Origin of the sequence: Kordiimonas sp. (assembly GCF_048260245.1) — a bacterium.
GTDB lineage: Bacteria > Pseudomonadota > Alphaproteobacteria > Sphingomonadales > Kordiimonadaceae > Kordiimonas.
In genome coordinates, this window is the sequence record NZ_JBLXGZ010000001.1 from 57,672 (window position 1) to 114,450 (window position 56,779).

Below are 56,779 nucleotides of genomic sequence, written 5' to 3' on the forward strand. Positions count from 1 at the left end.
CAGGCTATCAAAGACAGTGCGGATGCCCGCCATGTTATCGGTAATAATCTCATCTGTCATCAATTGGCGACTTTCATCCCGACCCGAAGGATCGCCAATCTTGCTGGTGCCGCCCCCCATCAAAACGATTGGTTTGTGCCCGGTCTTTTGAAGCCAGCGCAGCATCATGATCTGGACGAGACTACCGACATGGAGAGACCGCGCTGTACAGTCGAAGCCGATATATGCGGAAATCGGTCCTTCGGACATTTTGGCGTCAAGAGCCGCCAGGTCTGTGGCCTGGTGGATAAAGTCGCGTTCTGTCAGGATTTGAAGGAATTCCGATTTTAGCCCTGTCATTAATCTGATCCAACTGAGTACGGTCGCATCTTGTCGCGACCAGGTTACAAAAATTCATTTAAGAGCGCGCTGATGTAGCATAGGGTGACATAAAGGCAAAGCCTATAGCGTGTTGAGAGAATAGGAAACGGTGTTTTATGTCGGTTTTTGGCCCCCCCGGAGATGTGAAATGTGCCATCGGGCTGATGAGCGGCACATCGATGGACGGTATAGATGCTGCTTTAATATATACAGATGGTGTGACGGTGGAACGTCTCGGCCCATCGCTCACATTACCTTACACCGCAGGAATGAGAGAGCAGGTGAAAGAGGGGCTTCTCATGGCAACCTCCTGCACCAATAATACTCCGGTTCCGGAGCCGATAAAGCAGTTGGAACAAGACCTGACTGATTGGCATGGAGATGCCGTGAACGAGCTGTTGGCCGTTACAGGGCATACTGCAGCGGACGTTGATGTAATTGGGTTCCACGGGCAGACTTTGACCCACCGGCCAGACCGCCACTGGACGTGGCAGATTGGTGACGGAGGTCGCCTCGCCGGCCTTACCGGTATAAAGGTGGTTAACGATTTCCGGTCTGCTGATGTCGCGGCAGGCGGGGAGGGGGCTCCGCTTGTTCCTCTATACCATGCGGCCTTGCTTGCCCGTTCTCGCCGGCACGATGTTGTCGCGGTGTTAAATATTGGCGGGGTTGCGAATGTGACATGGGTCTCCTTTAAAAATGACCCCGCGGAGCCGCAGATCATGGCCTTTGATACAGGTCCCGGCAATGCGATGCTGGATGATTGGGCAGAAATCCATACAGGTAAGCCGGTAGATACTGACGGCAACCTGGCAGCCCGTGGCTTAAATCATGAAGAGGTAGTGATGGGTTTGATGGCTTCCCCCTATTTCGACGAGCGTCCGCCCAAGACGCTAGACCGCGACGACTTTAACATCCAGGCTGTCCGGGGCTTGTCCGCTGAGGACGGGGCGGCGACCCTCACTAATTTTGTCGTAGAGTCCGTTATATCCGCCCAGAGTCATTTCCCGACACCGCCGGAGGCATGGTATATCGCTGGAGGAGGTAGGCACAATCCGACCTTGATGCGGCGATTGCGAAGACGTATCCCGGTCCTTGTCGATCCGATAGAGGTGCTTGGCCTTAGGGGCGACGCAATTGAGGCGGAAGCGTTCGCTTTTCTCGCGGTACGCTCGCTGCGCAACTTGCCCCTTAGTTTGCCGCAAACTACAGGCTGCGGGGAGCCAACCAACGGTGGTACCTTGCATCATCCACGTCGTCGTCGCTCTAGCTGGTCGGGCTAGGATGCCCAAAAAGAGGCTCCAACAGCAGGAGCCCATTTTGCCTATAATGTAATTATCTTTAATTTATTCGCCGCTGTTCAAGCGCATGTTCAGATAGCTGTTTACCGATGCCATAAGGTGGTTCAATTCATTTTCAAAGAAATGGTTAGCCCCCTTAACATTGTCATGGTGAATAGTGATGGCCTTCTGGGTCTTGAGCTTTTCCACCAGTTTCTGTACCGAAATTGGTGTCACCAGGTCATCTTGGTCAGCCTGTACGATCAAGCCAGATGAAGGGCATGGCGCAAGGAACGAGAAGTCGTAAAGATTCGCCGGTGGAGCCACCGAGATAAACCCCTTGATCTCAGGGCGACGCATCAACAGTTGCATGCCGATCCAGGCGCCGAACGAAAAGCCAGCAATCCAGGTACCTGTGGAATTGGGATTCATCGACTGTAGCCAATCCAGTGCACTGGCAGCATCTGACAATTCACCTGTACCGGCATCGAATTCACCCTGACTCCTGCCTACGCCGCGAAAATTGAAACGCAGTGTGGCAAAACCCCGGTGAGCAAAGGCATGGTACAGATAATAGCTTATCTTTTCATCCATCTTGCCGCCGTATTGTGGGTTTGAGTGCAGGATGAGGGCAACGGGCGCGGTGTCGGTTTTACCGGGTTGATAGCGGCCTTCGAGGCGACCTGCCGGTCCACTGAAAATAATTTCGGGCATGTGTGTTCTTTATGCGCTTATGGTTAAATGGGCGTGATGCGGGCATACACCCACAGTGACGTATTGACACCCGTATATAGAATTTTAGTGCCGAATCGCAAGTAAACTCGTTAGGTCACGTGAATTTAGAATTGAATAGAGGCCGGATGACCCTTATGTCAGGCGTTATGAAAAGCGCGATTTATCTCGATTATAATGCGACAGCACCCATCAGGGAAAGTGTGATTGCCGCAGTCTCTGACGCAATGTCTGCTTGCGGCAATGCTTCTTCAGTGCATGCCATGGGTCGCAGTGCCCACGCCCGTTTAGAAGATGCGCGAGCCAAGGTCGCAGCGTTGGCCAACGCGCGGCCCCGTGATGTTCTCTTCTGCTCTGGCGGAACAGAGGCTAGCAATACCGTGATTCGCGGTGCCGGGGCCCAGAGTTTGATTATTTCGCGGATAGAACACGACTGTGTCCGTGCGGCCGCGCTTGAGAGTGGCCTACAAACATTTGAATTGGCAGTAGACCAGAGTGGCCTCGTTGACATGAATATGCTGCGGTCGCATCTGGAAGCGGCACCCAAACCGGCACTTGTCTCTGTTATGCTAGCCAATAACGAGATGGGGGTCATCCAGCCGTTGGCCAAAATCGCCGAAATGGCACATGAATATGGGGCGCTGGTACACACAGATGCGGTGCAGGCCGCGGGAAAAATTATGCTCGACCGCAATCTGCTCGGAGTTGATTATTTGACCCTGTCTGCCCACAAGCTCGGGGGACCACAGGGAGTCGGGGCCGTCATTCTGGCTCCGACCGCGCCGTTGCATGCGTTGATTTGCGGCGGGGGACAGGAGTTGTCTCGTCGTTCAGGCACGGAAAACGTTGCCGGAATTGTTGGCTTTGGGGTTGCCGCTCTGGAGGCTATGGCGGATATCGGCCGCATGGATAATCTCGCAGCCGAGAGAAAGCGGATGGAGCAGGCGTTAAAGGCGCACAGCGCTCATGTCCATATTATTGGTGAAGACGCCCCCCGTTTGGCCACTACGAGTTGTATCGCGTTGCCTGGCGTGAAGGGGGAAACGCAAGTGATGCATTTTGACCTGAACGGCATATGTGTATCATCGGGTTCGGCGTGTTCTTCTGGTAAAGTCAAGGTTAGCCATGTTCTCACGGCGATGGGGTATGATCCGAGCATTGCTGAGGCGTCGATCAGGGTCTCGTTAGGATATCAAACCCGGCGGGAAGACATTGATAGCTTCATCAAAGCTTGGACGACGCTGGCAGACCGCGTTCAGGCACGAAAGTAAGCGCGTGGCGACAAACCCGATATATTTGGATTATCAGGCCACAACACCTATGGACCCTCGGGTTTTAGATGCGATGATGCCATACCTAACGGCAATGTATGGCAACCCCCATTCGAGCACCCATGTGTATGGTTGGCAGGCCGAAGCGGCACTTGATATTGCTCGCGCTCAAGTTGCAACTATGGTTGGTGCACGCGAGGAAGAAATATTTTTCACGTCTGGTGCGACGGAGGCCAATAACCTGGCGCTCAAAGGTATAATGGATGTATGGGGCAAAAAACGACCGCATTTGGTAACTGTCGCTACCGAGCATAAATGTGTGCTTTCCTCGGCTGCCGCATGTGCACGGGCAGGGTATGATGTAACGGTTTTACCTGTTCGTCCTGATGGGCTTCTGGACCTGGATATGCTTGAAAAATCTATAACGGACCGGACTGCTCTGGTCTCTGTTATGGCAGTGAATAACGAAATCGGTGTGGTTCAGGATCTAACGAAAGTTGGCTCACTTGCGAGAGCGAAGGGCGCTTTGTTCCACACTGATGCGGCTCAGGCTTTTGGCAAAATAGCCCTCGATGTGGATGCTATGCAGATCGATCTAATGAGTATCTCTGCGCACAAGCTATATGGCCCGAAAGGAGTAGGGGCGCTCTACAAACGAGCGGTGCCTGCGACAGCTCTTACGCCTCAAATGAATGGGGGTGGGCAGGAGAGAGGCATACGTTCAGGTACACAGGCACCTGCGTTGGTCGCTGGTTTCGGTAAGGCAACTGAAATTGCAGGGAAAGAACTTAACCAAGAAGCGGCTCGCCTCGGAGAGTTCATGGCATGCTTTAAGCGCAAGCTTGCTGCCTCGCTGCCTGACTTGATCGTGAACGGGCACGAGACCGAGCGTTGGACTGGAAACCTCAATGTCAGCATACCCGGTGTTGATGGGGATCTGTTGCTTGCCAACATACGTGCACTCGCCCTCTCGAGCGGCGCTGCCTGCGCATCTGCCGTAAGTGGGCCTTCCTATGTATTGCAAGCAATTGGCCGCAATGAGCGCGAGGCGCGGTCGGCGTTGCGTATCGGAATTGGGCGTTTTACAACAATGGAAGAATTGGATGAGGCCGCGAATATATTGATAGACGCCATCCTTGAGATTAGAGGGCGATCCGTATGAGCAAAGTCACCGTCATATTTGTGCACGCAGACGGACGTGAGCAGTTGGCCAAGACAGAGGCCGGCGTGACAGTTCTGCAGCTCGCGCATGAACTCGGGTTTGAGCTTGAGGGAGCCTGTGAGGGTAATATGGCATGCTCCACGTGTCATGTGATTGTGGATGAGCAGCATTTTGAGCGTTTACCAGTCGCCAGCGAAGCTGAAGAGGAAATGCTCGACCTCGCACTCGGCCTGACAGCTACATCTCGCCTGGGGTGCCAAGTTTTACTGACAAAAGACCTAGACGGCCTGAAACTATATCTACCAAAGGCCGCCCGCAATATGATGGGTTTTTAGTTAAGCTGTTCGTTCACCTTGCTGCTATTGCGGACATCACATTGTATTCGGTGGGGAACCACTTATATCTGGATGAGTATATTCAAGATGGGGAGGTGTTCATGACGAGAAATATGATTTTTGCTGGTGGGCTAGCTGGTGTGATTGGTCTGGTCGCTATCACAGGCCTGCTCACCGGACCAGATAGTGGCTCAAATAATCGGGTCATCGATCATGAAGAGGGTACTGATGAAATCGTCATTCAGGGAAGCAGCCGTGGCGTAGTCATTCGCTCAAATAGCGGCGATGCTAATTGCGACAAGGATAAGGGCAGCATCGAGGTTTCTCGTGAGAACGGTCGAACTACCACCATTACGTGTTACTGACCTATCAGTGACGGCTGTAGCAGTTTTGCTACTCGAACCGTTCGGGTAGATGGTCGTCCTCAACAAGGTCGGTAAATCGGGTGCATTCTTTCTCAAAGGCAAGCTTCACTGTACCGACGGGGCCGTGACGTTGCTTACCGATGATCAACTCGGCCTTGCCGTAGAGTGCCTGCATTTCAGCCTGCCACTCGGCATGTTTCACTTGATCACCTTCACCGGGCTGTTCTTTTTCTTTGTAATACTCTTCGCGGAAGACAAACATTACCATATCCGCGTCTTGTTCAATCGAGCCGGACTCCCTGAGGTCAGACAGCATTGGCCTTTTGTTCTCGCGCTGCTCCACCCCTCGGCTAAGCTGGGAGAGCGCAATGACAGGAACATGAAGCTCTTTCGCCAACCCCTTGAGGCCACGGGTGATTTCGGAAATTTCCTGTACCCGGCTATCGGCCGCAGTGCCCTTGCCTGAACCGCGCAACAGCTGAAGGTAATCGACGACGACAAGGCCGAGGTTATGTTGACGCTTGAGGCGTCTGGCTCGGTTTCTTAGCGCGGCAATTGTCAAGGCTGGGGTATCGTCGATAAAGAGAGGCGTTTCTTCAAGCTCGATAGCTGCTCGGGCAATCGCCTCAAACTGATCCTGATTCAACTTACCCTGGCGCATGGCATGCGACTGGATAGGCTCTGGCCCATTATAGTTATAATTTGCGCGGTCAGACAGAATACGAGCGGCAAGCTGGTCGGCGGACATCTCGAGGCTGAAAAAACAGACCACTGCCCCCTTGGACCGGTCTGGCTCGATACCGGCAATCCGGTCCTCGGCATATCGTTTTGCTGCGTTAAAAGCGATGTTAGTCGCAAGTGCGGTCTTTCCCATCGCTGGACGCCCGGCAAGGATCACAAGGTCTGAGTTGTGCAGGCCCCCAATTTGCTCGTTCAGCCGATGAAGGCCGGTATCTATCCCAGAAAGACTATCCGGGTCTTTGTAGGCGTTTTCTATATTCTCCACGGCGGTTCGAAGGGCGCGGGAAAAGGGTTGCGCTCCAGATTCTGCCTGGCCAAGCTCGGCTAAATCAAAAAGTTGCTTTTCCGCGTCTGATATCTGTTCCGTTGCTTCGGCATCGACGGGTGCATCATAAGCGTCATTGACCATGGTCTCGCCGATCTGGATCAACGCGCGACGTAACGCGAGGTCATATATTGTGCGGCCATAATCCTCGGCATTAATGATGGTTGCTGCAGAGGCAGCCAGCCTCACAAGATATCTTGAGCCGCCGACGTCCTTGAGTGCTTCGTCATTCTCGAAATAGGGTTTGAGTTTGACTGGGTCCGCGATCTGGTTCTTGTCCATTAGTTTAAGGACAGACGAATAAATGCGGCCATGAACTGGCTCATAAAAATGCTCGGGTAACAGGAAACCCTGAACCTTTTGCGCAGCCTCATTGTTCACAAGAATAGAACCAAGTAACGCCTGCTCGGCCTCAAGGTTGTGAGGCGCCTGTCGGTACGTAAGCGATTCATGTTCATCGTTGGCAGCGTCTGACTTCAGCGCTTCCATGAGGCACTCTCCATGATTGGCGTTTCAACCTGAACCCGGGTTATCGTGGTATTGGCGTATCTGTGTCGTCCTCCCGAATATGAAGCGCACCTTGCCATATGGCAGAGAGTGGCAAAACAGCTAATTCGGTTTATCCACTACGAAGTTTTCCACAGGGGTATAACTATGGGGACAACTTGCCGACGTTGGCGCAATGCCAAAAGAAAAGGCGGCCCTAAATGGGACCGCCTTCTCCGATTTTTTTGCTTTAAAGCTTACGCTTCAGATTTCTCAGCATCGGCGTCTTCAGAAGCTACTTCTTCTACAGCCTCTTCAGGTGCTTCATCTTCAAACAGCTCTTCAACGACTTCTTCATCAGCGAAGTCTTCTTCGATGTCTGCGACACCGCCGGTTACAGCAGAACCGGTTGAGAATTGTGTTTCAGCTTCAGCTTCGGAGCGAGCGATGTTAACAACAACTGTTTTGCTAACTTCCGGGTGCAACCGAATAACTACGTCGTGCAGACCGAGTGTTTTGATAGCGCGATCCAGAACAACCTGACTCCGGCTGATGGATACACCGGCTTCGGTTACTGCCTCAGCAATGTCACGGCTTGAAACTGACCCGTAGAGCTGACCACTCTCACCGGCAGCACGGACCATGATCACTTTCAGATCGCCCATTTTGTCTGCAACAGCTTCAGCTTCTTTACGACGCTCAAGGTTGTCTGCTTCCAGGCGGGCTTTGTCAGCTTCAAACGCAGCCTTGTTCGACGCAGTTGCGCGAAGGGCCTTGTTCTGCGGCAGCAGGAAATTACGGGCAAAACCGTCTCTAACGGTTACGATATCGCCCATCTGGCCGAGTTTCTCGACGCGTTCCAGCAGGATGACTTGCATGTTATGTCTCCTTTGGGTGAGCGATTAGCTGACGATGAACGGCAGCAGGGCGATGTTGCGGGCGCGTTTGATCGCTTTAGCCAGCTCGCGCTGTTTCTTTGCAGAAACGGCAGTGATACGGCTAGGTACGATTTTACCACGCTCAGAAACATATTTCTGAAGCAGTTTTACGTCTTTATAATCAATTGTTTGTGCATTTTCGCCGGAAAACGGGCACGTTTTGCGACGGCGGAAAAACGGACGACGAGCAGCCATTAGCGGGGCCTCCTTTCGCCACGAGGCTCACGGGGACCGCGGCGCTCTTTATCTGCTTTAGCCCGAAGAACGATGCTTTCACCTTCTTCAAGCTCTTCAACGCGGATGGTCATGAAGCGGATAACGTCTTCATGAAGGCGCGCTTGACGCTCCATCTCGGCAACCGCAGCGTGCGGCGCATCAATGTTCAGAAGAACATAATGGCCCTTGCGGTTTTTCTTGATCTTGTATGCGAGGTTCTTGAGACCCCAGTATTCGGTCTTAGCGACCTTGCCGTCATTCTCTTCAATGATTTTCGAGAAATCGGCTGTGATGCTTTCCACCTGCGAGGCATTTACGTCCTGCCGCGCGATGAAAACATGCTCGTACGTAGCCATGTTTTGCTCCTGTATGCTGATCGCTCACCAGCCGCATTGACGGGTGCCTCCAGCTTTCCTTAACAAAAATCCTGTGTCATGCCGTTCAAGCGTAGTGCCATGTACGGGACTCAGGACGCGCTTCTATAGCGCCGAGCCTGAGGAAATGCAAGGGAAAGCCTGTGTAGTGTGAATAAATTACTCTAAACTCTTGCGCAGGCGTTACGGCATGTGCCATTTGGCGCTTACTAAGAAGGGTAATTGGAGGTGCTATTATGACTCGTGCACTTGTGTTCCCAGGCCAGGGCAGCCAGTTTGTCGGCATGGGAAAAACACTCGCAGAAGCTGAAGAAGCCGCACGCTTGGTGTTTGAAGAGGTAGATGATGCGCTTTCTGTGCATCTTTCCAAAATAATGTGGGAGGGCCCTGAAGACGTACTTCGTTTGACAGAGAACACTCAGCCAGCGTTGATGGCAACATCACTGGCTGTGATCAGGGTGCTTGAGGCAGGTGGTTTGAAAGTCGCTGATATAGCAAGCCATGTGGCAGGCCATTCTCTTGGCGAGTATTCCGCTCTGGCTGCAGCAGGCGCTTTTTCCATCAGCGATGCAGCAAAACTTCTACAGCGGCGTGGCCAAGCCATGCAGCGTGCCGTGCCGGTGGGTGAGGGTGCCATGGCAGCGATCCTTGGTTTGAGCCTTGAAGACGTTAATGCCGTTGTCAAAGAGGCATCCAGTGTGGGCGTGGTTGTTGCTGCTAACGATAATGCAGACGGACAAGTTGTTGTTTCCGGCCATAAAGGCGCTGTTGAACGTGCGATTGAATTGGCAAAAGAAAAGGGCGCGAAACGTGGCCTTCTTTTGCCTGTATCGGCGCCTTTTCATTGTCCGCTGATGAAGCCCGCTGCCGAAGAAATGAAGGAAGCGCTGGCTGCAGTGACGATCAAACGTCCGGCAGTGCCGGTGATTGCGAACGTGATTGCTGCCCCCATCAGTGAGCCCGAAGGTATTCGTACGCTTTTGGTGGAGCAGGTTACGGCCTCTGTTCGTTGGCGTGAGAGTGTCTCCGCCTTTTCTTCCCTTGGCGTTCACGAAGTGGTTGAAATTGGGGCAGGGAAGGTTTTAAGCGGCCTCGTGCGCCGCATTGACCGCGAATTGGAAACCAGCAATCTGCAGGAACCTGCCGATATTGAGGCCTTCACGGCGTCGCTCTAGCAATAAGGAATGATGAATGTTTGACCTTTCGGGCAAAAAGGCACTGGTAACAGGTGCAACCGGCGGGATCGGCGCCGCTATCGCCAAGGTACTGCATGCGGCTGGAGCAGAAGTCGCTGTTTCAGGCACCCGTGCCGAGAAACTACAAGAGTTGGCTGTTGAACTAGGAAATCGTATCCATGTTCTGCCAGCAAACTTGTCAGACCGCGGCAGCGTGGACCAGCTTATCAAGGATGCCATTGACACCTTTGGTAGTGTTGATGTGCTTGTCAATAACGCTGGCATTACAAAAGATAATCTCGCCATGCGAATGAAAGACGATGAATGGGATAGCGTGATGCAAGTGAACCTCGAATCGTCTTTCCGTCTCATTAAAGGTCTGATGCGCGGCATGATGAAGTCCCGGTGGGGCCGTATCGTGAATATTACTTCGGTCGTCGGTGTCACGGGAAACCCGGGGCAAGCTAATTACTGCGCCTCCAAAGCGGGCATGATTGGTATGTCCAAAGCCTTGGCGGCGGAGCTCGCGAGCCGGGGAATCACTGTGAATTGCGTTGCGCCGGGTTTTATCGCGACGCCAATGACCGATGTATTGACGGATGAACAAAAAGCGGCAATTACGAACGGCATTCCGTCGGGTAAACTTGGTGCACCCGACGATATCGCATCTGCGGTCTTGTATCTCGCCAGTAATGAGGCCAAATACGTGACTGGTCAGACCCTCCACGTCAACGGTGGTTTGGCGATGATCTAGAAGGTGACGCCCTTGCCTATTTTTTGTTTGGCAGGAGGGGGTGGAACTTGATAATGGTAGGAGCCAAGGCGCCTGCCATAAAAACATTACAGAGTCTTCTCAAAGAGGGGAAACTGTGTTACTAGCGCCCTCGATGCGGGCGATCTGGCTCAAGATTGCTAGGATTTCCGCACGTGAGGGGCTTCACAACAAGGGACTGTCCCCTTACATTTCGGTGTAAAAAACGAGGAAAAAAGCAATGAGCGACATCGCCGACAAGGTGAAGAAGATCGTAGTCGAGCACCTTGGTGTTGACGAAGATAAAGTAACCGAAAACGCTAGCTTCATTGACGATCTGGGCGCTGATAGCCTGGATACGGTTGAGCTGGTCATGGCGTTTGAAGAAGAATTCGGTATTGAGATCCCGGACGATGCGGCTGAAAAAATTCAGACCGTTAAAGACGCGATCGATTTTATTAGCGCGAATTCCTAAGCTGGATCTGCTATTCAGTTGGGGCAACAGCCGGGCCGGTTGAGGTGGGCTGTTGCCCTTTTTCATTTTCTGTCATTTTTGGGCTGATTTTTGAGAATTGAGGATCGACAGATGAGACGAGTAGTTGTGACTGGACTGGGCATGGTATCGCCTCTTGCTAATGGCGTGAAGGATACCTGGAGTCGTTTGATTGAAGGTCAATCAGGGGCAGGTAAGATAACCCTGTTTGATGCCAGCGAATATCCCTGTAAAATTGCATGCGAGGTTCCACTGGGCGACGGTTCCGACGGAACGTTCAACCCAGACGACTGGATGGCGCCGAAGGACCAGCGGCGCGTGGACAATTTCATTTTGTTTGGAATGGCTGCAGCTATTCAAGCTGCACAGGATGCCGGCTGGGAAGAACCCGGTGAAGAGGAATGCCTGCGCACCGGTGTTATGATTGGCGCGGGTATTGGTGGCTTGCGCTGGATTGCTGACTCGGCTGTCTTGTTGCACGAGCGGGGCCACCGGCGAATCAGCCCCCACTTTATAGCGGGTTCCATCATTAACCTGGTTTCGGGTAACGTTTCTATCAAGTACGGCTTTAAGGGGCCGAATCATGCGCCCGTCACGGCGTGTTCGACGGGCGCGCACGCCATTGGCGACGCAGCACGACTTATTATGCTCGACGATGCAGACGTGATGATTGCAGGCGGCGCTGAGGCGTCCATTTGCGGCATCGGCATGGCTGGCTTCAGTCAGGCAAAAGCGCTTTCGACAAAATATAACGATGCGCCAGAGCAAGCCTCACGGCCTTGGGATAAAGGCCATGACGGCTTTGTCATGGGCGAGGGGGCTGGTGTCGTTGTGCTTGAGGAGTTGGAGCACGCCAAAAAACGTGGTGCGAAGATCTATGCTGAAGTGACTGGCTACGGCATGTCCGGCGACGGCTATCACGTTACAGCTCCTGCACCTGATGGCAACGGCGGTTTCCGGTCTATGCAAGCCGCGCTCAAGCGCGCAGGTATTGAGGCGGCAGATCTCGATTATATCAATGCTCATGGAACGTCCACACCTGTTGGCGATCCGATTGAATTTGGCGCAGTGAAGCGTCTGCTTGGTGATGCTGCATCCAAGGTTGCGATGTCGTCAACCAAATCGTCCATCGGCCACCTGCTGGGTGCGGCCGGAGCCGTCGAAGCGATTTTCTGTATTAAATCAATCGAAACCGGCATTGTGCCCCCAACCCTGAACCTGCATGAACGTGCGGAAGGATGTGAGGGTATCGACCTCGTGCCGCTTGTTGCGCAGGAGCGGAAGGTGAAGGCGGCTCTTTCAAACTCCTTCGGTTTTGGCGGGACTAATGCATCGCTGGTGGTGCGGGAATACAACGGCGATTGATAATTTCGCCCTGAGATATAACACCGGCTTTGGGGTTGGCGCAGAGGCTGATAAGCTAGCGCCATGACCCGAAGCCGGTTTTTATTTTTGAGTATTGTAGTCCTTGCGGTGACGTTGATTATCGGCGGCACAGGGGCGGGAGTTGTGCGGCATATCCTGGCACGCCAGATACCAGCAAACCAAACCCAATATTATTATCTTGAGCCAGGAAGCAGCCTCCTGCGTGCTGCTTATCTGGCCAAAAAGCACAGACTTGTTGCCGCACGTTGGCATTTTACGGTGGCCGCACGGACGCTCGGCCTGGAACACCAGCTACAAGCGGGTGAATACGAGCTAAGCCCGGGCCTTTCGCTGGAAAAAATACTTCTGAAGATATCGCGGGGAGAGCGTTATTTTCGGCGAATAGTTGTGCCGGAGGGGCTAAGCGCACGCGAAATTGAAATCCTGCTGCGGGACACCTTCGGGCTGGATACCAGCGACCTTTTGAAATTGGAAGAGGGGACGCTGCTTCCCGATACGTATTTTTACGAACGAGGAGACAAAGCCACAGCGGTCGTCGAGCGAATGAAAAGTAAGCAATCTTCTTTTCTCGCATCAATATGGGATACTCGCGTTCCAAGTTTACCTTTCGATACCATACAAGAGGCGCTTATCCTGGCTTCTATAGTGGAAAAAGAGACAGCTCAGGCCTCCGAGCGGTCAATGGTAGCCGCGGTATTCATAAATCGGCTTAAAAAGGGAATGCGACTTCAGTCTGATCCAACTGTGATTTATGGGATAACAAACGGTTTACCGTTGGGGCGCGCAATCAGCGGGTCAGATCTTAAGGCGACCACACCCTACAATACATACCGTATAAAAGGGATGCCGCCTGCGCCGATTGCCAATCCCGGAAGGGAGGCTATCAGAGCAGTCCTGCACCCCGCCGATGTTCCGTATCTCTATTTTGTAGCTGACGGCTCTGGCGGCCATGCGTTTGCAAATACCCTCAACGACCATAATCGTAATGTGGCGCGTTGGCGTCAGATTGAGCGGAAATCTCGAAACTAGACCATTTGGTCAGGATTTATGTGGTGCAGTTTGTTCACCAAGCGTCCTATAGTGAGATTTCAAGTTTTATGTGGAGGAAGCATATATGCCGCTCAGTAGCATGACTGGTTTTGCCCGTGGCGCAGGGGAAGGTGCAGGGTTTCGGTGGAACTGGGAAATCAAAAGCGTCAATAACAAGGGGTTGGAGGTTCGCTGCAAGTTGCCGGCCTTTCTTGATGGCTTTGATTTGAGGATAAAAAAGGCCGTATCAGGCAAGCTGGATCGTGGATCTGTTTTTGTGAACCTGTCTGTCTCCCGGGAAGGTGATGAAGCCGTCTTTGAGATTAATGAAGAGCGACTGAAGGCGCTTATTAATGTAGCTGCCAAATACGGTGGACACGGTGGAATTGCTCAGGCTAGCATTGATGGACTGCTGGCGATCAAGGGCGTTGCCGACCTTACCGTGCGAGAGATGAATGACAGTGAGCGGTGTGAGTTGGAAGGGTTGCTTCAAGAATCTCTTAGCTCTCTCCTTGCGGATCTCATACATGCGCGTGACAGCGAAGGCGCGCGTATGAGCGATGTATTGAAGGCTCAGTTGGAGGGCATCGAGAAACTCTCAATCGCCGCTCGGGATGTGGCTGGCGACCGTGTGCCCGCGATGGAGGCCCGCTTTAGCGCTCAGATGGCGCGCTTGGCAAACATGGACAAGCCTATATCAGATGAGCGACTCGCTCAGGAAGTTGCGGTACTAGCTGTCAAAGCCGATATTCAGGAGGAACTTGACCGGCTCGACAGCCATGTTCTTGAAGCACACAAGCTGCTCGCGAGTGACAAGTCGGTGGGGCGTCGCCTCGACTTCCTATGTCAGGAGTTTAACCGTGAAGCCAATACTTTATGCTCCAAATCTGGCGATTCGTCATTGACGAAGGTCGGACTAGACCTTAAGGCACTGATCGACCAATTTCGTGAACAAGTTCAAAATGTTGAATAACAGCTAGCGGGCAGAATACATGACTGTGAAATCCGTTCATTCCCGTCGCGGGCTTATGCTTGTGATATCTTCCCCTTCTGGCGCGGGAAAGACCACGCTGACACGCCGTTTGTTAGAGAATGATGATGAGATAGTCATGTCCGTATCCGCCACAACGCGGGAGCCCCGCCCAGGGGAAGAGCACGGCAAGGATTACTTTTTTGTTTCCCACGCTCGCTTCAAGGAAATGATAGAAGGCGACGAACTCCTCGAACATGCCGTTGTGTTTGAAAACCGCTACGGTACACCAAGAGGCCCAGTAATGGATGCGCTTGGACGCGGAAATGATGTTATTTTTGATATCGACTGGCAAGGGGCCCAGCAACTGGATTCCAGTACGCGAGCCATTGATCTCGTCAGGATTTTTATTCTCCCACCGTCCGTTAAAACTCTTGAGGACAGGCTTAAAAAGCGTGGTCAGGACACTGAGGAGACGATCCAGAAACGTATGGCACAGGCCGAGGCAGAGATCAGCCACTGGGCTGAATATGACTATGTACTGGTGAATGACGATCTAGATGAAACTTTTGCATCGCTCACCAGCATCATAAAAGCTGAGCGCCTGCATAGAGAGCGGCGTCCGGGACTGTCTGAATTTGTTCGGAAACTACAGGCAGAACGCGGAAAGGATTAGCCTTAAGTCCGCATGTCGCCATAGACGCGGGCGAGGCGAACAAACTCCTCGACAGACAGGTTCTCTGCCCGGCTGGTTTCCTTGATGCCTGCCGCGGACAAAAGAGCCAACGGGTCAACAGGTAGGCTTTTAAGGCTTGCACGCAACATTTTACGGCGTTGGCCAAAAGCACGCTCAACAACCAGTTCCAGATCTTTAAGTTTAACCAAAGGATCAATCGGCTCACAAGGCTCGTAATGTATGACTGCGCTGGCTACTTTTGGTGCAGGCGTAAATGCTGCAGCGGGAACGCTGACTGCAATACGTACCTTGCCACGCCATTGTGCCAGCACGGACAACCTTCCGTAAGCTTTATTGCCGGGTTTGGCGACGATGCGTTCCGCGACTTCACGCTGAAACATCAAAGTAAGGCTTGCAAACCACGGTTTCCATTCAGGCAAAGTTAGCCATTTAATCAAGAGCATGGTGCCAACGTTATAAGGCAGATTGGATGCAATGCGTAGTTTCTCCCCCTCAGACTGACCCAGTAAGCTCGGTTCATCCATTTCAAGGGCGTCACCCTTATGGACAGTTAGCGCTCCGCCATAAGCTGCGGAAATCTGCTCTAGGGCAGGCAGACAGCGCTCATCCATCTCGACAGCGACCACACGTTTGGCACCTTCTGCCAGCAAACCACGCGTCAGTCCACCGGGCCCGGGTCCAACTTCATATACGACACTGTCGCTGAGGTCTCCGGCTACGCGGGCAATTTTCCGTGTCAGATTGAGGTCGAGTAGAAAGTTTTGACCAAAGGACTTCTTGGCGCGGAGGTCAAATTCACGAATAACCTCTCTAAGGGGGGGAAGTTTATCCGTCATGTTATAGCTCACTCTCAGCCATAGCCTGAGCGAGGCGAATGGCTGCAAGCATGCTATCTGTGCGTGCCAAGCCTTTTCCCGCCAACGATAGCGCTGTTCCGTGATCAGGTGAGGTGCGAATAATTGGCAAGCCAAGCGTGACATTGACACCACCCCAGAAATCAAGCGTCTTGATGGGGATCAGGGCCTGATCATGATACATACAAAGAACAACATCATAATGTTGACGCGCTTCAGCATGAAACAGCGTATCCGCCGGTTGCGGTTCTGAAACTTCGATGCCGGCGTCTCGCAGTGCCCAGATCGCGGGCAAAATGTGCGTGGCTTCCTCCATACCCATAGTGCCACCTTCACCTGCGTGCGGGTTCAAACCCGCAATGGCGATACGTGGTTTGGCTATGCCGAAGCGGTGGCGCAGGTCATGTGCAGCCACCATGCCCGCGTGAATAATGGCATCTGTTGTCAGATTTTTGGCAACTTCCTTGAGGGCAAGGTGAATTGTGACAGGAATGACCCTTAGTTCTGCGGTTGCCAACATCATCACAGACAGGTTTTCCTCAAGGCCACATAGCCGCGCCAAGTATTCTGTATGTCCCGGTGCTGAAAACCCGGCCTGATATAGCGCGGCTTTATGGATAGGCGCGGTAACGACACCACTGACATCGCCTTTGAGCGCGAGATCAACCGCTTTATCAATGCAAGCCACGGTACAGGTGCCGTTCGCTTGCGACGGTGTACCGAGCGTAATGTCTGAAGCAATATCCAACGCCATAGCAGGAAGGCTGTCACGGAAATGCTTTGATGCTTCACTTGGATGAGCAATCAGGCTAATGGGAATCGTAGGGTCCGCCGCTGATATCGCGGCAGGAGCACCCACATAAATAAAATCAGGTAGATTAAGGGATGAACGGTCACGCCACAGGCGAGCGATCAGCTCAGGCCCGACTCCGCTGGGCTCGCCCATTGTGATGGCAAGGGGCGGCAAGCCGTTTTGACTGGATGTTGCACGGCTCATTACAAGGCCTTTTAGCGGTAGTCGATGATAGCGTCCCGGCGCAGGTCACGAAGGTAGCGACGCCCCATCATTGAAAGCCGCTGTTGTTCCATCTGATCATATACTGCGTCGAACTGAGGTTCCTGAACGGTCGGCTCTGTGCGACTGCAGACAAACAGGACCCGGAGGCCATCATCCATGGTCATAACTTCACTCGCAGTATCAACTTCCGCGTCCATCACTACGTTTCGAATTTCCGGTTGCAGGTCCCTCAGCCGCAGGTTCCCAATTTCAGCACGGCCTTCAGCGCCGGCAGCTTCAACATATTGAGCCACCTCACCACAACTAGTTTCCTGATTGTGCAAGTCGCCAACAGCTGCCCGGAACTTGGCAACAGCATCACTATCTTCAGCTTGTTCTGCGGTCAAGTGAACCTGAAGAAGTGTAAGCTGCGTATCAAGTGGGTCGGCGGTCAATATCCGCCGACGATCACGCTGTGCCAGAATGACATAGCCACCGGGAGTACGAATAGGTGATGACACGTCGCCAACGGCAAGATCTTGGATCGCGTCGGAATAGTTAGGGTCCATATCTTCCGCGGTTACCCATCCCAGATCGCCACCAACAGCGGCAGTCGAGGACGCTGAAAGCTGTTGGGCGAGGTCTGGGAAGGACGCTCCCTTTTTAATACGCTCCACAAGCTCTTCAGCGTTTGCACGAACGCTTTCTTCCTGCTCCGGGCTGTCAACAATCAGGACGATCTCGGCAAGGCGATACTCGAACTTTCCACGGTTGTCATAGATACGCTGAATATAAGCCTCAACTTCTTCGTCAGAGACGCTGACAAAGGACCCAAGCCGACCCTGCACAAGCTGTGACCAGGCAATCTCGGCTTCCATTTGGTCAACCATGGTTTGTTTGCTGGAGCCAATGCCCTGCAAAGCGGCCTCTAGCTGCTCAGGTGTCTGGTTCAAGCCCTGAGCGCGCCGGGCAAAGAACTGTTCCAGATCGGATTCCGGAATTATAAGTTCAACCGTTTTGGCTTCCTGCAACTGCAGGCGTTCGTCCACCATCGAGCGGATAACCTGTTCTCTAACCTTGAGAAACTCCTGCTCACTCTCCACACCGCCTGCTACCGCAATAACAAGACGCAAGCGCTGGTTGATGTCGAAACTGGATATAGGCTCATCATTGACGAGCACCTCAATACTATTGATGGTTTGCTGCGCATGAGATGCACCGGTTACCATCGCGGCAATCGTGGCGCCTATAAGGCTATTCCGTACCAGAAGTTTTGTTTTCTCAAATAGTCTCGCCATGCCCAAACTTTACATCTCATTTTTTTTAAATCGAACGCGATTGCGCGCAGTATGGTTAGCCTTTTAGACGCTTTCGGAGCATCGTACTAGCCTAAATTCTTCAATTTCAGCCGGAACATAATTGATGTTCCTGGCTCGACGTCCCGGTCCCGCGTGAAGGTTTCCCGCCAGCGTAGCCCCAGTTCGATGCATTCATTGATATAGGAGACGCCAATGTCGTATTTTACGCCACCTGCATGTTCTTGTGTCAATGTAGTTTCGCCAGACAAAGTATCCTGGATTTGAATGGCTGCACCGGTTAACCGATGGGTAAAGCCGCCATCCAGACGCCAGTTCTCATCAATATTGTAATAGGCGCTCGCCCTTACTTCCTCGCGATCTTCCCGTGTGATGATGTCCATGTCTCGGTCGAGCTTCAGGTAGCCCGCCTGCAAACCAACCACGGCACCGCGAAATGCCACCATTAACTCGTTCCGGCGTACGGCGAGGCTATCTTCTTCGACACGGTATCGATGCTCAAAGTCAAACCATTCTTTATAACGAATTCTTGTACGCCCGACGATATTCGAAAGGTCGCCTTCCAGTCCGGCACCGTCGGCAAACACTGTATCCGTACCGCTAATACGCCATGATTGGCCAACCATCACGTCCGTTGACCAGGAACGACCATCATACCGCCATTGCATGCCGTACGTCACACGGCTTCCTTCCTCCCACAGGTCATACCCGGAAGCGCGATCGGCCGAGAAAAGGTTCAGGTCGTTCAATTCAAAGGCCCGGCTGTCTTCATTGACGATATTATCAGGAGTACCGCGACGCGGGGAAAGCGTGATCTCGACGATGGGCTCGATGGTATGGCTGCCGTGTTCGGTGAATTTTACCAGTGGCCAGGTAACGGTTGCCGTAGCTCGCACCAGATTTCTCCAGTCACTACCGTCTCCGGCGCCAAAGGTGCCTCCAAAGCTGGGATCATCTGGCCGGTCAATATCGCTCAGGTTATAAGCATCCGAGCGGGCATATGCCTGCAGGTCGACGACAAACCCCTTGGGCGTTATCAGCCGTCTGTCCCAACTCGCAGAAAGCGAGAAACGTTGGGTATCCAATCCGTCGGTACGATGCAGCGCAAGGGCGTTGCCCTTTATGCTAATGGTGCCACCAAGGGGCTGAAAATCAGGAATGTACTCGGCATCAATTAAAGGCAATGCGTGCCCGGTCAGTCCGGAGACGTCTTCAACCCGCAATCCCTGAAAACCGACGGTGCGAACGGAAATATAGGACCGGTCGTAGAAGCCTTCCAGATTGTATTCGCTAACCAGAGTATCTGCGTCAGAAATATCATAGCGGCGAAGGTAAGTATCGTCGGATGCCCAGTTCACTTTGTAGGTCGAACGCCAGTGGTCGCTGTGACTGAAATATCCATCGGAACTAAAATGTCCTCTGAATTCTTTGTTGCCAGTCAGGGCGCCATCGTCATCTCTGCCATCAGTGTAGGTAATACTGCCATCCATCTGAAACTGGCCGAAGCCAAGGTGATGACGATATTCACCGGCAAGCACTAAACCTTCTTTGGTTGTCAGGATCGGCGTAATCGTCGCATCCTGACTTTTGTTGAATACGTGATAATAGGGTAAGCCAACGACGACCCCGAGGTTTTTGCCTGTCTGAATATCGAGTGGCAACAGACCGCTTGCCCGGTCCATCGTCGGGTCAGGATGCGAAAAATATGGTGTCCAGAGAATCGGAACCCCGAACACCTCCAGTGATGCATTTTTGTAGTACAGGCGCTTCTTGTTGCGATCATGAACTACGCGTACAGCCTTAAGCTGCCACAGAGGTTCATTTCCGCTGCCGTCAGCACACACTTCACACGGGCTGTATACCGCGCGATTAAGGGTGGTGATCCCGCCATCGCCATCACGGGTAGCTTCTGCAGCCGCGACCTGCGCGCCATCCGTCATCAACAGGCGAATGTCCTGGACAAATGCATCCTTGAGCGCATCTGAAAGGGTTACGCGCGGCGCAATAATGCGTTCACCTGTTGGGGTTTCAAGCTCGACGGCACCGCGTGCTTCAGCTGTACCAGTGCGCTCGTTATAAACAACTTCGCCCGCCTCAAGAATGTAACCGTCACGTTTCAGGTATACCCGCCCGATGGCGCGAACTTCTCCGGTGCCTGCGTCATACACGAGACTGTCAGCAGAAAGTTCAACGTTTTCAGATGCAACTGTGGCATCCTGTGCCATAGCTGCAGCCCGTGGGATCACAGTTGTAGCCAGTAGCCACGACAGTACAAGCGACTTTCCCGAAACAGTATTCCTCATAAGCACCGACGCGGTCCTACTATTGATTTTGTGCTTTGATAGCGGCTGTGCGTGAACGGCGCAATGATGATCGTCCATTCCCGCCAAACTCGTCTTAGACCTGAAGCGTTTATTCGAGGAAAAATGTGGCGATTTCACGAGCACCACTTGCACATATGTCCGAGAAGGGGCATTAGGTTGGGGGAGGCCGGGTCCGTGCTCTCACGGGTCATTCGGATACCGGCGAAAATCAAAAACAAAAGGGGTTCCCATGCAAATCTCGTTTGCTGAACTTGAACTGCCCATATCGGGTGCTGTTGCGTTTCTTGCCGAAAAAGACAAACCATTGACGGGTCTTGCAGCCGAGACTGACCGTCTGGCAGGCGGTGCCGTGTCCAAAGCCATTAGCGCTTCCCGTTTTAATGGCAGCAATGGCCAGACACTTGAACTGCTTGCGCCCGGCGGGGTGGCGGCAGAGCGCATCCTTCTCGTTGGCGTCGGTGAAGCGGACAAGTTGTCAGCGCAAGACTGGGTCGAGACCGGTGCAGCCGTTACGGCAGCGCTTCTTGGTTCTGGTAGCAGTGAAGCCGTGATTGTGGCCGATGTTGTGGGCGCGGATGCCGTTGGCTTGGCCGAAGGTGCGCTGATGCGGTCCTACCGTTTTGACAAATACCGCACCAAAGAGCCCGAAGCTAAAAAACCAACTCTCAAGAAAGTAGCCATCGCAACTGCATCAGGCGACGCGGCTGCTACGTTTGAGGCGCGCAAGGCGGTGATTGACGGGGTATTTCTCACTCGTGATCTGATCTCTGAACCCGCAAATATCCTTCACCCGGAAAGCTTTGCTGAACGTATCGGCGAGCTTGAAACGCTTGGCGTTGACGTTGAAGTGCTGGGCGAAGCTGAAATGACCAAACTCGGCATGGGGGCACTTCTGGGCGTGGGGCAAGGCTCCGTCCGGGAGAGCAAGCTCGCGGTCATGGTATGGAATGGCGGCAAAAAAGGCGACGCACCGATCAGCTTCGTCGGCAAGGGTGTCACCTTCGATACCGGCGGCATTTCGCTCAAACCCGGCGAGGGTATGGAGCAAATGAAATGGGACATGGGCGGCGCCGGCACCGTTGTTGGCCTGATGAAGGCACTTGCGGGCCGCAAAGCCAAGGTCAATGTGGTCGCGGTTGTTGGCCTTGTCGAGAACATGCCTGGCGGCAACGCGCAGCGCCCGGGTGATGTCGTGACCTCAATGTCGGGCCAGACCATTGAAATTCTGAATACAGACGCCGAGGGCCGCCTGGTGCTTGCAGATGCTCTTTGGTACACACAGGACCGCTTCAAGCCGAAAATCATGATCGACCTTGCTACGCTCACAGGCGCAATCATTGTGACGCTTGGGCACGAACACGCTGGCATCTTTACCGATAATGATGAAATTGCCAATCAGCTCAGCAAGGCCGGGCTTGAAACTGGCGACAAGGTCTGGCGTCTGCCGCTACACAAAAACTACGACAAGCTGATCGACTGTCAGGTTGCGGATATGAAAAACATCGGCGGGCGCGGGGCCGGCTCGATCACGGCCGCGCAATTCCTGCGCCGGTATACAAATGATGTGCCATGGTGTCATATCGATATCGCGGGCACCGTTTGGTCGGACAAAGACCTACCGCTATCGGAGAAGGGCGGTACCGGATACGGCGTACGCCTGCTCGATCGTTTTGTCGCAGACAATTACGAAGGCTAGGTGTCGTGGCGGAGATCCGGTTTTACCACCTGCAGCGCCAGACGCTTGAGGAAGCACTCCCCAAGTTGATGGAGCGCGTGGTGGAAGCTGGTCTGCGTGCCGTTGTTAAACTGCCCGCCAAGGGCATGATGGAAACGATGAACAAAGTCTTGTGGGACTACGATCCCGCAAGTTTTCTGCCGCATGATATTGACGGCTGCGAAAGTCCGGAAGACCAGACTGTTTTTCTGACTATAGGCGATGTTAACCCAAATACTGCTACTGTACTGGTGCTTGTTGACGCTGTAAAAAGCCCTGACATCAAGGCTTATGATCGCTGTCTTTATATGTTTGATGGTCGGGACGAGGGCATTGTTGCCGCTGCGCGGGAAGACTGGAAAAGCTTCAAGGAACTTGGCGCCGAGATGTCCTATTGGCAACAGCGTGAGATGGGCGGCTGGGAGAAAAAGGCATGAGCCTTGCGCCAATTCGTCACCCGGACCTGCCGTTTTATATCACGAGTGACGCCGGTCTTTTCAACTTTGACCGCATACATGGCTGGCTTACAGCAAGCTACTGGGCAAAAGATATCCCCTTTGATCTTATGGTTCGCAGTTTTGAAAACTCTCTGAGTTTTGGACTGTTTCATGACGAGAGCGGGCAGGTTGGCTGCGCCCGCATGATCACTGACCGCACGACCTTTGCCTATCTGGCGGATGTCTATATCAATGCCTCCTGTCGTGGCCAGAAACTCGGACATTGGCTGATGAGTGTGATCATGTCGCACAAGGATATGCAGGGGCTGCGGCGCATGATGCTGGCCACCTGCGATATGCATCCGCTTTATGCCCAGTTTGGTTTTAGGCCTCTGGAAAGACCTGAGATGATGATGGAAATATCCAGCCCCGGGCTCTACATGAAGCTACCTTCTAAGGATTAACAGCGCATACACACCATTTTGATGCTTTCATTATGCCGCTTTGAAATCAAAACTACCGCTTTTTTACGCGCCTCTTTCTAACCTTAAGCTTAGAAAGTTTCAGCAATTCGGGGTTAGGCCCGTCGGAGGCGGTAGTGTTTAAAAGATTTGTAAAATGGTTTGTCGGCAGCATGCTCATCGGCTACGCGGCGATCATGGGAGCGGCATATGCTTTCCAGGAGCAGTTGATGTTCTACTTTGAGCCCGTGACCGATGATTACGAATATAGTTTCAGCCTGCCGCATGAAGAGATATTCATCGATACTTCGGAAGCCCGACTGCACGGCGTTTTGTTCAAAAACGAGTTAATTAATATCTCAGGGGCAAGCCGCCGCAACCTGGTGATTTATTACAAAGGTAACGCTGGCAATGTTGGCAGTTCCGAACGCCCTGCTAAAATTTTTCTTGATATGGGCTACGATGTACTTTCGATGGATTATCGGGGGTTTGGTAAAAGCCGTGGGCCCCTTTCCGAGCAAAGTCTGCTGGCAGACGCCGAAGTTTGGTTCGATTGGGCTACGGCACGCTATGGCAGTGACAATATACGAGTTGTGGGCTACTCCTTTGGTACTACCTTCGCAAGTCACATTGCCGCCGAGCGCGGTGTCAGCAAGGTTATGCTGTTTGCCCCGATGAAGTCTATTCTGGACATGGCTGAGCGGCGCTATCCTTTTCTGCCTGAATTTCTGACCAATTATCCACTGCGGAGCGACGAGAAGCTCAAACGTGCACCTGGTCAGGTGGTAATCTACCACGGCACCTCGGATGAAGTGGTTCCGTTTGCCTCAGGCGCGGGCCTCAAAGAAGTACTGGGACCTGACGACGAATTCTTCACCATCAAGGGCGCAGATCACTATAACGTGGCACTGCAGCCTGAGGTGCTTGCAGATGTCAACGCCCGTTGGTCGCTCCGCCGCGCGACGCTAACACAAGCGTCGCAGCCAGCAGAGCGAGGTCTTTCAAGAGAAACAGCCCGCTAGAGGCCATATAAGGAAAGCCACCCAATCCCGAGTTCCAGGCCGATGGATAAGTGATGAGGAAACTGAGGGTGACAACAAATGTGCAGGCGGTGAGCAGCAGGCCCAGTGTGAAAAGCGTCCGGTTCCACCAGCGCCCTGTCAGCAATAGCACCGTCGCAAGCTCAACCACACCTATAAAGTTGGACGCAGCCTGTTTATCAAAATGCACCGTCAGCCACCAGTTGAACACTGGGCTTGATTTGAGCAGGGGCGCAACACCTTCGGCTTCAGGGGCAGTAAACTTCATGCCACCTATCCAGCCTAGTACAAGAATGAGTCCCAGCAGCATCACCGTATCCGCATGGCGGTAGCCAAGGCGCCAAAGTGCCAAGCCAAGGAGCGTGAAATATTTTATGATACCTTGCCCTGAACCTATGGCCGGGAAACCGCCCAGACTTTCAATCCACACCGGGTTGGTGAACATCAGGCTAAGTGCACCGACGCTATAGAACACGACAAACCAGTAAGCGGTGCGCTTGAGGCGCTCCGGCACAGAATGCAGCGCGATCAAAAGGCCCGAAAGGGCTTGCAAGCCCCCAAGCCCCCACATGATATAATGTTTATAAGGCAGCAGGCTGTGCAGGAAAGCATGGCCCGCAAGCCAGCGTTCTACTGTATTGCCAGAAGCGCCGGAGATGTTCATCAGGCCAAACCAGAGGAGGATCACAGCAAGTGAAAGTGTGACAAAAACCTCGGTGAAAGTGCGGCCTGGGCGGATACGGTTTACAATGTGCAACAAGGAAGCCCCCTTAAATTTAAGCCGGAAATAGGCCGTATCGCGAAGCTTCCGTCAAGCCTATGACGCTGCGTTCACAGCCTCTTGAGCTTCTGTGTACGCTTCTTCGGCGGACATCCATGCGTCTTCAGCTTCGGTTATCTTCGCCGCGAGGTCCCCCGCCATTTTTGAATACTTGGCGACCTTGTCTTCCTGGCCTGGCTCATAGAGGCGCGGATCGGCGAGGCGGGCATCCACCTTTTCCTTCTCTGCTATCAGCTTTTCAAGCGCGGCTTCTGCGCGTTCGGCGGCACGTTTGTGCGGCGCCAGGTAGCGGCGCAGTTCAGCAGCGTTTTGCCGTGCCGCTTTTTTCTGGTTTTCCTGCCGCGGACCACGTTTTTCCGACCGGTCGCCGGAGCGTTCCTTCAAAAGATGCAGCCGGTAATCCTCAAGGTCACCTTCAAAACGCTTCACATCGCCTTTTTCGACAATCCACAAACGGTCGACACAGGCTTCTACCAAATGCCGATCATGGCTGATCAGCAGTACGGCGCCATCGTATTCGTTGATGGCGTGAATAAGCGCTTCCCGGCTATCCACATCAAGGTGGTTGGTCGGTTCATCGAGAATGATGAGTTGCGGGGCCTCAAAAGTGGCGATGGCGAACATCAGCCGTGCTTTTTCACCACCCGACAGGGATTCGACCGGCCTGTCTGCCTTGTCTGCACCAAAGCCGAACGAGCCAAGGCGGGCGCGAACTTTGGCTTCAATAGCGTCAGGCATCATTTTCTGCAAGTGGTCGAGGGGTGATGTCTTGGCGATCAGCTCATCCAGTTGGTGCTGCGCAAAATAGCCAACCTTCAGCACGCGTGACTTGCGCATTTTGCCTTCCATTGGCATCAACTTGTCAGCCAGAAGTTTGGCAAAGGTAGACTTACCGTTACCGTTTGCACCCAAGAGCGCGATGCGGTCGTCCATGTCGATGCGCAGGTCCAGCTTCTTGAGGATCGGATGACCGACCTCATACCCCACACTGGCTTCTTCAAGTGCGATCAGAGGTGAGGAGAGCGGATCAGGCTTGGGGAAGCGGAACGGTACCGTGTGTTCATCCATCATGGTGGCGATGGGTTTCATACGTTCCAGTGCTTTTACGCGGCTTTGCGCCTGTTTTGCCTTGCTGGCTTTGGCCTTGAAGCGGTCAACGAAAGCCTGAATATGGCGACGTTCAGTCTCTTGTTTGGTTTTAAGTGCCATCTGGCGCTCCATCAGCTCGCGCCGCAGTTCTTCAAACCGGTCATAACCGCCGGTATAAAGGTTCAGCTTCGCCTGTTCCAGATGTGCGATATGGGTGACAGCCTTATTCAACAGGTCGCGGTCGTGGCTAACAATAAGCACGGTGTAAGGATAACTGCGCAGGAAGTTTTCCAGCCAGATCACGCCCTCGAGATCAAGATAGTTGGTTGGCTCATCAAGCAGTAGCAGGTCAGGTTCGTTGAACAGCACACACGCCAACGCCACCCGCATACGCCATCCTCCAGAATAGCTGGAGCAGGGCCTTGCCTGTGCCTCGGTGTCAAAACCAAGGCCCGAAAGCACAGTTGCCGCACGGGCTTCTGCTGTGTGGGCGCCGATATCCGCGAGCCTGTTATGAATTTCCGCGACGCGCATGGGGTCCGTGGCCGTGGCGGCTTCTGCCTCAAGCGCTGTCAGTTCCTTGTTGGACTGCAGCACCGTCTCAAGCAGGCTTTGTGGTCCGCCGGGTGCTTCCTGGCCCACATGGCCAATGCGTGCCCGAGGCCGAATACTGATATCACCCGATTCAGGGCCCAGTTCTCCCAGAATCATCTTTAACAGCGTCGATTTTCCTGCGCCGTTTTTGCCGACAAAACCGACCTTGTGGCCTGCCGGGATATGCACTGTCGCCGCGTCAAAAAGCACACGGTCGCCAATTCTGTAGGTGATGTCGTTGATATGCAGCATGGCGGGCGAAGTATCACACAGCTCGCCAGGTGGCAATGGCACATGAACGGTCCGCGCTATAAAGCGCACGCAACGCTTGGCTTTGTATCCAATTGCCGCTATAAGGCGCGCGAATCTGTTTAACCCCCATTTTACAAGGGATAGTCACATGGCTGTGCAACGCACTTTTTCAATCATTAAACCAGATGCAACCAACCGCAACCTCACGGGTGCCGTTAATGCAAAACTTGAAGCTGCTGGCCTGCGCATCGTTGCGCAAAAGCGTATTCAAATGACACAAACGCAAGCTGAAACTTTCTACGCTGTTCACGCTGAGCGTCCTTTCTTTGGCGAACTGGTTGAATTCATGACCTCCGCGCCGGTTGTTGTTCAGGTTCTGGAAGGCGAAAATGCCGTCCTGAAAAACCGCGAAGTGATGGGCGCCACCAACCCGTCTGAAGCTGCTGAAGGTACAATCCGTAAGGAATTTGCCCTGTCAATCGGTGAAAACTCCGTTCACGGCTCCGACAGCGAAGAAAACGCAGCGATCGAAATCGCGCAGTTCTTCGCCGGCAATGAGATTGTTGGCTAAGCAGCCGCTTTTAATGCTTTAGAATGAAAAAGGCCGGGAAATTTCCCGGCCTTTTTATATTGCGAAGTATTGATGCCTTACGGCACGGGGCTGATAAGGCCGACCTCGGGCAATTCAACGTCTTCCTTGACCGCAACCTTGTTGCCGGAAACCCGTACCTTACCTTCGGCGATAAGCTTCACTGCTGCCGGATACATGCGGTGTTCATATTTCAGGGTTTTCATGATCAGGCTCTCTTCGGTCTCATCGGGCGCGATAGGGATCGCCGCCTGCATGATAATTGGACCGTTGTCCATTTCCGGCCGGACATAGTGAACGGTACAGCCCGCGAACTTCACACCGTCTTCGAGCGCACGAGCATGTGTGTGCAAACCCTTATAGGACGGCAGGAGAGACGGGTGAATGTTGATCATGCGGTCTTTCCAGCGTCCGACAAAATCTGCCCCGAGCAGACGCATAAAGCCAGCGAGACAGACAAGTTGGACCTTATGATCGCTGAGGCATTCATGGATGGCGTCTTCGAACGTGGGGCGGTCCTCATAGCTTTTATGATCAATGCAGACAGCTTTGATGCCCGCCTCGCGAGCGCGGTCAAGCCCCTTGGCTTCGGGGCGATTGGATATGACGACCTCAATCGTTGCCGGGTAATGCTCGCTCGCACAGGCGTCAATCAACGCCTGCAGGTTGGTGCCGCTGCCGGAAATCATGACTCCAAGGCGTAGTTTGCGCACAAGCCTATCCTTCTGCTGTAATGGCTGACCAGTCCTCGGTCGCACCCCATGTATCAGCCTTTCCGGTTACCCGGCATTTGGGTGAGCCGTTGCCTTCGGTAATTTTGCCGATAACATAAACTGTTTCACCTTCAGCTTCGAACAACGCTTTTGCAGCCTCGGCATGCTCGCTTGCAACAACCGCCACCATACCGACACCACAGTTGAAGGTACGCGACATCTCAGCGGCCGTTATATTACCTTCTTGCTGCAGCCATTCAAATACCGACGGCATGGACCATGCGCCACTGTCAATCTCGGCCACGGTATGCTTCGGCAGCACGCGCGGCACATTCTCAAGGAAGCCCCCGCCCGTTATATGAGACAGCGCCTTCACATAACCTTCGCCGATTGTGGCAAGGCAACTTTTGACATAAATTTTTGTCGGTGCAAGCAGGGCCTCACCCAGTGTCACATCAGCAAAAGGCGCTTTTTCAGCGTACTGAAAACCTTTGTCTGAAACGATACGGCGGACAAGCGAATAACCGTTTGAATGCGTGCCTGTGGAAGCAAGGCCCAGCAGCACGTCTCCGGCTGCGACGGTGGAACCGTCAATCATACTACCGCGTTCAGCGGCACCAACCGCGAAGCCTGCAAGGTCGTAATCCTTGTCCTGATACATGCCCGGCATCTCAGCCGTCTCGCCACCAATCAGGGCACAACCTGCTTGCCGACAGCCCTCGGCAATACCAGCAACAACCTCTGTCATCTGAGCCACATCAAGGTGCCCCGTGGCCATATAGTCCAGAAACAGAAGCGGTTCAGCGCCTTGAACCACCAGGTCATTTACACACATGGCGACAAGGTCGATGCCGACAGTATCATGTTTGCCTGCGTCGATAGCCACCTTCAGCTTTGTGCCAACGCCGTCATTCGCCGCGACAAGTATGGGGTCCTGAAAGCCCGCGGCCTTCAGGTCAAAAAGACCGCCGAAGCCGCCAAGCGAGGCGTCCGCGCCGGCGCGTCGTGTCGACGCCGCCAAGGGTTTAATGTTTTCGACAAGTGCTTCACCGGCATCAATATCAACGCCAGCCTGTTTATATGTGTATGATTGAGTATCTTGTGCCACGATCGAGACCTGTTCTGCCGTAAATAAGGCAAATTTTGCTGTCATCTTTTGAGCACTGGCAATTGCCTGCTCAATTGCTATAAGGGGGCGTTATAGGGGCGCCGCGCCGGTTATGAAAGAGTTTATGCGTAACTATTTAAAAAATAGCACAGTTTTGGCGCTGGCCATGGCTTTTATCGCCAGCCACCTCATTTTGTTTATTACAGGCGGGGCGGCAGCGAAAATTCAAGGTGATTCAACAGACCTGCTTTATACCATCCGCGACATTAAAGTGGATGAAACCGCCGCCCGTGCCAGCCAGGCAAGGCAAACTGCGCTGGAGAAAGCGGAGGTATTGGCATACCAGAAATTGTTGCAGAAGTTGGTGCAGGAGGATGGCCGACAACGGCTTCCCGAACTGAGTAATGCTCAAATTCAGTCCCTTGTCACCGCGATTGAGGTTGTGGAAGAGCAGTCATCCTCAAGACGTTATCTAGCCACGCTTAATATACGGTTTGAGCCCGAGCTGGTGAGCCAGTTTCTTGCTGACAATCACGTGCCCCATATACTGAGTACGGGGCAGGGCATGCTGGTGCTTCATGGCCATCGGCGTGGGTTTGACGAAATCCTGTGGGAGAGAGACCCTGTACTTGAAGACGCTCATTCGCGGGTCGATTGGGTAAACCGTATCCGCCAATATGTTTTTGCTCGCGGCGAGATCCGCGAACGTGCCGCAGTTACATTTCGTGAGGTACAGGCGCTGTCAGTTCCGCGAGCACTTGAAATTTCGCAACTCTACGGCGTTGGTGATGCGCTTTTGATTTCAAGTGACTGGCAGCCGTCCGCGTATGGGCCGACCTTGAGCTATCGCTACCTGTCAACGGATGGCGATACTGGCGGAGAGGGCCAGATAGAGGGCGCGCAAGGCGAAGCAGAAGCTGTTGCCCAAATGTATGAAGCTGTACTCAATACAATTGACGGTCAGTGGCGAAGCCAACTTCTTGTGGATACGGGCGTGGAAGGGCAAATTGAGACATTGGTGCCGACGACATCGCTTGAGGTGCTGACAACCGTTCAGAGGCGACTTGAAGACGTAACCCTGATACGGGATATCCAGACGAAACAAGTGGGACTTCCATTCAGCAAGATTTCTTTTGCCTATACCGGGCGCGAGGAACAACTTATCCTCTCTCTCCGATATGCAGGCCTTGAACTCGGATATTACGGACAAGACCGTCTTCTTGCTCCGGCCGACGGCCAGCAATAGCGACAACCAACGGGGGCTGGTATGAACAAATGGTTCTGGATAGGCGGCTTGGCAGTGGCCGCTGTTTTTTTCTATTTAACACGGGGTGTCCTCCTGCCGTTTCTGGCCGGGCTTGCGATAGCCTATTTTCTTGATCCATTGGCTGATCGGCTGGAAGCGCGCAATATGTCCCGAAGTGTGGCGGCCGGGTTGGTCATCACAGTGTTCTTCTTGCTTCTGCTTGCTATCCTGGTGGCGTTTTGGCCGGTTCTACAGTCCCAAATTGTTGCCGCTTCGCAGAAATTGCCCGAAACCTTCGCCACCCTCAAGCCGCGGTTTAACGATTGGATGGCAGGCCTTTCCGCGCGTTTCAGTTTGGATATCCCTCACGATGTTGACGGCCTCATATCCACGTTCTCAGATGAGATTATGGCCAAGGTGCGCGACGCTGCAACAGGTGCAATCAAAGGCGGAATCGCAATATTCAGCGTGTTGTCGCTTGTGCTTATCTCGCCGGTTGTTGCCTTCTATCTGTTACGCGATTGGGACAGGATCATTGCCAAGGTTGATAGCTGGCTTCCTGAGAAGACCGCGCCAACGGTACGGGAACAAGCACTGAAAATTGATACGGTGCTCGCGGGGTTTGTCAGGGGGCAGATACTTGTCTGCACTGCAATGGGCGTGCTTTACGGGGTCGGCTGGGCGCTTGTCGGGCTGGATTTTGCGCTGGTACTGGGCGTACTGGCCGGGGTGATGTCATTTGTTCCTTTTGTAGGGGCGTTGTTTGCGGCGGCTGTGGCCGTTGCCATTGCAATCGGGCAATGGGGCTTTGACCCACTCCATATTGCTATGGTGATTGGTGTGTTCTTTGCTGTTCAAACCATTGAGGGCGGCTTTTTGACTCCTAAGCTCATTGGCGGAAGGGTGGGTCTGCACCCGGTGTGGGTCTTGTTTGCCGTCTTCGCGGGCGGGGAAATAGCCGGGTTTGTTGGCGTGCTGGTTGCGGTACCGGCAGCGGCGGCGATTGCGGTGCTCGTGCGCTTTTATATTGACCATTATCTGGATCATTATGAATTGCAGCCCAAGGCTAATGCTGCGGAGGCACCGCCCATAGACATTCCCCCGTCAAAAGAGAGTAATAATGATGATGGCTGACGAAATGGCACAAATACCGCTGGATCTGCCGCATAAACCGAGCTTTGAATGGGAAGATTTTGTTGTTTCACACTCTAATGAAGCAGCTTTCGGTACTTTGGATAGCTGGCCTGACTGGCCTCATCACGCTGTTGCGCTTATAGGCCCGCAATCGTCGGGAAAAAGCCACTTGTCTTCAGCATGGCTAAAGCGGGCAGATGCCGTGCGCATAGACATCAGCCAGGAACTGGACCGCGTGCCGGAAGGCCGCTCGATACTGGTGGAAGACGCGGACACCGTCAACCTCAACGAAACCGCGCTTTTTCACGTTTTTAACTGGACCAAGGAAAATGGCAGCAGCCTATTGATTACAGCAAAAACACCGCCGAACCGTTGGTCGGTCGCGTTACCTGATTTGCGCTCAAGGCTGGCAACCGTACATATCGCGGAGATAAAAGAGCCTGATGACCATTTACTTATGGTTCTTCTGGTAAAACTATTTTCTGATAGGCAGTTACAGGTTGATCTTTCAGTAATAAGTTATGTTTTGCCTCGCATTGAACGGTCATTTGATGCAGCAAAAGCGCTTGTAGAGCAGCTGGACAGGCTTGCTCTGGCGGAGAAACGCAAAATCACCCGTGCATTGGCCAAAGCTTGCCTTGACGCCTGAGCACGGCAATAATTGTAACATAGTTCAGTTATGGCAACGCATTCCCCACGAATGCAGGAGCAAAGATGATGGCCGACGGCGACGTAAAACAGACCCAGATCAATACGGCGGCTGCCGGTCAGAAAGAGGCGTCGGCAACGAGGCAGGGCGATAACAACCTGCCCAGCCGCGAGGAAATTGCCACACATCTCGCCCAAACACCCAAAGCAGAAAAATTCCTGAACCGTGAATTGAGCTGGCTTCAGTTTAACATGCGCGTGTTGGAAGAAGCTGAAAACACTCGCCACCCTTTGCTCGAACGACTGCGTTTTCTCTCCATATCGGGAAATAACCTTGATGAATTTTATATGGTTCGGGTCGCGGGGCTGAGAGGTCAAAGCGACATGAAGATCGAAGTTTGTTCTGACGATGGGCTGACACCTTTCCAACAGCTCCAGCAGGTAAATGATCTTGCAGAAACCCTGATGGCGAAGCAGCAGCTTGTCTGGGTGCAGCTTCGAGCGGAGATGAGTGATCACCGCATTCAGGTGCTGGATGGAAAAAGCCTGCCCGAACAAGACCACGACTGGATTGAAGGCTATTTTCTCGAAAACGTCTTACCTGTCCTGACGCCGATTGCGGTTGATCCGGCGCATCCATTTCCTTTTATTCCCAACCTTGGACTTACCATGGCCTTGTCCATGGTCCGCAGCGCTGACAACAAGCCCATGGTCGCACTTCTGCCCGTTCCACGTCATGTTCAGCGGTTTATTCGCCTGCCGGGCCAAGGTGACGTGCGCTTCATCCCGGTCGAAGACATGTTAACGCTGTTTCTGGACCAGCTATTCCCTGGTTACCGCTGTGAGGGCAGTGGTGTTTTCCGCGTGGTTCGCGATAGCGACATCGAAATAGAGGAAGAGGCTGAAGATCTTGTGCGAGTCTTTGAAAGCGCACTGAAACGCCGACGTCGTGGTAAAGTCATTCGGTTGAAAATCGACTCCCGGATGCCTGAAAAGCTACGCAATCTTGTTGTTACCAAACTCGACGCAGACACCGAGACAGTTGTGCTTGTCGATGGCATTGTCGGGGTCAACGACACCAGTGAATTGATTGTCGACGACTTCCCCGACCTCAGGTTTGTGCCCTACAACCCGCGCTATCCTGAGCGTGTACGCGATTTTGGCGGCGATATATTTGAAGCGATCGCCGCCAAAGACTTTGTCGTTCACCATCCCTACGAGTCGTTTGAGGTCGTTCACCATTTTCTGCGTCAGGCCGCACACGATGATAACGTTGTTGCAATCAAACAAACCCTGTACCGCGCAGGGTCCCAGTCACAGATCATCCGCGCATTGATTGAAGCCGCAGAAGCTGGCAAATCTGTCACAGCTGTCGTTGAACTCAAAGCCCGGTTTGATGAAGAACAAAACATTAAGTGGGCGCGTGACCTCGAACGTGCGGGCGTCCACGTGGTTTTTGGCTTCATCGATTTGAAGACACATGCAAAAGTGTCTATGGCGGTCCGGCGGGAAAACGGCAAACTAAAAAGCTATTGCCATTTTGGCACCGGCAACTACCACCCGGTTACAGCACGTATCTATACCGACCTGTCGTTTTTCACCGCAGACCCAGCCATCGCGCGGGACGCCAACCGCATGTTCAATTACCTGACAGGCTATGTAGAGCCTGCGGGCCTTGAAAAGCTTATCCTTTCGCCGTTTGCACTCAGAGATCAGCTAATCAAGCTCATCGACAGGGAAATTGAATTTGCACGCGAGGGCCGACCCGCCGCGATCTGGGTGAAGCTTAATTCCCTTCTGGATGCAAAGATTATCGACAAGCTTTATGAAGCGTCGTGCAACGGTGTAAAAATTGAATTGATCATCCGCGGTATTTGCACGCTCAGACCGGGCATCAAGGGGCTTAGTGAGAATATACGCGTGCGGTCAATCGTCGGCCGGTTCCTTGAGCATGCTCGTATCTGCTGTTTCGGGAATGGCTACGGACTACCCTCGAGGCAGGCGAAGGTATTTATCTCGTCGGCAGACTGGATGCCCAGAAACTTTGACCGGCGTGTTGAAACACTGGTACCGATCGAGAACCCTACCGTCCATGATCAGATAATGGGTCAGGTAATGGCTGCGAACCTCAAGGATAATGCCCAATGCTGGACAATGAACTCTGATGGTTCCTTTGATCGGGTAGTCTTGAAGGATAGTGAAAAAGAGTTTATTGCTCACCACTATTTTATGACCAACAGTTCTCTGTCTGGTCGTGGTAAAGCGCTGGGAGGAGACCGCAAGATCGAGCCGGTAATCGCCTATGACGTCAAGGAATAAATTGTATGTTTGAAGCCGTGGCGCACCTCGACCAATATCTCGCTGTGATCGATATTGGCTCAAACTCGGTTCGTCTGGTCGTTTTCTCCGGCCTGCGGCGAGTGCCTGATATCATCTTCAACGAAAAGATGATGTGCGGTCTGGGTTCCGAGGTGGGGTCAACCGGACGCATGGGTAAGGCGCAGATCAAACTGGCAATATCCACACTCAAGCGTTTCAAGGCCCTGTGCGACCAGATGGATGTAAAGCGCATTCACGCGATTGCGACAGCTGCGGTCAGGGATGCGAAAAACGGCCCGGCCTTCGCCCGGCAGGTCAAACGCGAATGCGGGCTTGATATAAGCATCATTGAGGGTGGGGAAGAGGGCAGACTATCTGCGTCTGGCGTACTGTCAGGCGAACCTGGTGCCACAGGCCTCATGGGAGACCTTGGTGGGGGATCGCTTGAGTTGGCTCAGATGAAGAACGGTGCTGTCATCCATACAGTCAGCCTGCCTATCGGGCCATTGCGGCTCATGAGTAGATTTGGTGCGAACCGCCGTGATATCCGGCGTTTCCTGCGTGACGAATTAGCCAAAATCGATTGGTTGGCGGATTGCTCAGGCCAGAACCTCTATATGGTCGGTGGCGCGTGGCGGAATATTGCCAAGCTGATGATGCGCGAGAAATCAAACCCGCTTCCTATCCTGCATGGTTACCGCTCAAGTCGCCGTGAATTTACCGATTATTGCCGCCGCTTAAGCCGGTTAAGGCCGCAGGACATCCCTTTTGGCGGTTCGCTGACTGAGGCACGCCGGGAAGTACTTCCCGTTGCGGCCATCATCATGGCGGAAGTGCTGGCTGCAATTCGGGCGAAAAGTGCCGTGGTCTCAACCTACGGCCTGCGCGAAGGCTTCCTCTTTGACAAGCTTGACGCCGACACTCGCAAAATGGACCCCTTTATTTTTACCTGTCATGTGCTTGCCGCGGAACGCTGCCGTTTTCCTGAACACTCCGAAACGATCTACCAATGGACGCGGCCATTGTTTCACCGCAAAATCCATGATTCGCTACACCGGGACAAGCTGCACCACGCCATATGCCTGCTGGGCGACGTTGCCTGGCGCGGGCATCCTGACTTCAGGGCAGAAAAAGCGGTTGAAACAGTACTGCATGGCCATTTTGTCGGGCTTACACACCGGGACAGAGCTTATCTTGCTGTGGCGCTTAATCAGGCATACGGTGCCGCTATTGACGCGCCGCACGTATCTCATATCCTGCCGCTTCTCAATATCAGTGAACTACTTGAGGCACGTATGATGGGGGCGGCGCTGCGCCTGGCACAGCGGCTCTCCGGCGGTGCCGTCACGGCACTAACCGTTTCGCGCCTCAGAGTGAGTAAAAGTAAACTGATGCTGGGCGTGCCCCGCGTATACAAGGACATCACCAACGAGGTGGTACTGAAACGGCTGACTCAACTGTCTCAACTCATGGGCCGCAGGCCGGTGATTGAGTTCCCGAAAGATTTGAAGGCGCCGGCTTAGGCGTCTTCGTCAGCTTCTGGTTCATCTTCCTCGACAAGTTCTACCACATCAATGTCGCCGTTACGGGCTGTCAGCCCAAGATCGCCCTTCATCAGCTTGACAGCATCGGCGCCAAAAATCTCATAGCGCCAGCCATGCATGGCCTTGATATCAGTGCTTTCAGGCTCGGCGGCCCAGTTCTCAATATCCTGTGCGTTCGCCACCATACGAGCTGCTACCTTAGCATCCTGACATTTGATTTTCAGCAGAACCTTCAGGAGGTCCGCCATCGGCGGCGTTGCCGGGCGTGGTTTGGCACGCTCAATATGTGGCAGTTCACTGTCGGGAATGTTCATTCCGGCCTCGAGCGCTTCCATCAGGCTTTTACCGGCTTTTGACCGGCTGAAACCTTTAGGTATACCGCGGATACGATCAAGTGCGGTTTCATCCTTGGGCGGGTGCGCTGCAATTTCAAACAGTGTCTCATCTTTGGCGACACGGTTGCGTGGCAGGTCGCGTTCTTTTGCCTGCCGTTCACGCCAAGCAGCCAGCTCCTGCAATAGGCCGAGAAAGCGGGGTTTGTTTGTACGCACCTTAAGGCGTTGCCAAGCGTCCTCCGGTGCAATCTCATAGATGCCGGGGTCGCGCAGGGTTGCCATTTCTTCATCGACCCAGCGTTCACGCCCAGTGGCCTTCAACTCGCCGGCCAGACGACGATATATTGTGCGCAGGTAAGTCACATCACCCAGTGCGTAATGCAGTTGCGTGTCAGAAAGTGGTCGCTTGGACCAATCGGTATAACGTGCAGACTTATCCAACTGCGCTTTGGCGATCTTGGTCACCAGTGTTTCATAGCCGACCGAGTCGCCAAAACCACATACCATGGCGGCAACCTGCGTATCGAAAACAGGGGAGGGCAGCTTGCCCATCATCAGATAGAATATCTCCATATCCTGTCTGCAGGCATGCATGACCTTCAGCACGTTTGGATTATCGAGAAGATCCATCAACGGCGCGAGATCAAGCCCGTCCGCAAGCGGGTCAATGGCATGCGGGCCTTCGTCGTCAGCGACTTGCACAAGGCAGAGCTTGGGGAAGTATGTGTTGTCGCGGAGAAACTCGGTATCAACTGTTACAAATTCGGCTTGCGCTAAACGCTCGCAAAGGGTCCTGAGTTCATTTGTGTCCGTAATCGGCTGCATCGAAATATCCGTTGTTGTTTGCGGCATCTAATACACAAGGATGGCGCAGCCGTCACCCTTTCTCTACAATCCTGTGATCGTGGTCTTGACATTCGACATCATTCATGCGCTTTTCCGGGCCAAATTTGTACAAATTTTGTACACGGATAAAGACTAAAAAAAGATCGTAGGACATCATGCACGCTTATCGTTCGCACACCTGTAACGAGCTTCGCCACAGCCATGTTGGCGAGACTGTCCGCCTTTCCGGCTGGGTTCACCGCAAACGGGACCATGGTGGTCTGCTGTTTATTGACCTTCGGGACAATTATGGCATCACTCAGCTCGTGTTCGACACCGATAGCGCGAGTTTCGCGGCTGCGGAAGCTGTTCGCGCGGAAAGCGTGATCCGCATCGACGGCCGCGTGAAAGCCCGCACGGAAGACACAGTCAACAAAGACCTGCCCACGGGCGACGTTGAAATCTATGTCGACGACATGGAACTATTGTCCGGCGCTGGTGACCTGCCGATGCCTGTCTTTGGCGACACAGAATATCCTGAGGATGTGCGGCTGAAATACCGTTTCCTTGATCTGCGCCGCGAGCGCCTGCACAAAAACATCCTGCTGCGGTCGGGCGTTATCAACAGCCTGCGTCGCCGCATGGTTGAGCAGAACTTTACCGAATTCCAAACACCGATCCTTACGGCATCTAGCCCCGAAGGCGCGCGCGACTTTCTCGTGCCAGCGCGCCAGCATCCGGGCAAGTTTTATGCGCTGCCACAAGCTCCGCAACAGTTCAAACAGCTGATCATGGTCTCCGGCTTTGACCGTTATTTCCAGATCGCACCGTGTTTCCGTGACGAAGACGCCCGCGCCGACCGTAGCCCCGGTGAGTTCTATCAACTCGATATCGAGATGAGCTTTGTCACACAGGATGACGTCTTCAACGCGATTGAGCCTGTATTGGTTGAGGTGTTCAAGGAATTCTCCGACAAGAAGGTTACCGAAGCACCGTTCCCACGCATCGCGTTCAGGGACTCCATGCTGAAATACGGCAACGACAAGCCTGACTTGAGGAACCCGATTGAAATTCAGGACGTAACGGAAATTTTCCGTGGCTCCGGTTTTGGCATTTTTGCCAGCATGGTTGAAAACGGCTCTGTCGTGCGCGCCATTCCGGCACCACAGGCGGGCCTCAAATCACGCAAGTTCTTTGACAGCATGAACGACTGGGCGAAGCGCGAAGGTTTTGCGGGTCTTGGCTACATTAACATCAAGGAAGGTGTGCCCGGAGGCCCGATCGCAAAAAACCTTGGTGAAGAGCGCACCCAGCAGCTTGTTGAGCAGCTTGGCCTCGGCGCCAACGATGGCGTCTTTTTTGCCTGTGACAAGGAAGCTGGTGCCGCGAAGCTGGCCGGTGTAGCGCGTACAAAAGTAGGCGAAGACCTCGATTTGATTGCCGATGACGAGTTCAAATTCTGCTGGATCGTCGACTACCCGATGTTCGAGTATAACGAAGACGAAAAGCGTATCGACTTCTCGCACAACCCGTTCTCCATGCCGCAAGGCGGCATGGAAGCCCTGGAAACACAAGACCCGCTGGATGTGCTGGCGTACCAGTATGACATCGTCTGTAACGGCATTGAGTTGTCGTCAGGTGCGATCAGGAACCACCGTCCGGATGTGATGATCAAGGCGTTTGGTATCGCGGGTTACGATGAAGCCACCGTTGAAGCCGAGTTTGGCGGTATGCTGAACGCGTTCAAATATGGCGCGCCGCCGCATGGTGGCCTGGCACCGGGCGTTGACCGCATGGTCATGCTGCTGGCTGACGAGCCAAACATTCGCGAAGTCATCCTGTTCCCGATGAACCAGAAGGCGGAAGACCTGATGATGGGTGCGCCCTCGACCGTCAGCGCGAAACAGCTCAGGGAGCTGCACATTCGCTGCGTCGAGCCGGTGAAAAAAGAAACCGAATAAGGTACAGAGATGGGGCCCGCGCGGCCCCTTCTTGCCATTTAAGGGCAGGGCGCGGGCCTTGCTCACCTGCCCGCACCAATAGTGAGACCGGTTGATGAAAGACAAAATCCTTATCCTTGATTTCGGTTCGCAGGTAACTCAGCTTATCGCGCGGCGTGTACGCGAAGCTGGCGTTTACTGTGAGATTGTTCCCTTCAACAAAGCCACGGAAGTTTTGGGCAGCTTTAACCCGGCGGGTATCATCCTTGGTGGTGGCCCGGCCAGCGTGACACACGAAGACACGCCGCGCGCGCCTGACCGTATTTACACCATGGGCATTCCCATTCTGGGTATCTGCTACGGTCAGCAAACCATGGTTTCGCAGCTTGGCGGCAGCGTCACAGCGTCCGACCATCAGGAGTTTGGGCGCGCCTTCGTTGACGTGAAACAATCTTGCGCCCTGTTTGAAGGCGTTTGGTCCGTCGGCGACCGCGAGCAGGTCTGGATGAGCCACGGTGACCATGTGGACCGCCTGCCAGGCGGCTTCAAAGTTGTCGCAACCAGTGAGGGCGCCCCATTTGCGGTTGTTGCCAACGATGAAAAACGTTTCTATGGCGTTCAGTTCCACCCAGAGGTAATGCACACCCCTCACGGCGCACAACTGATCCAGAATTTTGTTAAAAACATCTGCGGTTGCCCCGGTGACTGGACCATGGCCAGCTTCCGTGACACCAAGATCAAGGAAATCCGCGAACAAGTCGGCGACGGCAAGGTCATTTGCGGTCTATCCGGTGGTGTGGACAGTTCCGTGGTCGCCGTGCTCATCCACGAAGCTATCGGTGACCAGTTGACCTGTGTATATGTCGATCATGGCCTGATGCGTCAGGGCGAAAGCGATCAGGTGGTGAACCTGTTCCGCGAGCACTACAACATCAACCTTGTGCACCGCGATGCGTCTGACCTGTTCCTTGGCGCGCTCGCCGGTATCAGCGACCCCGAGACAAAACGCAAGACCATCGGTAAGCTGTTCATCGACGTGTTTGAAGAAGAAGCACGTGCTGTAGGCGGCGCAGATTTCCTTGCTCAGGGCACGTTGTACCCGGATGTAATCGAAAGTGTTTCCTTCATTGGCGGACCATCGGTGACCATCAAGTCACACCATAATGTGGGCGGCCTGCCTGAGCGCATGAACATGGACCTCGTGGAACCGCTTCGCGAGCTGTTCAAGGACGAAGTGCGCGAACTGGGTCGTGAATTGGGCCTGCATGACGACTTTGTCGGCCGTCACCCGTTTCCGGGGCCCGGGCTTGCCATCCGTATCCCCGGTGAGATTACCCGTGAGAAGGCGGATATCCTCAGAAAGGCGGACGCTATCTATCTTGAAGAGATCCGCAACGCAGGGCTATATGACACCATATGGCAGGCTTTTGCCGTGCTTCTGCCGGTGAAAACCGTTGGCGTTATGGGTGACGCCAGAACCTATGACCATGTTTGCGCACTGAGGGCCGTAACGTCCACCGACGGCATGACGGCAGATTATTACCCATTCCCACATGACTTCCTTGGCCGCACGGCCACGCGCATTATCAACGAAGTGCGCGGCATCAACAGGGTCGTCTATGACATCACGTCAAAACCTCCCGGAACGATTGAGTGGGAATAAGGGTTGCTAACCGCCGGATTCACCTCCGGCGGACGCCTTTCATCCTGCCAGCTATATCTTTGCTTTTTATCGTGCTGCACACTATATGTTCAGCACCATCGGTGATGCACCTATTGCAGTAAGGAGAGGCCGCCATGTCGACTGAACCCAAAGACGTATCTGTGGATGCGCGCCCCAAGCGCCAGCAAACCGCCAAGAATATCGCGCAGATGAAGGGCGGCACCCCCATTGTGTGCCTTACGGCCTATATTACGCCGATGGCGGCGCGGCTCGACAAATACTGTGACCTGCTGCTCGTAGGGGACAGCGTCGGCATGGTCCTATATGGACTTGAATCGACCTTGGGTGTCGATGTGGAAACCATGATCCGTCATGGTCGCGCGGTATGCCGCGGCGCAAAGCAGGCCCTTGTTGTGGTTGATATGCCTTTTGGTTCCTATGAGGAGTCCAGGGAGTTGGCGTTCCGCAATGCTGCGCGCATCCTGTCTGAGACCGGGGCAGGCGCTGTTAAGCTTGAGGGCGGCGTAGAACTGGCAGACACGATAAAATTTTTAACGCGGCGGGGCATACCTGTACTGGGGCACGTCGGTCTGATGCCCCAGTCGGTTCACACCAACGGCGGTTACGGCGCGCGCGGGCGCAGCGTGGATGAATGGCAACCAATTCTGGAAGATGCAAAGGCTGTTCAGGACGCTGGGGCCTTTGCTGTGGTGCTTGAAGGGGTGGCGGAGCCATTGGCGCGCAAAGTCACCGAAGAAATTGCCATACCAGTGATTGGTATCGGCGCATCAAATGCCTGCGATGGCCAGATTCTGGTGACAGAGGACATGCTTGGCTTGTTTGCTATCAACCCGAAATTTGTAAAGCGCTACGCTGAGCTTGCAGCAGGGATTGAAGACGCCATAGACAGTTATGCCCGGGAAGTACGGACGCGAGCTTTCCCCGGCGAAGAGCATACCTATAAGATGCGCGGCTCAAACTCCTGAAACCGAACCAGCACCCCCTGAAACGTGCGCCCCGGTTGTCCGTCGCTCTCTTGTAAGCAGGTTAAATGGTCATGGCGATTGTCTATTTTGCACCCGCTACAGATAAAGCGATTGGTGGCGTTAAAGTCATCTACCAACATGCGGCATTATTGGCCGAGCAAGGTGTGGAAGCCTGTGTTTTCCATCCTGAACAGCCTGATTTCACCTGTAGCTGGTTTGATCACGGCGCAGAAATCAAACGTGATACTGCATTTAACCTCAAGGACGACTTTTTTGTCGTGCCGGATGTATGGGCAGGTACGACTGGCCTGCAATGCATGGCAAAGAGGATGCACTTCGGCATTTTTGTGCAAAATGGCTACTTGTTGTCTGAGGGGCGAATGTCAGACGGCTACGACAGCCTGAGCCGTGCCTATGAAGCGGCGGATGTGATTCTATCAATTTCTGATGATACGACTGAGATGATCAGGTTGGCATTTCCGCAGCTTCCCTCGGAAAAGATCATGCGTGTCCAGCTCAGTATTGGCCCCGCTTTTCGCAATAGGCGGCGCGGCAATAAACAAAAGCTTTTAAGCTATATGCCTCGCCGGTTGCCGCAGCACTCCAAGCTGCTGCGTTTCTTTTTGCGCCCATATTTGCCGCAGGGCTGGCAATTTGCAGCCATTGATGGCGCCCACGAGGCCGAAGTTGCGGCCGCGTTGTCTGCAAGCTCGGTCTTTTTATCTTTTTCCTCGCTGGAAGGCGTTGGCTTACCGCCTCTGGAGGCGGCCTTGAGCGGTAACGTGGTTGTCGGATACACCGGTGAAGCGGGTAAAGAGTATTTCCGACCGCCGCTCTTCAGAGCTGTCGACAGCGGCGACCTCAAAACCTTCGTACAACAAACCCGTGCTGCTATCGATTTCATTGAGAGTGGCAAAGCCGATTCCGCGGCCTTTGAGGACGACATTGTGCGATTGGACGACATGTTTTCCCGCGGGCGTGAGGCCGAGAGGTTATTGGCATTTGCAAACAGCATCAGAATACCGCGCAAATGAGCGAGCAAAATGCACATTTAATGCCCAATTATAACCAATTGACCACGCCGAAAAATCAACACAATCCGGTGCTCTGCTAAATAGTGTTTTCTAGGTTTGCGTCTTGGCGAGGCTTTGGCTATTGTAGCGGCCAATTCACAAGGCGTTTGCCCAATATTAACGGTCTAATAGACGCCGCCTCCGTTTGATAAGAGAGGCGGCTTTGTCTGGGGAGTATAGTGTGTCGGACCTGAATTCCGATCTTCTCACGCAGGAAGTCGATGATGAAGTGCGCCGCGAGCGCATGCACAACCTTTGGAAAGCGTATGGCAAGTATCTTATCGGTACTGCTGTCGCTATCGTGGCTATTGTCGCTGGTACCGAAGGCTATGACGCATACACCAAATCTGAAGAGCAGAAAAACTCGGCAGCATTTGAACAGGCAGTTGAAGCAGCCTCGGCTGACGGCGCAGATGCCTTGAAAGTCTGGGAAAACTCCGCCCCGTCAATGCGTAGTGGATATGGCGCGCTGGCACAGCTTCGTCTTGCCGCCGCCGCGATTGATGCCGGACAGCCGCAGCGCGCCCTGGACGCATATGACGCTCTCGCAGCAGAAAGCGGCGCGGATACAGCCCTGCGCGACTTTGCGCGCCTGCAAGCCGGTATGCTGATGGCAGGGAAGATGAATAAGCCTGATGATGCCCGCGGTCGCCTGGCGACAGTCGCTGTAAAAGGTAACGCGTGGTACTTCGCAGCCCAGGAACAATTGGCGTTGATTGATCTTCGGCAGGGCCGGCTTGAGGACGCCTTGTCAAAGTTTGCCTTGCTGGCTGATGACGCGGAAAGCCCTCAATCGCTGAAGGCACGCGCCAACCAGTTTCGGAGCTTCGTTGAAGCCAGACAGATGATGTCCGGTGATGTGACGCCAGCCCTAACCACCCCACCGGCGGCTGATGAAGCATCAACCGGCACCGAAGACGAAGGAGAGGCGCAGTGAGTTCGCCCATGAATAAAGTTTTGCGTTTCGGCCTTCTGGGGATGACTGCGTTGGCAGTAGCCGCGTGTAGTGGCGGCAGTAAAAAACCGCGCGGCAAATATGATGACGAGGGCCGCGAGCGGATCGCCATTTTGAGCTCGACCCAAATTCTAGATGCAGATAGCGGCATTGCCAGTCTGCCTGTTGTGCTGCCGGCTCCCTACACAAACGGTAACTGGGCACAAGTCGGCGGGAACCCATCCCACCGGGTTCAGCATCTTGACCTGGCTGACAGCCTTTCGCTCGCATGGCGCCGTAAGATCGGTGCAGGCAATGACAAATACGAACGCATGGTAGCAGGCCCGGTGTCAGCTGATGGCCGCGTGTTCGCCGTGGATACCCGCGGCGGCGTAACCGCTGTTGCGCTTTCGGATGGCCGGCAACTTTGGAAAAACGACCTCAAAGATGTCTCTAAAGAGCGCAGCGATGTCGGATTCGGCGGCGGCGTTGCATACGCAGGCGGAAATCTATACGTCACATCCGGCTATGGTTCTGTTGTGGCACTGGATGCAAAAAACGGGCGGCAAATATGGCACCATAAGGGCGAGGTTCCATTCCGCGGTGCACCAACCGCATCGGGTAACCGGGTCTTCGCTATTACACATGATAACCAGATGCTGGCTTTCAATGCGGCGGATGGCTCGGTCATTTGGGAACAGGTTGGTATTGCTGAAACGGCTGGCATGCTTGGTGCCGCCAGTCCTGCGTATGATGGCACAGCCTTGATTGCGGCCTTGTCCTCCGGTGAGTTGATCGCGCTTCGTGGTGCTAATGGCCGTATCCTGTGGCAGGATGCGCTTTCAAGTTCCCGTCGCCTGACCCCCTTGGCCACACTGTCGGATATTGACGGTGAACCGGTCATTGATCGCGGCAAAGTATATGCCGTCAGCCACGCTGGCAGTATGGTTGCCATCGATATGCGTAGTGGTGAGCGGTCCTGGGAAGCTGATATCGCAGGCGTTAACATGCCATGGGTTGCCGGTGATTTTGCTTTCGTCACGACGATCGACAGCCAGATTGTTGCCGTCGCGCTTGGTGATGGTCGTGTGCGCTGGGTTTCCCAGCTACAGCGATTTGAAAATCAGGAAAAACGTCGCGACCTGATCAAATGGAATGGCCCAGTTCTGGCCGGTGACCGCCTGCTGGTGACAAGCTCGCACGGTTATGCCGTGAGCCTCTCGCCATATACTGGTGCGGTTCTAAGCGCCGTTGAAATGCCTGCGGGTAGTTCCACAGCGCCAATTGTGGTAAACGGCACCTTTATTGTGCTGACAGACACGGGTGAACTGGTCGCCTACCGATAGGCGACAGTACCTGACTGGCCTTAAGTGGCCTAGCCGAAAGATATTACAGATGGGCTTTACAGTTGCCATTGTTGGTCGTCCCAACGTTGGGAAATCGACTTTGTTCAACCGACTGGTTGGCAAAAAGATTGCCATTGTCGACGACACCCCCGGTGTAACGCGTGACCGGCGCCGGGGCGAGGGGCGCATTGCCGACCTTGAGTTTGACATCATCGACACAGCTGGCCTTGAGGAAGGCGAAGCCGGGTCGCTACCCGACCGCATGCGCCGCCAGACCGAGATCGCACTGCAAGAAGCCGACATTGCCTTGATGCTGTATGACGCCCGCGCGGGCGTGACATCAATGGACGAGCATTTTGCCTTGTGGCTGCGGCGCGGCAACAAGCCGGTAATCCTTGCTGCAAACAAATGCGAAGGTAATGCGGTTATTGATAATATCTATGAGGCTTACGCGCTGGGCCTGGGCGAACCAATCGGACTGTCCGCTGAACACGGCGAAGGACTTGGCGAGCTATATGCCGCCATCGTTGCCGCCCTGAAAGGGCAGGGAGTGAACCCTTATGAAGGCGAGGACGATGAGTTTGCCGACGGGCGACCAAAGAATGTCGACACCGGCCCCACAGAGGGCGACATGGGGTATGAGTTTGTTGACCCAGAGGATGCTGAAGAGGAAATTCGTCCGCTCAGGCTCGCAATTGTAGGACGGCCAAACGCGGGCAAATCAACGCTTATCAACGCCTTGGTTGGCGAGGAACGCCTCATAACGGGGCCTGAAGCCGGCCTGACGCGGGATTCGATTGCGGTTGACTGGGAGTGGGATGGCCTGCCGGTAAAGCTGTTTGATACCGCCGGGTTGCGCCGCAGGGCGAGGGTTACCGAAAAGCTCGAAAAACTATCGGTCGCCGATACAATGCGGGCTGTACAGTTTGCCGAGGTAGTCGTGCTGCTGCTGGATGCCGAGATTGGCATTGAAAAACAAGATCTCAAGATCGCCGAACGCGTTGCAGACGAAGGTCGTGCGCTGGTTATTGCGCTCAATAAATGGGACGCCGTTGATGACCGCCTTGAAACCCAGCGTCAGCTCAAGGATGCACTAACCCGCAGCCTACCTCAGCTCAAGGGCGTCAAAATTGTGAACTTCTCTGCCTTGACTGAGGCTGGCATTCACAAATTGATGCCCGCCGTCGCAGAGGCCTATGAGATATGGAACGCACGTATTCCAACGTCAGCATTCAACCAGTGGCTAACGGATACACTGGAGAAACATCCTGCACCTTCGGTTGCCGGGCGGCGCATCAAGATTCGCTACGGTGCACAAATCAAGACCCGCCCGCCAACCTTCCTGTTGTTCTGTAACAGGCCGGATGACCTACCCGACAGCTATAAGCGATATCTGGAGAATGAGCTGAGGCGGGACTTCAACCTGCCGGGCGCACCAATCCGCATGCTGTTGAAGAAGGGTAAAAACCCCTATGAAAGCCGCCGCAAGAAAAAGCGGTAACAGCCACAGCTTTATTTTGACGCCGTGCCAAAGCGCATTATGATCATGTGTCATGAGGCGGCTCACATTCTTTCTTTTGATCAGCTTTGTTTTCAGCGTGCCGGGACGCGCTGAAGATCAGGCCGTTGTGTTTGCGACTGACTGGAAAGCGCAAGCAGAGCACGGCGGCTTTTATCAGGCTGTTGCCAAAGGTTTCTATAAAAAGCGCGGCCTTGATGTCCGCATTCGGCCCGGTGGCCCGCAAACCGATAATCCCCGGCTTATGGCGGCGGGCGCCCTTGATATCGCCATGGCCTCCAATAGCTTTCAACCGCTGAATCTGATCGGCGCGGGCGCGAGGATTAAAGTGGTGATGGCGTCCTTTCAGAAAGACCCTCAGGTGTTGATGGTGCATCCCCATGTGGACGCGGCCTCTATCGGTGATCTGCGCGGTCGGTCTGTTTTTATCTCCGACAGCGCCGTGGCGACCTTCTGGCCCTGGCTTGAAGCCAAATTCGGCTTTCAGGGAAGCCAGATCAGAAAATATACCTATTCGCTGGCACCATGGTTGGTGAATAAAAATACAGTGCAGGAAGGCTATCTATCGTCTGAGCCCTATACTGCCATGCAAGCTGGCGTGACACCCAAAGTATTCCTCTTCGCAGATGCCGGCTACCCAGGATATGCCAGCATGGTAATGGTACGTGACGACTACCTGACATCACATCGCAGTGTCGTAAAAGCCTTTGTCGCAGCCTCAATCGAGGGCTGGCAGGATTATGTCTGGGGCGATCCAGGCCCAGGAAACTCGCTTATTTTGAGAGACAACTCTGAGATGACACCCGACCTGATCGCGTTCGCGATCGGAAAAATGCGTGACAACGCCATGTTGGGAAACAAAAACAATGTTGGCCAGATGGAAGATGCACGCTGGGCCAGTTTTTATGAAGAAATGTCAGCGCTTGGTATTATTGAGCGCGGCCTCGATGTCAAAAATGCCTATACGCTTGAGTTCCTGCCCAGCGAAGCCAAAAACTGATGTTAAGGGTATCTTCGCTTAAATTCGCTTACCCTGAAGCAGAGCGGCCCGTCATCAACAATGTGTCCTTTGACGTGCGGGCAGGGGAGATTGTCTCGCTTCTCGGGCCCAGCGGCTGTGGCAAGTCCACCATATTGCGCCTTGTCTCGGGGCTGTTGCCTGCAAACGAAGGCGCCTTAGACTGGCCTCAGGGGCAAAAGCGACTGTCTTTTGTGTTTCAGGATGCCGCGCTTATGCCGTGGGCGACGGTGCTTGAAAACGTATTGTTACCGCTAAGCCTGACAGGCATTAGCGCGCAGGATAAGGATGCCGCGCTGCATACGCTTCGTGCGGTTGGCCTCGACGGCTTGGCCGCCCGCTATCCACAAAAACTGTCTGGAGGCCAGCGGATGCGGGTCTCCATCGCGCGGGCGCTTGTCGCCCGACCGGAACTTTTATTGCTTGATGAGCCTTTCGCTGCGCTGGATGAAATCTTGCGGTTCCATATGAATGAAATGTTGCTCAAGCTTCGCCGTGAACAGGGCTGGTCAGCGCTTTTTGTTACGCACAGTATTTATGAAGCTGCATATCTTTCTGACCGTATTTTAGTCATAAAAAACGGCATGATAAAAGGTGAAATTAAACCAAAACTTGATAGAAGAGCGCCGGTATCCGAGCAGCGCAGTTCTGCGGCCTTTACCACTGCTGTCGCCGAAACCTCAATGCTGCTGGAGGCGGAATCATGAAGCGCGTCCTTTTCCCGCTTCTGGCGCTTTTAGTCATTATCCTCATCTGGCATTTTTGGGTCGCGTCCGGTAGCGTGCCCAAATTCATCCTGCCGTCGCCAGCTTCAGTGGTTAACGCTTTTTTTGAAAATTTTGTGCCCCTGATGTCCGCGGCTGGCACGACCCTCAAGGTAACACTGGTTGCTCTTGTCGCTGCTGTACTTAGCGGCGTCCTGCTGGCGCTTGCCTTCAGCCTGAGCCGCACCGTCGAGATCACCATTTATCCATTCGCCGTAATTCTTCAGGTGACCCCTATCGTTTCCATCGCACCACTGGTGTTGATATGGGTCGGCATCGATCATGTAGAGCGGGCGCTTGTGATCATTGCGTGGCTGGCCGCATTTTTCCCTATCCTTGCCAATATGTCGGCGGGTCTTCGGTCTGTGGACCCTAACCTGAACGACTTGTTCACGCTTTACGGTGCAACACGGTGGCAGCGTTTCTGGCGCCTTCTGTGGCCTACAGCCTTGCCGTATCTGCTGGCAAGCTTGAAAATAAGCGGTGGCTTCGCCCTTATTGGTGCCGTCGTTGCTGAATTTGTCGCCGGCTCTGGTGAGGCCACAGGGCTGGCCTGGCGCATTCTTGAGGCAGGCAACCGCCTGCAGACCGACAAAATGTTTGCCGGCCTCATCCTGCTAAGCCTGATGGGAGTTACAATTTTCTATAGCTTTACCACGCTCGAAAAATGGGTGCTGCGGTATAGAAAATAGCAAGTGACGCGACACAATGTCGCTTGTCTGCAATCGCCAGAAAGGGTAGCAAACGCACATGATGTTTCAAACGAGAGATAGGGACCGCCGGGCGGTCGGCATGTGGCTGCTGTTCATGGCGGCCCTTGTGTTCATCATGGTTGTCGTTGGCGGCGCAACACGGCTGACGGAAAGCGGCCTCTCAATGGTTGACTGGCGGCCGGTTACCGGTGTTCTGCCGCCGATTGGCGACGTGGAATGGCAGGCCGAATTTACCAAATACAAGGCCAGTCCTGAATACAAACTCAAGAACTACGGTATGGACCTTGAGGATTTCAAGGGCATATTCTACTGGGAATGGGCGCACCGCCTCCTTGGTCGACTGATCGGGTTATTCTTCTTTGTGCCTATGGTCTGGTTCTGGGCGCGTGGCCGCGTACCTGACGGCTACAAGCCCCGTCTGGTCGTTTTATTCGTCATGGGTGGTCTTCAGGGGTTGCTTGGCTGGTATATGGTTAAATCCGGGCTTGTGGACGAACCTGCTGTCAGCCATTACCGCCTAACCGCGCACCTTTCACTTGCCCTGTTGATTTTTGCTGCGCTGTTCTGGACCGCTCTGTCGCTCCTGAACCCGTCGCCGGAACGAACAACAAAGACCATCAAGCGCCTCAGTCATGTAACCGCCTTGGTATTGGTGCTGCAGATCGTGATGGGGGCCTTGGTCGCGGGCCTTAAGGCCGGGCATATATTCAACACCTGGCCGCTGATGGGAGATAGCTTTGTCCCCGAGGGTCTGCTGGCGATGGAGCCGGTGTGGCGCAACTTTTTTGACAATGCTGTCACCACGCAATTCGACCACCGTATCGGCGCCTATGTGTTGACTGCCCTTACTTTTAGCTTGCTCTGGCTTGGGCGTGATCACAGTTTTCGTCTGAAAAAAGGCGTCTATGCCTTGACGGCGGCGGTGTTACTGCAAATGTTTCTAGGTATAACAATGCTTCTTAAAGAAGTTCCCGTCAGTTGGGGTACCGCGCATCAAGGTGGCGGGGTATTGGTGCTGGCGGCAATAATATATCTGATGCATATGCAGCGAGGGAGGACAGCCCAGTGAGTGAGAATACAGCGAGTAAGACTACCGAATTTGTCACCATGTATGTGATGGTCGAAAGTGAAGATGTTGCGGTACATATAGCAACCGCGTTGGTCAAGGAACGGCTGGTTGCCTGTGCCAACGTCAATGCCGGCACCCGGTCAATATATGAATGGGACGGTATCATTCAGCTTGATAATGAAATTACGCTGTTCATGAAAACCATGGCTGACAAGGTGGATGCGGCCATTGAGCGTATCAAGGAAATGCACAGTTATGAAGTGCCGTGCATTACCGTTTCTCCCATTGTGGGGGGCAACCCTGATTACCTTGACTGGGTGCGTCATCAGGTCAATGCCACGTAAAAGCTTCTATTCCAGCCAAAGATTATACAGGGCGGCATTATTGTCGCCCGCTTTGCCGACATGAAGGGTGCCGTCCTCGATAATCAGGGCATGACCCGCACCCGCTTTACCCCACAGGTTCCCTTTCAGAAATACGGTCATGCCAAAGCGGATACCATAGTCTTTCGCTTTTGCAGGCAGGGCGTATTTCATCCAGGCGTCACCTTCGGTGATTTTCCCGACATCGGCCTGCCACGCCGCTTGCGGTGGCGCATCGCCGATGTAGCCTCGCCACGGCGCGTTCCAGCTTGTGCCAGTTAGAAAACCGGGCACCAACAACACCTCCACGCCTTCTGCAGCCAGAAAGCCGCTGGTATCGTCAAACCAGCTATCCGCGCAGATAAGCACGCCGAATGTCTGTGCGCCCGCGTTAAAAACCGGTAGGAATTCCGCCTTGGACGCAGTGGTAAAGCCTGCCTCCGCAGGAATGGGGTGCACTTTTCTGATGGCGTCATTTTGCGGCTTGCCGTCAGGGCCAAAGACAAAACCGGCATTGAATATGGGGCCATGCCCGTAGCTCAGGCTGTCAGCATATACACCCGGAGTCATCAGCGTACTCGAACCCGCAACCAATGTTACACCGTACTGACGCGCCAGATTGGCAAAAACCCTAAGCTGGGCATCAGCAGACGCACGGGTACGGGTGCGAATGAGGGCTGCCGTGGCTGCGTCTTCTTCATCAAAGATAAAAAAATTCTTCAAAAACTGAAGCAGGTTATGGCTGATGATGGGCAGCATCGCCCCACTGGTCGTTGCGGCATTATAGACCCGGCTTTTCTGCCCCGTGGCCATAAGCCAGGTACCTATATGTTCAGGCAGGAGAACAATGGTGCCTTCGCCCAGCCAACCTTTATCGCGCGCAATGTCGAGATAGCCGCCCAGTTTCTGCTCAAACCTCTCAGGCGTGGCATAGTCCTGCGGCTCCATATAGGGCTCAATCCCTACCACGTTGCCCGCACCGGTATCGGTGCCATAACTGGCGCTATGGTCGAGAAAAAGGGCAGGCGCGTCGCCAAGATCAGGCTCAAAACCGGGCCAGAAAAGATAGAAGGCGGCGACCGCAGTCACCGCCAGAAAAATCAGTTTCTTTTTGTGCTTTGCCATGGGGCCAGCATATCAGGCGTCAGAAAGTTTGACGACCTGTTTGCCGAAGTTGTTGCCCTTCAGCACATCGATGAAGGCTTGCGGGGCATTTTCGACTCCTTCAGCCACGCTTTCGCGGTACTTGAGCTTGCCTTCCCCCAGCCAGCCAGCGCCCACGCCGACCCACTCGCGGCACAGGTCCGGGTAGTTGGAGACGATAAAGCCTTGCATGCGCACACTGCGCCCAACCAGCACGGCCATGTTCCGCGGACCAGGTGGCAGTTCGCTCAGCTTGGCGTTATACATGGAAATCATGCCACACAGGGCGACGCGGGCGTTGAAATTGAGGCTGTTGATCACCGCTTCCAGCACCGGACCGCCGACATTCTCGAAATAGACATCAATGCCCTTGGGATTGGCCGCGCGCACAGCTTTATAAACATCTTCGGTTTTGTAGTTGAAGGCCGCGTCAAAGCCGAGTTCATCCTTAAGGTATGCCACCTTGTCGTCCGTGCCTGCGCTACCCGCCACGTGACAGCCCATGTTTTTGCCGATCTGGCCAACAACCTGACCGACGGCACCGGATGCCGCCGAGACGAAGAGTTGCTCGCCTTCCTGAAGCTCAGCAACACCTTTAAGGCCCACATACGCTGTCATGCCAGGCATGCCGAGGATGCCAAGGTAATACGACAGGGGCGCCAGATCAGGGTCCACCGGCTGGAAACCTTCGCCGGTCGTCGTCATGTAATTTGCCCATAGGCCCATGCCCACAACATATGTGCCCTCCGGGAACTTACCGTCGTTGGATTCGATGACCTTGCCAACAACACCCGCCTGCAATGGCTCGCCGATCTGGAACGGCGGCACATAGCTTTTGACATCGTTCATGCGGCCGCGCATGTAGGGGTCAACCGACATATAGGCGATTTCCAGCAACATCTCGCCCTTGGCGGGCTCTGGCATCGCAGCGTCGGCCAGCTTGAAGTTGTCAGGGCTGACCCAGCCATCCGGACGGCTGTTCAGCAAAATCTGTTTATTACTCATGATAAATGTCCCCTTGAATATATGACGGGTGTTTTGGTTATCTCATGATATGGGGCAGGGCGAGGTATGGGCAAGTTCACGCCCGAAAATGCGTTATAATATTGGGGTATTTATATACCTCTTTTTTAACATATTGTTTTTAAATACCTTTTCAGCGAAGGGTGCGTTAAAAACAGTTTGACAGTTCTCAGATTATGCCTATATTCCCGGCCAATGCGATGCGGGCCCGTGTTCTGGCCTCGCGCGTTTGAGTTCAACACCGGATTTTCCGGTAACCGAGGCAAATATTGCGATGAAAACATATTCCGCAAAACCTTCGGAGATCGAGAAGAAATGGCTCGTTGTCGACGCTGAGGACGTAGTTCTCGGCCGTCTGGCACAAGCTATTGCTGTCATTCTCCGTGGGAAGCACAAAACCACGTATACCCCGCACATGGACTGCGGCGACAACGTGATTGTCATCAACGCTGAAAAAGTAAAGCTGACCGGCAAGAAAATGGCCGACAAGGTTTACTACCGTCACACCGGTCACCCTGGTGGTATCAAGTCGGCAACTGCTGGCGAGATCCTCACCGGTCGTTTCCCGGAGCGTGTGGTGGAAAAAGCTGTTGAGCGTATGATCCCGAAGGGTCCGCTTGGCCGTCAGCAGATGCGCAACCTGCGTGTATACGCCGGTGGCGAACACCCGCACACGGGTCAGAACCCTGAGGTTCTCGACGTTGGCGCAATGAACCCGAAGAATAAGAGGTAACCAACATGGCTGACCTTCAGGACCTTAAAGAAATCACCGGTGCGGCTGACGCTGCTGTGGTGGAAGCTGCGGAAGAGCGCAAGCCGGTTGTTGACGACCAGGGCCGCTCCTACGCAACCGGCAAGCGTAAAGACGCTGTTGCCCGCGTTTGGGTAAAGCCCGGTTCCGGTAAAGTGACCGTAAACGGTCGCGATCAGGAAACTTATTTCGCACGTCCAACGCTGCGTCTGATCGTGAACCAGCCGTTTCAGGTCGCTGGCCGCGAAAACCAATATGATGTTATCGCAACCGTTAAAGGCGGTGGTCTTTCAGGCCAGGCTGGTGCGGTCAAGCACGGCATCTCCAAAGCGCTTCAGCTCGCTGAGCCGGAACTGCGCGGCGCCCTCAAGGCTGCTGGCTTCCTGACCCGCGACAGCCGCGTTGTTGAACGTAAGAAATACGGCAAGGCAAAAGCCCGCCGGAGCTTCCAGTTCTCCAAGCGTTAAGCGTCTACACGTTTCTGTTTCGAGTTGCAGTTTCGAGTATCTTATATTCTGTACAGAGTACCAAAAGGCCGTCCTTCGGGGCGGCCTTTTTTGTGCGGTCCCCGCCGTATTTATCACTTCTTTATGTGCGCAGGCTTTCTCAGGGCCGAATGTTTATGACGATGCGAATAGCATTCGCCTGATCATTTACCTCAGGAGCGCAAGATGCACAGAAACCTTAAAACCATCAGCCTGCTACTTGGCAGCGTATTTGTCATTCAGGCCTGCACCACCGACCCATACACAGGTGAAAAGAAGGTCTCCAGCACAGCTATCGGAGCCGCTATCGGTGCAGCGGCTGGCGCTGCAGGCGGTGCCATTGTTGGTGGCTCAAACAAACGAAAATCAGTGCTAATCGGCGCGGGCATCGGTACGCTGGTTGGTGGTGGCGTTGGTTTCTATATGGACCAGCAGGAGAAAAAGCTACGGGAGCAGTTGCAGGGCACCGGGGTACAGGTCGTGCGGGACGGCGACAATATCATCCTGAACATGCCCGGTAACATCACCTTCGATACCAATAGCTCTGTCGTGCAGCCAAATTTCATGGATGTCTTGCATTCGGTGTCCCTGGTGTTGGATGAATACGAGAAGACCTATGTTGATGTGCTGGGCCATACCGATAGTTCAGGTACCGAGAGTTATAATATGCAGTTGTCGCAGAACCGCGCTCAGGCGGTGGCAAGCGTTCTGACCCAAAAAGGCGTGGAACCCGCCCGCCTTGTCGTCCGCGGCTACGGCGAACAATACCCCATCGCAAGCAATGATACAGCGAGCGGTAAAGCCCAAAACCGTCGTGTGGAAATTGCCCTTTCTCCGCTGGTGGAGTAAATGCTTTAGCCGCCTGACATTATCGGGTCTGGATAGTGCCGGTGCACGTGATATATGATAGAACATAAGCCACGTTCGACATGGAGATATTTCCTATATGCAGGGTTTTCTGGATGAAACACAGACTGATACTGGTGCTGTTCTAGGGCTGTACGGGGCAGGCGGATGCGCCCGCGATATTATGCCGTTCGTGCGCCGTCAGTTTCCGGGCAAGGTCTATTTTATTGAGACAAACCCGGAAAAAACAGAAGTAAACGGTTTACCGTTAATTTCAGAGGATGCGTTTTTCAAGCTTTCGGCAAGGCCGCTGTATTTTAATGTGGCAATTAACGATTCCCTCGTTCGCGAGTCCATTGCAGAGCGGTGCATCGCCCGTGGTGCCACACCAGTATCACTGCGGGAAAGAAATGCCACAGTCTATGACAACAACACGATTGCGACCGGCGCGATCCTTAATGCCAACACCACGGTGACAAGCAACGTGGTTATTGGCAAGTTTTTCCACGCCAACATATATTCCTATGTAACGCATGACTGTGTGATCGGTGATTATGTCACCTTTGGTCCGCGGGTCGGCATCAACGGTAACGTGCATATCGGCGACCATGCCTATATCGGCGCAGGTGCCACTGTGAAGCCGGGAGATGCTGCTCGTCCGTTACGTATTGGCAAAGGCGCTGTCGTTGGTATGGGCGCCGTCGTGACCAAGGATATTGACGACGGTCAAACCGTCGTTGGCAACCCGGCCCGTGTTCTCAGACCCTAATGATCGTGGCCGCAGTCCGGGCCGTGAACATGCTGTTGCTGATGGTCTCCATGGCCGTGATTGCAGTTTGGTCCATGAACATGGAAGCCTGATTGCTTAACGTATTTGCGCATCTTCTTGATCAACAGGTCGCGCTTCATTTTGGACAGGTGATCCAGGTAGGTACGACCATCAAGATACTCCATTTCATGCTGTAACACCGTCGCTAGCCAGCCATCAGCATCCAGTTCCTGTGTCTGACCTTCCAGGTCCAGATAGCGTACCCGCACCGCATCGGGTCGGCTCACTTCTGCTGATATGCCTGGAAAACTCAACGACGCCTCTTCACGCTTGCTTGTCGTGTCGGACTGCCAAAGGATTTCAGGGTTTATAAATACAAGCGGTTGCCGTGTGCCCTCCGGTTGAAGGTCGAGCACAACGATACGCTTTAGCAGGCCAACCATGTTGGCGCCCATACCTATGCCCCGGTTGCTGTACATAATTTCCAGCATTTCATCGGCATAGCCTCTAACTTCGTCCGTCACAGCAGAGACAGGTTCGGCCTTCTTGCGAAAAACCGGGTTGGGAGCAATGATCAGTTCAAGGGATGCCATCGTGTTCGACTTTCTGAAAATATGCAGGAACGGCGGATAAAATACGTGTTTTTTTGCGAAATACCAGCCAGCATTTTTGCCTGATGTTTGTGGTCCATTGAGTTCGTCTGGTCGTACCGCCTTAATGTGATCACATTTCGCTTGCCCACGAAGCGCCACGCTGGCACGGTTAGCAGCTACCATTCACAAGGAGACGGATAATGTCCGCGACAGGTATTGTCAGTTTTAAAGCCACACAAGCTGATATCGAAGAAAGCCCGATCGCGCCGGACAAGCTGATTGAGGGCCACCCGCAACAGCGCAGTGAAAATTATCACACCAGTGCGGATGAGCACTTTTTCAGCGGGTTCTGGTCCTCCACACCGGGTAAATGGCA

General features: G+C 53.8%; 57 protein-coding genes (2 of these 57 only partly in view). 39 read left to right on the forward strand and 18 right to left on the reverse strand.

Going from position 1 to position 56,779, the window contains the following annotated elements; genetic code table 11:
* Nucleotides 1–339 carry the beginning of a tyrosine--tRNA ligase gene (gene tyrS, locus ACN0VM_RS00225; RefSeq protein ID WP_417448822.1) on the reverse strand. It extends 912 nt beyond the left edge of the window, so the window shows 339 of its 1,251 coding nt (coding positions 1–339); its start codon is at nt 337–339; its stop codon lies beyond the left edge, outside the window.
* 137 nt (nt 340–476) lie between these two features.
* On the opposite strand from tyrS, the gene ACN0VM_RS00230 reads away from it, so the two are divergent.
* Nucleotides 477–1,643: an anhydro-N-acetylmuramic acid kinase gene (locus ACN0VM_RS00230; RefSeq protein WP_417448823.1), complete on the forward strand. Its 1,167-nt coding sequence runs from the start codon at nt 477–479 to the stop codon at nt 1,641–1,643.
* Between the two features lie 63 nt (nt 1,644–1,706).
* On the opposite strand, the gene ACN0VM_RS00235 is transcribed toward ACN0VM_RS00230, so the two are convergent.
* Nucleotides 1,707–2,354 carry an alpha/beta hydrolase gene (locus ACN0VM_RS00235; protein WP_417448824.1) on the reverse strand — a complete coding sequence of 216 codons (648 nt, stop codon included), beginning with the start codon at nt 2,352–2,354 and terminating at the stop codon, nt 1,707–1,709.
* 155 nt (nt 2,355–2,509) lie between these two features.
* Between ACN0VM_RS00235 and ACN0VM_RS00240 the strand changes: the two genes are divergently transcribed.
* The 4 genes from ACN0VM_RS00240 (at nt 2,510) to ACN0VM_RS00255 (ending at nt 5,505) form a co-directional block, all read left to right on the forward strand.
* On the forward strand, nt 2,510–3,643 hold the full coding sequence (locus ACN0VM_RS00240; RefSeq protein WP_417448825.1) for a cysteine desulfurase family protein: 1,134 nt from the start codon (nt 2,510–2,512) through the stop codon (nt 3,641–3,643).
* A gap of 25 nt (nt 3,644–3,668) precedes the next feature.
* Entirely contained in the window at nt 3,669–4,805 is a 1,137-nt protein-coding gene (locus ACN0VM_RS00245; RefSeq protein WP_417448826.1) for a cysteine desulfurase family protein, read from the forward strand.
* A complete protein-coding gene (locus ACN0VM_RS00250; RefSeq protein ID WP_417448827.1) occupies nt 4,802–5,140 on the forward strand; it encodes a ferredoxin family 2Fe-2S iron-sulfur cluster binding protein in 339 nt (112 codons plus the stop codon). The genes ACN0VM_RS00245 and ACN0VM_RS00250 overlap by 4 nt, the downstream gene beginning before the upstream one ends.
* A 101-nt stretch (nt 5,141–5,241) precedes the next feature.
* On the forward strand, nt 5,242–5,505 hold the full coding sequence (locus ACN0VM_RS00255) for a hypothetical protein (RefSeq protein WP_417448828.1): 264 nt from the start codon (nt 5,242–5,244) through the stop codon (nt 5,503–5,505).
* 28 nt (nt 5,506–5,533) lie between these two features.
* Here ACN0VM_RS00255 and ACN0VM_RS00260 read toward each other — a convergent pair whose 3' ends face one another.
* The 4 genes from ACN0VM_RS00260 to rpsF form a co-directional block, all read right to left on the reverse strand.
* Nucleotides 5,534–7,060, reverse strand: a complete 1,527-nt coding sequence (locus ACN0VM_RS00260) for a replicative DNA helicase (RefSeq protein ID WP_417448829.1) — start codon at nt 7,058–7,060, stop codon at nt 5,534–5,536.
* Between the two features lie 254 nt (nt 7,061–7,314).
* The gene (gene rplI / locus ACN0VM_RS00265) at nt 7,315–7,935 is read right to left on the reverse strand and encodes a 50S ribosomal protein L9 (RefSeq protein WP_417448830.1); all 621 of its coding nucleotides are present in this window, start codon (nt 7,933–7,935) and stop codon (nt 7,315–7,317) included.
* 24 nt (nt 7,936–7,959) lie between these two features.
* Nucleotides 7,960–8,190 carry a 30S ribosomal protein S18 gene (gene rpsR / locus ACN0VM_RS00270; RefSeq protein ID WP_417448831.1) on the reverse strand — a complete coding sequence of 77 codons (231 nt, stop codon included), beginning with the start codon at nt 8,188–8,190 and terminating at the stop codon, nt 7,960–7,962.
* Entirely contained in the window at nt 8,190–8,567 is a 378-nt protein-coding gene (rpsF, locus tag ACN0VM_RS00275; protein WP_417448832.1) for a 30S ribosomal protein S6, read from the reverse strand. The genes rpsR and rpsF overlap by 1 nt, the downstream gene beginning before the upstream one ends.
* Nucleotides 8,568–8,821: 254 nt before the next feature.
* Between rpsF and fabD the strand changes: the two genes are divergently transcribed.
* The 7 genes from fabD (at nt 8,822) to gmk (ending at nt 15,065) form a co-directional block, all read left to right on the forward strand.
* Nucleotides 8,822–9,760 carry an ACP S-malonyltransferase gene (gene fabD / locus ACN0VM_RS00280; protein WP_417448833.1) on the forward strand — a complete coding sequence of 313 codons (939 nt, stop codon included), beginning with the start codon at nt 8,822–8,824 and terminating at the stop codon, nt 9,758–9,760.
* A gap of 16 nt (nt 9,761–9,776) precedes the next feature.
* Nucleotides 9,777–10,514 carry a 3-oxoacyl-[acyl-carrier-protein] reductase gene (gene fabG, locus ACN0VM_RS00285; protein ID WP_417448834.1) on the forward strand — a complete coding sequence of 246 codons (738 nt, stop codon included), beginning with the start codon at nt 9,777–9,779 and terminating at the stop codon, nt 10,512–10,514.
* 238 nt (nt 10,515–10,752) lie between these two features.
* Nucleotides 10,753–10,986, forward strand: a complete 234-nt coding sequence (locus ACN0VM_RS00290) for an acyl carrier protein (RefSeq protein ID WP_020399099.1) — start codon at nt 10,753–10,755, stop codon at nt 10,984–10,986.
* Nucleotides 10,987–11,097: 111 nt separating this feature from the next.
* Nucleotides 11,098–12,369 carry a beta-ketoacyl-ACP synthase II gene (gene fabF, locus ACN0VM_RS00295; RefSeq protein WP_417448835.1) on the forward strand — a complete coding sequence of 424 codons (1,272 nt, stop codon included), beginning with the start codon at nt 11,098–11,100 and terminating at the stop codon, nt 12,367–12,369.
* Between the two features lie 63 nt (nt 12,370–12,432).
* The gene (mltG, locus tag ACN0VM_RS00300) at nt 12,433–13,419 is read left to right on the forward strand and encodes an endolytic transglycosylase MltG (RefSeq protein WP_417448836.1); all 987 of its coding nucleotides are present in this window, start codon (nt 12,433–12,435) and stop codon (nt 13,417–13,419) included.
* 85 nt (nt 13,420–13,504) lie between these two features.
* Nucleotides 13,505–14,392, forward strand: coding sequence for a YicC/YloC family endoribonuclease (locus ACN0VM_RS00305; RefSeq protein WP_417448837.1), 888 nt, complete (start codon nt 13,505–13,507; stop codon nt 14,390–14,392).
* Nucleotides 14,393–14,411: 19 nt separating this feature from the next.
* Nucleotides 14,412–15,065 carry a guanylate kinase gene (gmk, locus tag ACN0VM_RS00310; protein WP_417448838.1) on the forward strand — a complete coding sequence of 218 codons (654 nt, stop codon included), beginning with the start codon at nt 14,412–14,414 and terminating at the stop codon, nt 15,063–15,065.
* A gap of 2 nt (nt 15,066–15,067) precedes the next feature.
* On the opposite strand, the gene rsmA is transcribed toward gmk, so the two are convergent.
* The 4 genes from rsmA to ACN0VM_RS00330 form a co-directional block, all read right to left on the reverse strand.
* Nucleotides 15,068–15,922 (reverse strand): 16S rRNA (adenine(1518)-N(6)/adenine(1519)-N(6))-dimethyltransferase RsmA, encoded by an 855-nt coding sequence (rsmA, locus tag ACN0VM_RS00315; protein WP_417448839.1) that lies wholly within the window; start codon nt 15,920–15,922, stop codon nt 15,068–15,070.
* Between the two features lies 1 nt (nt 15,923).
* Complete coding sequence (gene pdxA, locus ACN0VM_RS00320; protein WP_417448840.1) at nt 15,924–16,937, reverse strand: 4-hydroxythreonine-4-phosphate dehydrogenase PdxA; 1,014 nt, start codon at nt 16,935–16,937, stop codon at nt 15,924–15,926.
* Nucleotides 16,938–16,948: 11 nt separating this feature from the next.
* A complete protein-coding gene (locus ACN0VM_RS00325; RefSeq protein ID WP_417448841.1) occupies nt 16,949–18,235 on the reverse strand; it encodes a foldase protein PrsA in 1,287 nt (428 codons plus the stop codon).
* Nucleotides 18,236–18,321: 86 nt separating this feature from the next.
* On the reverse strand, nt 18,322–20,556 hold the full coding sequence (locus ACN0VM_RS00330; protein WP_417448842.1) for an LPS-assembly protein LptD: 2,235 nt from the start codon (nt 20,554–20,556) through the stop codon (nt 18,322–18,324).
* Between the two features lie 250 nt (nt 20,557–20,806).
* Here ACN0VM_RS00330 and ACN0VM_RS00335 point away from each other — a divergent pair, with 250 nt between their 5' ends.
* The 4 genes from ACN0VM_RS00335 to ACN0VM_RS00350 all read left to right on the forward strand — a co-directional run bounded on the left by ACN0VM_RS00335 (nt 20,807) and on the right by ACN0VM_RS00350 (nt 24,211).
* Nucleotides 20,807–22,273, forward strand: a complete 1,467-nt coding sequence (locus ACN0VM_RS00335; protein WP_417448843.1) for a leucyl aminopeptidase — start codon at nt 20,807–20,809, stop codon at nt 22,271–22,273.
* Nucleotides 22,274–22,278: 5 nt separating this feature from the next.
* The gene (locus ACN0VM_RS00340) at nt 22,279–22,728 is read left to right on the forward strand and encodes a DNA polymerase III subunit chi (RefSeq protein ID WP_417448844.1); all 450 of its coding nucleotides are present in this window, start codon (nt 22,279–22,281) and stop codon (nt 22,726–22,728) included.
* Entirely contained in the window at nt 22,725–23,192 is a 468-nt protein-coding gene (locus ACN0VM_RS00345) for a GNAT family N-acetyltransferase (protein ID WP_417448845.1), read from the forward strand. Before ACN0VM_RS00340 ends, ACN0VM_RS00345 begins: the two co-directional genes overlap by 4 nt.
* A 134-nt stretch (nt 23,193–23,326) precedes the next feature.
* Entirely contained in the window at nt 23,327–24,211 is an 885-nt protein-coding gene (locus ACN0VM_RS00350; RefSeq protein ID WP_417448846.1) for an alpha/beta hydrolase, read from the forward strand.
* Here ACN0VM_RS00350 and ACN0VM_RS00355 read toward each other — a convergent pair.
* Together ACN0VM_RS00355 and ACN0VM_RS00360 are read right to left on the reverse strand one after the other, a co-directional pair.
* Nucleotides 24,123–24,989: a DUF417 family protein gene (locus ACN0VM_RS00355; RefSeq protein WP_417448847.1), complete on the reverse strand. Its 867-nt coding sequence runs from the start codon at nt 24,987–24,989 to the stop codon at nt 24,123–24,125. The genes ACN0VM_RS00350 and ACN0VM_RS00355 overlap by 89 nt on opposite strands.
* 57 nt (nt 24,990–25,046) lie before the next feature.
* Nucleotides 25,047–26,945, reverse strand: coding sequence for an ABC-F family ATP-binding cassette domain-containing protein (locus ACN0VM_RS00360; protein WP_417449025.1), 1,899 nt, complete (start codon nt 26,943–26,945; stop codon nt 25,047–25,049).
* A 148-nt stretch (nt 26,946–27,093) separates the two neighbouring features.
* On the opposite strand from ACN0VM_RS00360, the gene ndk reads away from it, so the two are divergent.
* Complete coding sequence (gene ndk, locus ACN0VM_RS00365; RefSeq protein WP_417448848.1) at nt 27,094–27,516, forward strand: nucleoside-diphosphate kinase; 423 nt, start codon at nt 27,094–27,096, stop codon at nt 27,514–27,516.
* A 77-nt stretch (nt 27,517–27,593) separates the two neighbouring features.
* Here ndk and purN read toward each other — a convergent pair whose 3' ends face one another.
* A complete protein-coding gene (gene purN, locus ACN0VM_RS00370) occupies nt 27,594–28,247 on the reverse strand; it encodes a phosphoribosylglycinamide formyltransferase (RefSeq protein WP_417448849.1) in 654 nt (217 codons plus the stop codon).
* A gap of 4 nt (nt 28,248–28,251) precedes the next feature.
* Nucleotides 28,252–29,400: a phosphoribosylformylglycinamidine cyclo-ligase gene (gene purM / locus ACN0VM_RS00375; RefSeq protein ID WP_417448850.1), complete on the reverse strand. Its 1,149-nt coding sequence runs from the start codon at nt 29,398–29,400 to the stop codon at nt 28,252–28,254.
* Nucleotides 29,401–29,479: 79 nt separating this feature from the next.
* On the opposite strand from purM, the gene ACN0VM_RS00380 reads away from it, so the two are divergent.
* The 5 genes from ACN0VM_RS00380 to ACN0VM_RS00400 all read left to right on the forward strand — a co-directional run bounded on the left by ACN0VM_RS00380 (nt 29,480) and on the right by ACN0VM_RS00400 (nt 36,225).
* Entirely contained in the window at nt 29,480–30,601 is a 1,122-nt protein-coding gene (locus ACN0VM_RS00380; RefSeq protein WP_417448851.1) for a hypothetical protein, read from the forward strand.
* 21 nt (nt 30,602–30,622) lie between these two features.
* On the forward strand, nt 30,623–31,735 hold the full coding sequence (locus ACN0VM_RS00385; protein ID WP_417448852.1) for an AI-2E family transporter: 1,113 nt from the start codon (nt 30,623–30,625) through the stop codon (nt 31,733–31,735).
* Nucleotides 31,722–32,384 carry an HdaA/DnaA family protein gene (locus tag ACN0VM_RS00390; RefSeq protein WP_417448853.1) on the forward strand — a complete coding sequence of 221 codons (663 nt, stop codon included), beginning with the start codon at nt 31,722–31,724 and terminating at the stop codon, nt 32,382–32,384. The genes ACN0VM_RS00385 and ACN0VM_RS00390 overlap by 14 nt, the downstream gene beginning before the upstream one ends.
* A gap of 68 nt (nt 32,385–32,452) precedes the next feature.
* Nucleotides 32,453–34,702 (forward strand): RNA degradosome polyphosphate kinase, encoded by a 2,250-nt coding sequence (locus ACN0VM_RS00395; protein ID WP_417449026.1) that lies wholly within the window; start codon nt 32,453–32,455, stop codon nt 34,700–34,702.
* 5 nt (nt 34,703–34,707) lie between these two features.
* Nucleotides 34,708–36,225, forward strand: a complete 1,518-nt coding sequence (locus tag ACN0VM_RS00400) for a Ppx/GppA family phosphatase (RefSeq protein WP_417448854.1) — start codon at nt 34,708–34,710, stop codon at nt 36,223–36,225.
* Here the strand turns inward: ACN0VM_RS00400 and rnd are convergent.
* Nucleotides 36,222–37,406, reverse strand: a complete 1,185-nt coding sequence (gene rnd / locus ACN0VM_RS00405; RefSeq protein ID WP_417448855.1) for a ribonuclease D — start codon at nt 37,404–37,406, stop codon at nt 36,222–36,224. The genes ACN0VM_RS00400 and rnd overlap by 4 nt on opposite strands.
* Before the next feature lie 176 nt (nt 37,407–37,582).
* Here rnd and aspS point away from each other — a divergent pair, with 176 nt between their 5' ends.
* The 12 genes from aspS (at nt 37,583) to cutA (ending at nt 50,775) form a co-directional block, all read left to right on the forward strand.
* A complete protein-coding gene (aspS, locus tag ACN0VM_RS00410) occupies nt 37,583–39,367 on the forward strand; it encodes an aspartate--tRNA ligase (protein ID WP_417448856.1) in 1,785 nt (594 codons plus the stop codon).
* Nucleotides 39,368–39,461: 94 nt separating this feature from the next.
* Complete coding sequence (guaA, locus tag ACN0VM_RS00415; RefSeq protein ID WP_417448857.1) at nt 39,462–41,009, forward strand: glutamine-hydrolyzing GMP synthase; 1,548 nt, start codon at nt 39,462–39,464, stop codon at nt 41,007–41,009.
* 134 nt (nt 41,010–41,143) lie between these two features.
* Nucleotides 41,144–41,995 carry a 3-methyl-2-oxobutanoate hydroxymethyltransferase gene (panB, locus tag ACN0VM_RS00420; protein ID WP_417448858.1) on the forward strand — a complete coding sequence of 284 codons (852 nt, stop codon included), beginning with the start codon at nt 41,144–41,146 and terminating at the stop codon, nt 41,993–41,995.
* Between the two features lie 71 nt (nt 41,996–42,066).
* Nucleotides 42,067–43,029, forward strand: coding sequence for a hypothetical protein (locus ACN0VM_RS00425; RefSeq protein WP_417448859.1), 963 nt, complete (start codon nt 42,067–42,069; stop codon nt 43,027–43,029).
* Between the two features lie 220 nt (nt 43,030–43,249).
* Entirely contained in the window at nt 43,250–44,005 is a 756-nt protein-coding gene (locus tag ACN0VM_RS00430; RefSeq protein WP_417448860.1) for a tetratricopeptide repeat protein, read from the forward strand.
* An 8-nt stretch (nt 44,006–44,013) separates the two neighbouring features.
* Complete coding sequence (locus tag ACN0VM_RS00435; protein WP_417448861.1) at nt 44,014–45,348, forward strand: PQQ-binding-like beta-propeller repeat protein; 1,335 nt, start codon at nt 44,014–44,016, stop codon at nt 45,346–45,348.
* A 49-nt stretch (nt 45,349–45,397) separates the two neighbouring features.
* Nucleotides 45,398–46,849 (forward strand): ribosome biogenesis GTPase Der, encoded by a 1,452-nt coding sequence (gene der / locus ACN0VM_RS00440; protein WP_417448862.1) that lies wholly within the window; start codon nt 45,398–45,400, stop codon nt 46,847–46,849.
* A 52-nt stretch (nt 46,850–46,901) separates the two neighbouring features.
* On the forward strand, nt 46,902–47,867 hold the full coding sequence (locus ACN0VM_RS00445; protein ID WP_417448863.1) for an ABC transporter substrate-binding protein: 966 nt from the start codon (nt 46,902–46,904) through the stop codon (nt 47,865–47,867).
* A complete protein-coding gene (locus ACN0VM_RS00450; RefSeq protein WP_417448864.1) occupies nt 47,867–48,592 on the forward strand; it encodes an ABC transporter ATP-binding protein in 726 nt (241 codons plus the stop codon). The genes ACN0VM_RS00445 and ACN0VM_RS00450 overlap by 1 nt, the downstream gene beginning before the upstream one ends.
* Complete coding sequence (locus ACN0VM_RS00455; protein WP_417448865.1) at nt 48,589–49,341, forward strand: ABC transporter permease; 753 nt, start codon at nt 48,589–48,591, stop codon at nt 49,339–49,341. Before ACN0VM_RS00450 ends, ACN0VM_RS00455 begins: the two co-directional genes overlap by 4 nt.
* A gap of 58 nt (nt 49,342–49,399) precedes the next feature.
* The gene (locus ACN0VM_RS00460; protein ID WP_417448866.1) at nt 49,400–50,431 is read left to right on the forward strand and encodes a COX15/CtaA family protein; all 1,032 of its coding nucleotides are present in this window, start codon (nt 49,400–49,402) and stop codon (nt 50,429–50,431) included.
* The gene (gene cutA / locus ACN0VM_RS00465) at nt 50,428–50,775 is read left to right on the forward strand and encodes a divalent-cation tolerance protein CutA (protein ID WP_417448867.1); all 348 of its coding nucleotides are present in this window, start codon (nt 50,428–50,430) and stop codon (nt 50,773–50,775) included. Before ACN0VM_RS00460 ends, cutA begins: the two co-directional genes overlap by 4 nt.
* A gap of 6 nt (nt 50,776–50,781) precedes the next feature.
* Here cutA and ACN0VM_RS00470 read toward each other — a convergent pair whose 3' ends face one another.
* Complete coding sequence (locus ACN0VM_RS00470; protein ID WP_417448868.1) at nt 50,782–51,918, reverse strand: nitrilase-related carbon-nitrogen hydrolase; 1,137 nt, start codon at nt 51,916–51,918, stop codon at nt 50,782–50,784.
* 12 nt (nt 51,919–51,930) lie between these two features.
* Entirely contained in the window at nt 51,931–52,941 is a 1,011-nt protein-coding gene (locus ACN0VM_RS00475; RefSeq protein ID WP_417448869.1) for an NADP-dependent oxidoreductase, read from the reverse strand.
* Between the two features lie 292 nt (nt 52,942–53,233).
* On the opposite strand from ACN0VM_RS00475, the gene rplM reads away from it, so the two are divergent.
* The 4 genes from rplM to ACN0VM_RS00495 all read left to right on the forward strand — a co-directional run bounded on the left by rplM (nt 53,234) and on the right by ACN0VM_RS00495 (nt 55,810).
* A complete protein-coding gene (gene rplM, locus ACN0VM_RS00480) occupies nt 53,234–53,692 on the forward strand; it encodes a 50S ribosomal protein L13 (RefSeq protein ID WP_262691705.1) in 459 nt (152 codons plus the stop codon).
* A 5-nt stretch (nt 53,693–53,697) separates the two neighbouring features.
* Nucleotides 53,698–54,177, forward strand: coding sequence for a 30S ribosomal protein S9 (gene rpsI, locus ACN0VM_RS00485; protein ID WP_262691704.1), 480 nt, complete (start codon nt 53,698–53,700; stop codon nt 54,175–54,177).
* A 204-nt stretch (nt 54,178–54,381) separates the two neighbouring features.
* Nucleotides 54,382–55,044, forward strand: coding sequence for an OmpA family protein (locus ACN0VM_RS00490; RefSeq protein WP_417448870.1), 663 nt, complete (start codon nt 54,382–54,384; stop codon nt 55,042–55,044).
* Nucleotides 55,045–55,141: 97 nt separating this feature from the next.
* Nucleotides 55,142–55,810, forward strand: a complete 669-nt coding sequence (locus tag ACN0VM_RS00495) for an acetyltransferase (RefSeq protein ID WP_417448871.1) — start codon at nt 55,142–55,144, stop codon at nt 55,808–55,810.
* Here the strand turns inward: ACN0VM_RS00495 and def are convergent.
* Nucleotides 55,807–56,403: a peptide deformylase gene (def, locus tag ACN0VM_RS00500; RefSeq protein ID WP_417448872.1), complete on the reverse strand. Its 597-nt coding sequence runs from the start codon at nt 56,401–56,403 to the stop codon at nt 55,807–55,809. The two genes, ACN0VM_RS00495 and def, sit on opposite strands and share 4 nt — an antisense overlap.
* A gap of 200 nt (nt 56,404–56,603) precedes the next feature.
* On the opposite strand from def, the gene ACN0VM_RS00505 reads away from it, so the two are divergent.
* Nucleotides 56,604–56,779 carry the 5' end (the start) of a cupin domain-containing protein gene (locus ACN0VM_RS00505; protein ID WP_417448873.1) on the forward strand. 187 nt of this gene lie beyond the right edge of the window, so the window shows 176 of its 363 coding nt (coding positions 1–176); it begins with the start codon at nt 56,604–56,606; its stop codon lies beyond the right edge, outside the window.

Bases quoted from the DNA above. Each gene is read 5' to 3' on its own strand.
- ACN0VM_RS00230 (WP_417448823.1), top strand. From the start codon at position 477: ATGTCGGTTTTTGGCCCCCCCGGAGATGTGAAATGTGCCATCGGGCTG.
- ACN0VM_RS00235 (WP_417448824.1), bottom strand. From the start codon at position 2,354: ATGCCCGAAATTATTTTCAGTGGACCGGCAGGTCGCCTCGAAGGCCGC.
- ACN0VM_RS00240 (WP_417448825.1), top strand. From the start codon at position 2,510: ATGTCAGGCGTTATGAAAAGCGCGATTTATCTCGATTATAATGCGACA.
- ACN0VM_RS00250 (WP_417448827.1), top strand. From the start codon at position 4,802: ATGAGCAAAGTCACCGTCATATTTGTGCACGCAGACGGACGTGAGCAG.
- ACN0VM_RS00255 (WP_417448828.1), top strand. From the start codon at position 5,242: ATGACGAGAAATATGATTTTTGCTGGTGGGCTAGCTGGTGTGATTGGT.
- ACN0VM_RS00260 (WP_417448829.1), bottom strand. From the start codon at position 7,060: ATGGAAGCGCTGAAGTCAGACGCTGCCAACGATGAACATGAATCGCTT.
- rplI (WP_417448830.1), bottom strand. From the start codon at position 7,935: ATGCAAGTCATCCTGCTGGAACGCGTCGAGAAACTCGGCCAGATGGGC.
- rpsR (WP_417448831.1), bottom strand. From the start codon at position 8,190: ATGGCTGCTCGTCGTCCGTTTTTCCGCCGTCGCAAAACGTGCCCGTTT.
- rpsF (WP_417448832.1), bottom strand. From the start codon at position 8,567: ATGGCTACGTACGAGCATGTTTTCATCGCGCGGCAGGACGTAAATGCC.
- fabD (WP_417448833.1), top strand. From the start codon at position 8,822: ATGACTCGTGCACTTGTGTTCCCAGGCCAGGGCAGCCAGTTTGTCGGC.
- fabG (WP_417448834.1), top strand. From the start codon at position 9,777: ATGTTTGACCTTTCGGGCAAAAAGGCACTGGTAACAGGTGCAACCGGC.
- ACN0VM_RS00290 (WP_020399099.1), top strand. From the start codon at position 10,753: ATGAGCGACATCGCCGACAAGGTGAAGAAGATCGTAGTCGAGCACCTT.
- fabF (WP_417448835.1), top strand. From the start codon at position 11,098: ATGAGACGAGTAGTTGTGACTGGACTGGGCATGGTATCGCCTCTTGCT.
- mltG (WP_417448836.1), top strand. From the start codon at position 12,433: ATGACCCGAAGCCGGTTTTTATTTTTGAGTATTGTAGTCCTTGCGGTG.
- ACN0VM_RS00305 (WP_417448837.1), top strand. From the start codon at position 13,505: ATGCCGCTCAGTAGCATGACTGGTTTTGCCCGTGGCGCAGGGGAAGGT.
- gmk (WP_417448838.1), top strand. From the start codon at position 14,412: ATGACTGTGAAATCCGTTCATTCCCGTCGCGGGCTTATGCTTGTGATA.
- rsmA (WP_417448839.1), bottom strand. From the start codon at position 15,922: ATGACGGATAAACTTCCCCCCCTTAGAGAGGTTATTCGTGAATTTGAC.
- pdxA (WP_417448840.1), bottom strand. From the start codon at position 16,937: ATGAGCCGTGCAACATCCAGTCAAAACGGCTTGCCGCCCCTTGCCATC.
- ACN0VM_RS00325 (WP_417448841.1), bottom strand. From the start codon at position 18,235: ATGGCGAGACTATTTGAGAAAACAAAACTTCTGGTACGGAATAGCCTT.
- ACN0VM_RS00330 (WP_417448842.1), bottom strand. From the start codon at position 20,556: ATGAGGAATACTGTTTCGGGAAAGTCGCTTGTACTGTCGTGGCTACTG.
- ACN0VM_RS00335 (WP_417448843.1), top strand. From the start codon at position 20,807: ATGCAAATCTCGTTTGCTGAACTTGAACTGCCCATATCGGGTGCTGTT.
- ACN0VM_RS00345 (WP_417448845.1), top strand. From the start codon at position 22,725: ATGAGCCTTGCGCCAATTCGTCACCCGGACCTGCCGTTTTATATCACG.
- ACN0VM_RS00360 (WP_417449025.1), bottom strand. From the start codon at position 26,945: ATGCTGCATATCAACGACATCACCTACAGAATTGGCGACCGTGTGCTT.
- ndk (WP_417448848.1), top strand. From the start codon at position 27,094: ATGGCTGTGCAACGCACTTTTTCAATCATTAAACCAGATGCAACCAAC.
- purM (WP_417448850.1), bottom strand. From the start codon at position 29,400: ATGACAGCAAAATTTGCCTTATTTACGGCAGAACAGGTCTCGATCGTG.
- ACN0VM_RS00380 (WP_417448851.1), top strand. From the start codon at position 29,480: ATGCGTAACTATTTAAAAAATAGCACAGTTTTGGCGCTGGCCATGGCT.
- ACN0VM_RS00385 (WP_417448852.1), top strand. From the start codon at position 30,623: ATGAACAAATGGTTCTGGATAGGCGGCTTGGCAGTGGCCGCTGTTTTT.
- ACN0VM_RS00390 (WP_417448853.1), top strand. From the start codon at position 31,722: ATGATGATGGCTGACGAAATGGCACAAATACCGCTGGATCTGCCGCAT.
- ACN0VM_RS00395 (WP_417449026.1), top strand. From the start codon at position 32,453: ATGGCCGACGGCGACGTAAAACAGACCCAGATCAATACGGCGGCTGCC.
- ACN0VM_RS00400 (WP_417448854.1), top strand. From the start codon at position 34,708: ATGTTTGAAGCCGTGGCGCACCTCGACCAATATCTCGCTGTGATCGAT.
- rnd (WP_417448855.1), bottom strand. From the start codon at position 37,406: ATGCAGCCGATTACGGACACAAATGAACTCAGGACCCTTTGCGAGCGT.
- aspS (WP_417448856.1), top strand. From the start codon at position 37,583: ATGCACGCTTATCGTTCGCACACCTGTAACGAGCTTCGCCACAGCCAT.
- guaA (WP_417448857.1), top strand. From the start codon at position 39,462: ATGAAAGACAAAATCCTTATCCTTGATTTCGGTTCGCAGGTAACTCAG.
- panB (WP_417448858.1), top strand. From the start codon at position 41,144: ATGTCGACTGAACCCAAAGACGTATCTGTGGATGCGCGCCCCAAGCGC.
- ACN0VM_RS00425 (WP_417448859.1), top strand. From the start codon at position 42,067: ATGGCGATTGTCTATTTTGCACCCGCTACAGATAAAGCGATTGGTGGC.
- ACN0VM_RS00435 (WP_417448861.1), top strand. From the start codon at position 44,014: ATGAATAAAGTTTTGCGTTTCGGCCTTCTGGGGATGACTGCGTTGGCA.
- der (WP_417448862.1), top strand. From the start codon at position 45,398: ATGGGCTTTACAGTTGCCATTGTTGGTCGTCCCAACGTTGGGAAATCG.
- ACN0VM_RS00445 (WP_417448863.1), top strand. From the start codon at position 46,902: ATGAGGCGGCTCACATTCTTTCTTTTGATCAGCTTTGTTTTCAGCGTG.
- ACN0VM_RS00450 (WP_417448864.1), top strand. From the start codon at position 47,867: ATGTTAAGGGTATCTTCGCTTAAATTCGCTTACCCTGAAGCAGAGCGG.
- ACN0VM_RS00455 (WP_417448865.1), top strand. From the start codon at position 48,589: ATGAAGCGCGTCCTTTTCCCGCTTCTGGCGCTTTTAGTCATTATCCTC.
- ACN0VM_RS00460 (WP_417448866.1), top strand. From the start codon at position 49,400: ATGATGTTTCAAACGAGAGATAGGGACCGCCGGGCGGTCGGCATGTGG.
- ACN0VM_RS00470 (WP_417448868.1), bottom strand. From the start codon at position 51,918: ATGGCAAAGCACAAAAAGAAACTGATTTTTCTGGCGGTGACTGCGGTC.
- ACN0VM_RS00475 (WP_417448869.1), bottom strand. From the start codon at position 52,941: ATGAGTAATAAACAGATTTTGCTGAACAGCCGTCCGGATGGCTGGGTC.
- rplM (WP_262691705.1), top strand. From the start codon at position 53,234: ATGAAAACATATTCCGCAAAACCTTCGGAGATCGAGAAGAAATGGCTC.
- rpsI (WP_262691704.1), top strand. From the start codon at position 53,698: ATGGCTGACCTTCAGGACCTTAAAGAAATCACCGGTGCGGCTGACGCT.
- ACN0VM_RS00490 (WP_417448870.1), top strand. From the start codon at position 54,382: ATGCACAGAAACCTTAAAACCATCAGCCTGCTACTTGGCAGCGTATTT.
- ACN0VM_RS00495 (WP_417448871.1), top strand. From the start codon at position 55,142: ATGCAGGGTTTTCTGGATGAAACACAGACTGATACTGGTGCTGTTCTA.
- def (WP_417448872.1), bottom strand. From the start codon at position 56,403: ATGGCATCCCTTGAACTGATCATTGCTCCCAACCCGGTTTTTCGCAAG.